The sequence below is a fragment of the Vibrio ishigakensis genome (genome assembly GCF_024347675.1).
In the GTDB taxonomy this organism is placed as follows: Bacteria; Pseudomonadota; Gammaproteobacteria; order Enterobacterales; family Vibrionaceae; genus Vibrio; species Vibrio ishigakensis.
Genome location: NZ_AP024881.1, coordinates 2594991 through 2652661, shown reverse-complemented (window position 1 = coordinate 2652661; position 57671 = coordinate 2594991). Strand labels below are relative to the sequence as shown.

The window sequence follows — 57671 nt, the reverse complement described above, 5'->3', positions numbered from 1 at the left end:
TCACCACGGTCGTTGATGTATTTGAACTCAATCTGGGTACGACCAGAGCCAGTTAGCACTATCTCTCGAATTTTCTTAGGAAGTGAGTTAAACGGTGCATAAAGGTCAAAGTCATAGTGCTCAGCCAGTGCGCCAAGCATCTGAAAATAGTAGTAGTTTTTCTGATCCCACCCTTTGATTGCGCCATCTGCGATACTCAGACTGTCATCCAGAACCACACGACCTTCATCAAAGTATTGCTGTACGCCTAAGCCATCACAGGTATGGCAGGCACCCGCTGGGTTGTTGAACGAGAATAAGCGTGGCTCCAGCTCTTGCATGCTATAACCACAATATGGGCAAGCAAAGTTAGCTGAGAAGATGATTTCATCTTCTTCGTCATGTTTATCCATTGAGGCAACCACAGCGATACCACCTGATAGCTCCAAGGTGGTCTCAAAAGATTCAGCGAGGCGTTGCTTAAGGTCGCCACGCACCTTAAAGCGGTCGACGATAACCTCTATGGTGTGTTTCTTATGAAGCTCTAGCGTCGGTGGATCGGATAGGTCGCAGATATCACCATCAACACGTGCTCTAATGAAGCCTTGTGCAACAAGGTTTTCAAAGGTCTTAACGTGCTCACCTTTACGCTCTTTCACGATAGGCGCAAGCAGCATCATCTTTGAGCCTTCTGGCAACTCAAGAACCTTATCAACCATCTGACTAACCGTCTGTGCGGCCAGCGGCACCTTGTGCTCTGGACACCTTGGTTCACCTACGCGTGCATATAGCAGACGCAGGTAGTCGTAGACTTCGGTGATAGTACCTACGGTGGAGCGCGGGTTGTGTGAGGTAGACTTCTGTTCGATGGAGATCGCAGGAGATAGACCCTCAATATGGTCTACATCTGGCTTTTCCATCAAAGAAAGGAACTGCCTGGCGTAAGCGGAAAGGGATTCTACGTATCGGCGTTGCCCCTCAGCGTAGAGGGTATCGAATGCTAGAGATGATTTTCCTGAGCCTGAGAGGCCTGTGATAACAATGAGCTTATCGCGAGGAATGGTGAGGTTGATATTCTTCAGGTTGTGGGTACGAGCACCACGAACGTCGATAGTATCCATCTGAATCCACTTTATAGTCAGCAATCTTGCAAGTATTACATAGCTTCAAAGCTGTGCAAACAATTACTGGATAAAAAAACAGTGGCTATTGCCACTGTTTTTCGGAATCAGAATTAGGCTTCTTTCTGGGTCGACTTCTTGCCAAGCTCAGTGGCTTTCTCGTCTTTTTTGTAGATGTTCTCAAAGCAGTAGTTGGTTGCTTCGATATAGCCATCTACGCTACCACAGTCAAAACGTTTGCCTTTGAATTTGTATGCTAGGACACAGCCAGCTTGTGCTTGCTTAAGTAGTGCGTCGGTGATTTGGATCTCGCCGCCTTTACCTGGTTCAGTGTTTTCGATTAGCTCAAAGATATCTGGAGTCAGGATGTAGCGGCCGATGATCGCTAGGTTGCTTGGTGCTGTGCCTGGTTCTGGTTTTTCAACCATGTCATCAACACGGATTAGGTCGTCTTTGATCATCTCACCCTTGATAACGCCATACTTATGGGTCTCATCTTCAGGCACTTCTTGAACTGCAACGATTGAACAACGGAACTGCTTATAAAGTGCTGCCATCTGTGCTAGAACGCCTTGCTCTTCGTTTACACAAAGGTCATCAGCAAGAACTACGGCAAATGGTTCATCACCCACTAGTTCACGACCAGTTAGGATTGCGTGGCCTAGGCCCTTCATTTCGCGTTGGCGAATATAGGTGAAGTTTGCAGATTCGATGATGTCACGGATATCAACCAGTAGCTCTTCTTTGTTGGTACCTTGGATCTGGTGCTCTAGCTCGTAGTTCTTATCGAAGTGATCCATGATGGAGTGTTTACCACGGCCAGTAACGATACACATACCGTCCATACCTGCTTCAATCGCTTCTTCAACGCCATATTCGATAAGTGGTTTGTTCACCACTGGCATCATCTCTTTTGGCATAGATTTAGTAGCAGGAAGGAAACGAGTGCCGTAGCCTGCGGCGGGGAATAAACACTTTTTAATCATGGGGTAACCTAACGTTATAAAGATTGTTATTAATTTAGCGCCTAACTCTACCATCAAGTTAGAGCTACCCCAATGTCTAGTGTATGAAATTTATGTAAATTGACGGGTTATGGTAAGAAATGGTGCGCCCACAATACCGCCTCGTCCCTGTTTTTTACCTTTATTTTCCGAAATATCTTATATAGATGAGACTTAATCGTGTGTTCGCTTACGAAAAGCTTTTCGGAGATATGATAATTTGACTTTCCCGACTTTAGAGCCTCCAGTACTTCTATTTCGCGGCGAGTTAAATTAATCGTATGAGGCGGGTTATAGCGAATTAAGACCGATTGAAAGTATGAGAGTAGCTGATCGGTGACCGCGCGGCTAAGCCATGACCGCCCTTGAGCCAAGGACTCCAATCCAAGGGCTATCTGCTCTGGACTTTGGTCCTTGTAGAAAATCCCTTTTAGTCGACCATATTTAAGCAACTGAGTTGTCTTTAATTGTAGTGGCGTGCGCGTGGTGACCATGAAGATATTCTTGCCCGGCTCATTCGGGTTCTCATACTCCAAAGGATTAAATTCTTTATCGTTATAACTGATGATTATTATTGGGGTTAAACTCGATTTATACTCCTGATGCCAATCTTCCAGTTTGTATAAGGTTAAGCCTGTTAGCTGTTGTAATTTTGTAATTGTTGTTTCGTCAAATCCACTGTTTTTATGTAGAAAGATTTGAGAGTTTATACCGTTAAACTGCATAATTTTTCCTCCTAACTGACAGATTTTGAGTCTGTTTCTAATTCATGTAATTCGCGAAGTATTGTTGGAGGTTTTGCGATCCATTTCACCTTAAAAAGCTAAGTTATACAGTACGTTGCAGTTGTGTGCGTAATGGATCGATATTTCTTTAAGTTATTGATTTGATGAATGTAAATCTAATTTAAATCCTCAGAAAGCTTGCTTAACCTTTATTGTCGCCGTGTAAGGAGTGGGATTTAGCACGTGTGATCCTATCTTCGATCGTGGTATGCTACCGCGTCTAAAAAGTGAGTAATCTGAAAACGGAGTGAGACATGGCAAGCCGTGGCGTCAACAAAGTTATTATAATGGGCAACCTAGGCCAAGATCCTGAGGTACGTTTTGCCGCTAATGGTAATGCTATCGCGAACATTACTATCGCCACTTCTGAAACATGGCGAGACAAAGCAAGCGGTGAACAGCGTGAAAAAACTGAATGGCACCGTGTGGTTCTATTCGGCAAAACAGCTGAAATCGCGGGCGAATACCTGAAGAAAGGCTCTCAGGTTTACATCGAAGGTCAACTGCAGACTCGTAAGTGGCAAGACCAATCTGGTCAAGACCGCTACACCACAGAAGTTGTTGTTCAATGGCCAACAGGTCAGATGCAACTGCTAGGTGGTCGTCAAGGCGGTGGTGCTCCAGGCCAACAGATGGGCGGTCAGCAAGGTGGTTACAGCCAGCCTCAAGGTCAAGCAAACTCTGGTTGGGGTCAACCTCAACAGCCGCAAGTGCATCAACAACCTGCGCAACAGCAAAAACCTCAGGCTCCACAGTCTAACTACAATGAGCCACCAATGGATTTTGACGACGACATTCCGTTCTAAAAATCAGCTTGGTAGACAAACTGTGAGAAAGTGGTCCCAATTGGGACCATTTTTTATGCCAGGTGTTTGTTTTTGTTAGCAATAAATTACAAATCTGCCAAACTATTCATACTTAATTTAACCAAATTCATATTCAGGGATTGAATTGCATGCGTACCACTCCAGCGTTAAAGCTGAGTACTCGCTTGGTTGCCTTTGTGACCATGATAGTCATCAGTGCTGTATTTATTCTTTTCGTTGGCGGTACTCTATCCATTCAAAAGCTTGGTGAGGAGTACACCAAGCGTTCAGTGCAAGGGATCGTAGAGGTCCTAGATCAGCAGATCCAAGCTTCAGTAGCAGACGGTGAGCTCAAGCGTTGGGTACCAAAACTACTGAAATCCAGCAATGTCATCGAGATGAAGCTGCATTCCGGCTCTGTAGTGCTGTTTGACTACAAAGATACAGCCAGGCCGTTTGAGCTTGAAAGGCTCGTCACCTACACCAGCAATCTGACCCTCAATCCTAGCTACACCATAGAGTTTAAGGTTATTCCGCCTTATATAGGTTACAGCTACTCCATCGGAGCATTATCTACTATCACACTCGCTATCGGCCTTATCGTGTTTTGTTTGAGACAGGGCGTAAAGTGGTTGAGGCAACAGTTGCGCGGCTCTGAACTTTTAGAAGAACGCGGACGAATGATTCTCGCGGGACGTGTTGAGCAGCACGCTATCGGAGACCACGAGGAGTGGCCTTATACTGCGAGCGAAGCATTGGATAAGCTGATTGCCGAGCTTCAAGACGCCAGACAAGAGCGCAGTCGCTTCGATACCTTTATCCGCTCCCAGACCTTTTTGGATCAATTGACCGGCGCATCTAATCGCCTCTCTTTTGATAACCGATTAGAGTCCACTCTAACTGAGAGTGGCGCTTCTGGTGGCATCATAGTACTCCAAGTCTATGACTGGGAAAGCATTAAAGAGCAAAACGATAAGCAGACCTTGGATGCCTTCATCGTTGAACTTGGCGATACCATTTCTAACAGTATCAACCGTTATCCAGATGTGGTTTTTGCTCGTTATTATGAGGCGACATTCTGCGCCATGATCCCTAATCAATCAGATACGGATCTCTCGAATCTTTGTAGTCAGATTTTAAGACAGGTAGAGAAATTACATCTTAACGGCATTGATCCAGACAACTGGGTGCACCTAGGCATGACCGTTTACCGTGAGGGTGAGCGTCGCACTAATATCGTTAATGAAGTAGAGACAGCGCTGAAGTCGGCTCAGTTGGAGAAAGAAAATAACTGGAACCGCTTTAATAAAGAAACAAAGTCCTCGGTAGATAGAGGCAGCGTTCGTTGGCGGGCTTTGTTTGATAGGGAATTGCATGCCGATAAAATTCATTTAATTAAGCAACCTTGCTTCCTGGCTCAAGAAAATGGTGAAGTTGAATTTCTACATCATGAGGTATTCAGTAGGATTATTGATGATAAGCAGCATATATTGAAGGCATCAAAGTTTAGCCCCGCAATAAGACAAACCGGCTATGAAAGCCAGTTAGATAAAAATGTTTTATTGAAGATAGTAAAATTTTTGAAGCTATCGGATGATATGGTATGCTATTCTATTAACCTCTATGCTCAACCGTTTAGGTACAGAACGCACTTCAATTGGTTGAGAGATGAGTTGCTTCAGTTGACCCCACAACAGAGGCAACGCCTGGCATTCGAGTTTATGGAAGGTCCAATGGTAACGCACCTAGATGCGATGCGACCTGTACTCAAAATGTTGTCAGGCCTTGGTTGCAAGGTAATTGTTAACCAAGCAGGCAGAACCATAATCAGTTCTCACTACATTAAAGAGTCTTCGGTGGATTATTTGAAATTGCACCGGAGCTTAGTGCGCAATATTGAAAGTCGACCTGAAAACCAACTCTATATTCGTAGCCTTTTAGGCGCTTGTGAAAATACACCGACTCAGGTTATTGCTGTGGGGGTGGAAACGAAGAAAGAGTGGCAAACTTTATTAAATCTTGGGATATCTGGTGGGCAAGGTCGCTTCTTTGCGAAAGAAAGTGACTTCTTACCGGGATCTGGATATAAGATTAGACAAACCATGTCGTCAATTTCAGGACGAAGAAATCGTTGGCGGAAATAATGAGCCAGAATTGAGGTAGCAAAGAAGACGGTAAATGATATGTCTTGGTTCTCAAAAATAAATAACCTGTTTTCCTCTAGCAATGAGGATTATCAGCTCATCATAATCATTCAGGCTGATGCTGTTTATGTCAGTCGTAAGCCTCAGGGTGATAAAGCTCCGCAATCGATTGCTATATCTCATGGAAATTGGGAGAACGCCTTTCAAGAAGCCCTTGCTATGGGTGGAAAGAAAGAAAAGGTGTGTGTGGTTCTAGGAGCAGCACATTACCAAAGCTACCAGATAGATAAGCCGAGTATTCCAGAGCCCGAGTGGCCTGCGGCACTTCCTTTCCTTCTTAAAGATCTAGTGACAGACCCTATTGCAGATATCGTTGCTGACGCTCGAGTTATGCCCGATGGTCAGAAGGTGCTGGCTTACGCGATTAAAAAGCGTCTTGCTCAAGCCTTAGCTCAAAACTGCGAGCAGCAAGGTCTAGAGCTTATCAAGATCCTTCCTGAGGATGAGGTATGGGGGCAGTCGTTTGAAGAGCAAGAGAACTTCTTTTTACTGCGTCGCTCGGAGCAAGATTTTTACCACCTATCTGCTTATGTATCAGGTAGCCCTGTATTCAGTCGCACCCTGCGTGGACTAAATTCACCGGTGACTGCTGAATCCGCCGCACCCGGTGTGATAGATAGCCTAGCTCTGGATATACAGCGAAGTGCTGATTATCTGAGTGCAAACTTATCTGGTGTGCTGTTTAGAAACCTAGTGATTAGTTGTGATGGCGATAAGGCTCAAACTCTTACTGAGCAATTGCAGTCTATCGTCAGTTTGTCGGTCGTTACCCTGAGTGAGCCGCCATTACCTTGCGCAGTGGTGTTAGTAAATACGGCAAACGGTCATGAACTCAGTAGTATCAACCTTTACCCGTCACATCTGAAGCCACAGAAAGAGGCGGTATCGCTTAACAAGGTTATTGCGGTTTGGGCGCTAACGGCTGTAGTGTTTGGCGTGCTTGCCTATTTGGAAAACGCCAAGACCCAGGAATATAAGCAAACCTTAGTTAGCCTAAAGAGTCAGTCATCGCTACTAACCCAAGAAAAGGCGACCTTGCAGCAGCGTTTGAGCAATCATACTCCAACACAGTCTAAGCTCGATGCAGCCAAGCGCATTGAAGAAGATATTGCAGCTAAACGCAGTTCTCTGGAGGCAGTAGGTAAGTTTGATGATTCTCAAAAGGTTGGTTTTTCTGGAATCATGGATGCCCTTGCTACTCAAGCGCGCAACGATATCTCGTTGCAACACATTCAGATCACTAGCGACAGTTTGAACCTGATTGGTGTCGCAAGCACACCACAGGCAATTCCAAGCTGGGTGAATCAATTTAAGGAAGAGTTGGTGCTCGTTGGGCGTACTTTCGAGTCTCTGAATATTGGTCGTGATGATCGCAACGTAGTTACATTCGAGCTGAAGGCAAAGTCAGGAGGTAAGCGATGAAAGAGAGATGGCTTTTACTTTCTGATCAGTTCGCGGAGCTCAGCCCAAGAGAGAAATGGTTGATCGCTGGTGGCGGTTGGGTCGCTATTGTCTTGTTATGCCTAACCTTTTTGTTAGACCCTGCCACAGAAGAACGAACCAAAGCAGAGCGTTCTGTCGATCGAGAAGAGCAGCTTATCGCTTCTACTCAAACCGATATCAAGGTGCTTATCGAGAAGCTTAAGCGTGATCCGGATACTGAGGTAGACAAAAAGCTCAAACAGTTGATGCTGGAAAACCAAGAGTTATCCGAAGAGTTGTCGCAGGTGGTGAATAGTCTTATTTCACCGAGCCAGATGGCAACTTTGCTGGAGCAGGTGTTGAGCAGTGGCGGCAAGCTTCGTTTGGTCTCATTGCAGTCGCTACCGGCGGAGTCGATCACACAAGTAAGCGACGAAACCGGCTACTTCTTGCATCCAGTGCGTATCACTGTGACCGGCCGTTATTTTGATATCAAAGACTACTTGGACACGCTTGAGCAGATGCCAGTTAAATACTACTGGCGCAGCTTCGATTACCAAGTTGAGAAGTATCCGACAGCACAGCTGGTGCTAGAGGTCTACACTTTGGGCACTAGGCAGGAGTTTATCAGTGGTTAAAAATATTCTGTTATTTCTGATGCTTAGCGTGTCTTGTAGTATTTTTGCTCAGCAAGACCCAACTGCTCCACTAGGATGGTATGCACCTAAAGCCAGTGCTGTGAAGCGCGCTAAAACTTACCCGCTACCTGTACTGCAAAGCATAGTGTGTGACTCGGGTAGCCAATGTGTTGCTATGCTGAATGATAGAATTCTTTCTAAAAATCAGAGCGTTGCAGGCTACAAGATAGTTTCAATTACTAAAGAAGATGTGGTTGTAGCTCGAGCTGGCAAGACCTGGCAATTACAACTTTTCAATTCAAACGTTAGACAATAAGGCTGAAGTAGATTCATGCGTATTTTTATTTTGGGGATAGCCACTGCCGTACTAGCAGGATGCTCAATGGGGCATAACGACCCAGTTGAAATCAAGCAGGCCCTGAACGAAGCTGCCAATCAAGCCAACAGTAAAAGCTTGGATGAGCTGCCACCGTCTGTTAATGCCGACTTGATGCCAGATATTGATGGCGTCGAAGGTAGCTCTTCAACCAAGCTGAAGCGATTCCGTGTGCAGGCGAACAATGTTTCAGCCAAGGCGTTCTTTGCTAGCCTGGTGCAGGGGACTGAATACAGTGCAGCCATCCACCCTGGTGTTGAGGGTCGCGTAACCGTAAACCTTACCGATGTAACCATGGATGAGGTACTGAATGTCGTTCGTGATATGTATGGCTACAGCATCACTAAATCCGGCAAGGTTATTCAGGTGTACCCTGCGGGTCTGCGCACTGAGACTATCCCTGTTGATTACCTACAGCTAAAACGTATGGGGCGCTCACTAACCTCTATCACTAACGGCTCTGTTTCATCGAAAGATGACAGCTCAAGCAGCTCCTCTTCTTCAGACTCTTCTAGCTCGAGCAGTAATAATAGCGGTTCATCATCCAGTTCAACTTCAACAGAGAAGACTGGCGGTACAGATATTGAGACTCTAACCGAGAGTGATTTTTGGACTCAGTTAGAAAAATCCGTAGCCACTTTGATTGGTACCGATGAGGGACGTAGCGTTGTGGTTTCGCCACAAGCGAGCGTTATTACCGTGCGTGCTTATCCAGATGAGATCCGAGAGATTCGTAATTTCTTGGGTGTGTCTCAAGAGCGATTGCAGCGTCAGGTGATCCTAGAGACCAAGATCCTTGAGGTCACTCTAAATGATGGTTATCAGCAAGGCATCCAATGGAGCAATATGACCGCTTCTCTTGGTGGTGCGGATGTGATCTTTGGACGTGGTCCTGCCCTCACTCCACAGCCGTTAACTGCTCTCCCTATCGCTAACGCGCTTGGTGGAACTACAAATGTCACCATTTCCGATGGTAACTTTGAGGCGGTTTTAAGCTTTGTTGCTACTCAAGGTGATATGAACGTGCTCTCGAGCCCGAGAGTGACAGCGGCAAATAACCAGAAAGCGCTAATAAAAGTAGGTGAAGACGAGTACTTCGTTACTGACGTGAGTAGCGTTGTAGGTAGTGGTGATAATGCGAACGTAGCACCAGATGTCGAACTGACACCTTTCTTTTCAGGTATTTCTTTGGATGTGACTCCGCAGATTGATGATAAAGGCAATGTTCTTCTTCATGTGCATCCAGCCGTTATTGAAGTGACCACTGAAGAGAAAACCATCGACCTAGGCGAGCCTACGGGCACTATTACCTTGCCGTTGGCGAAGAGTTCTATCCGTGAATCAGACTCGATTATCCGCGCCTCTGATGGTGATGTCGTGGTTATCGGTGGCTTGATGAAATCAAGTGAAAGTGAAGCTGTATCTAAGGTGCCTTTCTTCGGTGATATCCCTGCATTGGGTCACCTGTTCCGCAATACAGTGACTCAAACCGAGAAGACCGAACTGGTTATCCTGCTTAAGCCAACTGTTGTTGGTGTGAATACTTGGCAACAAGAGATCGAGCGCTCCCGTAGCCTGCTCGACGAGTGGTTCCCTGAAGGCCAATAATGTATCTGACTCAATTTGGATTTGAGCAAGCACCATTTAGCTTGACTCCAAATACCCAGCTGTTTCATGGATTGCCTCCACATTACGAGGCAATTCAGACGGTTATGTCTGCTCTAAATATGGGCGAGGGGGTAGTAAAGCTTACTGGAGAGGTGGGCACAGGCAAGACCATGGTCTGTCGCATGCTCATTGAGCAGTTAGAGAATGACTTTGCTCTGGTGTATCTACCCAATCCAGTATTGGATGGTGATGGCCTGCGCTTTGCTATCGCCAATGAGCTAGGGCTTGAAGCAACGGAACCTCACCGCTTAGTTGATCAGATCCAATCAAAGCTGGTGGAGTTAAGAGAGCAGGGAAGACCAGCTATTGCCCTTATCGATGAAGCCCAAGCTCTGAGTGATGAGGCGTTAGAGACCATCCGGCTGTTTGGCAATTTAGAGACGGTGACCGATAAGTTGTTGCAGATAGTGTTGATTGGTCAGCCTGAGTTGGACGAACGACTCCAACAACACCACCTGCGTCAGTTCAGACAGCGCATCACCTTTAGCGCAAGGCTTAGACCTTTGTCTCTAGAGGAAGCGGTCGCTTACATCGATCATCGCATCTCGGTAAGCGGCGGTGATACAAATGTATTTAAACTTTCTCAGAAGAAGGCCATTTGGCGCGCCGCTTCTGGAATTCCAAGAATTATAAATCAGCTTTGTCACAAGGCTCTTTTATTGGCAGTAAGCACTAACAAACAGAAGGTGGTCAATCAGCACCTGCTTGATGCCATGAGAGATACTTATGTTGTGCAAAAGCCAAAGTACAAAACGCCATTTTTATGGGGGTGGCAACAGGTATGAGTGTAGTAAACAGTGCTTTGACCAAACTGGCACAGCAAGAGAAGCAAGGCGCTTCCAACATTGAGCGTGCTGAAGTACCAAAGCTCAAAAAGACCTCTCCGGTGGTTTGGATCATCGGTGGCTTTAGTCTTAGCCTAGCGTTAGGTGGTTTTGCAGTTTCCCAGCAGCAGACACAAATACAAAACGAGCAGAATGACTTGGTGACTACCAGCGTTACACTTGCGCCTGTTGAGAATGCTACCGTCATTAATTCACCAACAAAAAGCGCAGTGCAAACGGAAAGTGTTAGCCTTTTTCAAGCGCCTAAAGAAGCCGTAACTAGAGTTCAAGTGGCCGAAGAAAAAGCAGAGTCTCCGGCTAAACCAGTGGAAGTGGCTAAAACGCAAAAGCAAGAGGTTGCTCCAAAGCCGGTTGTTGCTAAAACAGAACCAGTAAAAGCTAAGCCTGTTGTTCAAGCCAAACCAATACCGGAGCCTATCCTCATTGCTAAGGCAGAGACTAAGCCAGAGCAAGAACAGATGAAAGTTGAGCAGGTTGAACTAACCGCCGAGCAACTTGCGGAGAAGTCTATCGCCCGTGCAGAGAAGGCTCTTAATGCCAATGATGCTCGTACAGCTTTTTCTGAATACAACAAAGCTTTGAAGTTAGTGCCTACTGACGAGAAAACTCGCCAGAAGTTAGCGGCTATTTACTACGGCCGTAAAGATACTCGCCGAGCGGTGAACCTGCTTCAACAAGGGATTCGTTTGAATGAGAAAAGTGAAGCACTACGTCTAGCCCTTGCCAAGTTATTAGTAAAAGAGCAGCAACCGGAAGCGGCGCTCTCTTCTCTTTCCTATATGCCAGACAACGCCAGCGAGGAGTACCTTGCGCTACGTGCAGGCCTTGCCCAGCAGACTAAGAATGTTGAAATTGCTGAAGAAAGCTATAAAGAACTATCGGAACGAGACCCAAGCAACGCTCGCTGGTGGCTTGGCCTAGCGATACAACAAGAGCGACAGCTGGAATACGCGGATGCTAAAGAGTCATATACCAAGGCACTTGGCCTAGTGGGAATTTCCAAACAGACCCAAGCGTTTATTCGCGATCGCTTGCAGCTGCTTAATTCTCTCGAGGGGGATGAGTAGTGGCTATTAAATTATTAAAACGTCTTGGTGACCTGCTAGTAGAAAACGATATTGTCTCTGAAGAGCAGGTTCAACAGGCATTGGACTCACAGCGCCAAACAGGGCGTAAGCTAGGTGACTCACTGATTCAACTTGGCTTTATCACAGAGAAGCAATTGCTGACCTTCCTTGCTCAGCAGCTGAATATTCCTTTTGTGGATCTGAATCGAGCGCAAGTAGACATCGAAGCAGTGCAATTGCTTCCAGAAGTGCATGCTCGTCGCCTTCGTGCGTTAGTGATTGCTCACAAAGGCAACCAAGTCACTGTCTGTATGAGTGACCCTGCAGACCTGTTTGCCCAAGAGTCTGTGCTCAGAATATTGTTGCAATATGAGGTGAAATTCGCCGTTTCTTCAGAGCGTCAGCTGGTCTCTGGTTTTGATCGCTACTATCGCCGAACTAAAGAGATCGCCTCGTTTGCAGAGCAACTGCATGCCGAGCACCAATCTACGGACAGCTTTGAACTGAACCTGTCTGACACAGCCGATAGCGATGAAGTAACGGTTGTTAAGCTTATCAATTCACTATTCGAAGATGCGGTACAGGTCGGGGCGTCGGATATACATATTGAACCGGATGAGAACGTGTTGCGTCTTCGTCAGCGTATCGATGGTGTTCTGCATGAAACTATTCTTAATGAGGTAAACATTGCCTCGGCGCTTGTACTTCGTTTGAAGCTAATGGCGCAGCTAGATATCTCCGAGAAACGTCTGCCACAAGATGGCCGCTTCCATATTAAGGTGAAAGGCCAGTCTATCGATATTCGTATGTCGACCATGCCAGTCGAGTACGGTGAATCTGTAGTAATGCGTCTGTTGAACCAGACTGCCGGTGTGCGTGCTCTGGAAGAATCTGGCCTACCTGATGATCTTCTGATTCGCCTAAGGCGCCAGTTAAAGCGTCCACACGGTATGATCTTGGTAACGGGGCCAACGGGCTCGGGTAAAACCACCACCCTTTATGGTGCACTAACTGAGCTTAACTCACCGTCGAAGAAGATCATCACGGTGGAAGATCCAGTGGAATATCGATTGCCTCGCGTGAATCAGGTACAGGTGAACAGCAAGATCGATCTAGATTTCTCTACGGTTCTTAGAACCTTCTTGCGTCAGGATCCCGATATCATCCTCGTAGGTGAGATGCGTGACCAAGAAACCGTTGAAATCGGTCTTCGTGCTGCACTTACTGGTCACTTGGTTTTGAGTACATTACACACCAACGATGCGGTAGACAGCGCACTGCGAATGATGGACATGGGGGCACCAGGTTATCTGGTGGCGAGTTCTGTTCGTGCGGTATTGGCACAGCGCTTGATCCGCCGTGTATGTACCGATTGTTCTGAACCCGTTGAACTGAGCCCAGACCAAAAAACTTGGCTTGAAGCTCGTTTCCCAAATCAGGTTCATGCTCAATTTAGTAAAGGGCAGGGCTGTCAGAGCTGTAACCTAACCGGTTACCAGGGTCGAATCGGTGTATTTGAACTGCTTGAACTAGACCAACCATTGATGGATGCACTGCGCTCCAACGATGCAGTTGGCTTTGCTCAGAAAGCTCGCAAAACCGAAGGGTATCAGCCGTTACTTGTGTCAGCTATGAAGCTAGCACTGGAAGGCGTGGTGAGCTTTGATGAGGTGATGCTGTTGGGTGAAGGTGATGGTTCTGGTGTCGCCGAGACGCATTTGTTGTAGGTAGAGTATGGCAACCTTTCGCTATCAAGGGCGAGACCTAGAAGGTCAGAAAGTCAGCGGTCTGGTAGATGCGGCAACTCAAGAGTTAGCTGCGGAATCCCTAATGGCTAAAGGAATCATTCCGATCTCTATCAAGGCAGGGAAAGAGAACTCTGAAAGCTCTTTTGAGTGGAAGTCCCTGCTGACCCCAGCGGTACCGTTAGAGGTATACGTTATCTTCTGTCGTCAGATGTATAGCCTCACCAAAGCGGGCATTCCCTTGCTGCGTGCTATTCGAAGCCTGATTGCGGATGCTTCAAATAAACAGCTCAAGCAAGCCCTGCAAGAGGTAGCCAACGAGCTCACTAATGGTCGAAGTCTATCGGCCTCTATGCAACTTCACTCGAGCGTGTTTAGCCCCTTGTTTGTCTCTATGATTGCAGTGGGTGAGAACACAGGTCGATTAGACCAAGCATTATTGCAACTGAGTCATTACTACGAGCAAGAGCTAGAGACCCGCAAGCGAATCAAAACTGCGATGCGTTATCCGGTATTAGTTATCTCGTTTATTACCGTGGCTATGTTCGTGTTGAACCTAAAGGTAATTCCGCAGTTTGCTAGCATGTTTAATCGCTTTCAGGTTGAACTGCCTTTGCCGACTAGGATCTTGATCGGCACCTCTAACTTCTTTGTTGAATACTGGACATTGCTTTTAGCTGTGATGGTGGGTTGTTTGTTTGCCTTCCAAGCCTGGGTAAGTCGAGCGGATGGCAGAGAGCAGTGGGATAAGATACGTCTGCGTATTCCTGTTGTAGGGGATATTGTAAACCGAGCACAACTGGCACGTTTCTCAAGAACCTTCTCCTTGATGCTGCAATCTGGTGTGCCTCTCAATAACTCCCTTGCGCTCTCAGCAGAGGCAATGGACAACAAATACTTAGAAGCAAGATTGTTAGAGATGAAGTCTGCTATCGAAGCGGGTTCATCTGTGTCTGGCGCGGCCAGAAACACTGGGATATTTACCCCTTTGGTACAACAGATGATCTCTGTCGGCGAAGAAACTGGGCGAGTGGATGAACTGCTACTTGAGGTGGCTGACTTCTATGATCGTGAGGTGGATTATGACCTCAAAACACTTACCGCACGCATTGAGCCTATCTTGCTAGTGATTGTGGCGGGTATGGTTCTTATCCTGGCGCTTGGTATCTTCTTGCCTATGTGGGGCATGTTGGACGCGATCCAAGGCTAACTCATGGTGTCGATAGAGGAAAAATCACACTCCTTGACCCGATTAGGGGCTTGGATGGCGGTAGTGCTTGTTTTGATAGCAAGTCTACTGTTAGCGCTTAATTCAGTGTCTCAGCATGCGCGGAGCACTTCGGTCACCTTGATAGGAAAGAAGACACTAGATAAAGCGAATTATTTACGCCAGCACTGGGAACTGTCAGGCAAGCCCAAATATGCCGAAGTTGATGATCATGTGCTAGTGTTTAACAACAAGGGATGGCCCGAGCCTATCTTAAATGGAATTAAGAGTTGTAGTGCTTGGCAGATGTTTTTGATTGCTCATTCCGAGCGTCCAAACCCGCCAATAGCCACCAGATTAGTTCAACAAAGTGATCTCTATCGATGTCAGTACGATTTCGAAAGTGGAGAGACTCTTAACGTTGAGCTCAATCGCAATGACCTTTCTATTTATGTGCTGAATAAGTAGCGCATCCCAAAAAAATTTTTTGTTTATCCGCTTTTTGTGTATAGACGAAAATTCTGAAAGTTTGTTTGTTTTTTGCTCGGTAGGCGTATTTTACTGCCTATTTTGGGTTTTGTGACGAATAAAACTATTTATGAAACAGATAATAGATATTTATTACGGATTTTTACAAAATCTGTAGCTTTTTCGAACAGTGTTCTTATAATGAGCCGCCCAGAGTTGCATATTGGAGAGTTTTAATGAAACGCAATGCAGGTTTTTCCCTAGTTGAATTAGTTATCGTAATCGTTGTGCTAGGTCTTTTAGCTGTAGCCGCATTACCAAAGTTTTTAGATGTCACTGACAGCGCTAAGCAAGCAAGTATTGAAGGCGTTGCTGGTGGTTATGCAACCGCAGTTCTATCTGCACGTGCTCAGTGGGAAGCAGAAGTGCGTCCACAGGAGACGGCAGGTAATACTCGTACCAACTTTGTAGATTACGACGGTAGTGAGTTTTGGCTAACGACTTCTGATCAAGATAACTACCGTGATGGTTATCCGATTGCACTTAAAGAAGATGGCTCTCAATCTCCTTTAGCTGTTACAGCACAACGTTGTGTAGATCTAATGAATGAGCTTCTACAGAATCCGCCACAAGTAAGCTCAAACGCAAACGACACTACTGCTAAGTATCTTGCTGAAGTTGGTCCGGAGAATGCTGATAACCTAACAACTGTTTGTCGTTACACACAACTAGACGGTAACACTGGTCACTATTTTGACTACGATGCTGCTAACGGTAGCGTTGTTGTAACTCTGAACTAAGTTGCTTTCATAGGTTAGGCAGTGCTATGAACAAACAAGATGGTTTTACGCTCATCGAGCTTGTGGTTGTTATTGTAATCTTGGGTATCTTGTCTGTAACTGCAGCTCCGAGATTTTTGAATCTGCAGTCAGACGCTAGAGTCTCTGCATTACAAGGTATGAAAGGCGCGATGGCTGGTGCTGGCTCCATCGTCTACGGTAAAGCCGCCATAAACGGTGTGGAGACTATGCCTACTAGCGGAATTAGTAACGGTGCGAGTACCATCAATACCGTGTTTGGATATCCGTCTGCAGATGAAAAGGGAATAGTCCAAGCCGTTCAAGGTCTTGAAGATGATACAGAGTGGGTCTTTAGTGAGGCAAACGCTCAACTATTTCCAAGCCAAGCACTGGCGGTGACTTTTGCAGGGCGTGATATCACTGATGGATCAGAGTGTGCAGTGATTTATCAGAATGCTGCAGATGAATTTTCTACGCCTGTTATAACAGTAGAAAAAACAGGCTGTTAATAAATATTATTGAATTGGGTATGCTGTTCCATAATTTTTTCACATACCCTCTTGTTAAAACAAACTTACAAATTTATATTAATCAGTAACAACCTGATTAATGGACTGAAAAGGTACAAATATGAAAAAGCAAAGTGGTTTTACACTGATCGAGCTAGTGGTAGTAATTGTAATCCTAGGTATTCTAGCGGTAACAGCGGCACCACGTTTCTTGAATCTACAATCTGATGCACGTGAGTCTTCACTACAAGGTCTCAAAGGTGCAATGGCAGGCGCTGGTTCTATCGTTTATGGTAAAGCAGCTATCGAGGGATTAGAAACTAGTAGCGCTGCTGTTGCAGTTGAAGGTATAGAAACCGTGTTTGGCTATCCTACTGCAACCTCTGCAGGCATTGGCCTAGCGGTGCAGGGACTAGATGACGGTCAAGACTGGGTTATTGTAGATGGTGGCGATAGCAACGCAGCTGAGGGCTCAATTTCATACTCTTTCCCTGGTGCAGCATCGGATGCAACTTGTATTGTGACCTACGAAGCAGCGGCTGACGCACAATCAACTCCAGTGATCACAGCTGCTACAGCTGATGACTGCTAATATCAGCTAGATTTCGAAAAGGCCAGCATTGCTGGCCTTTTTTGTCTTTATTGATACATCATTAAAATCAATCCCATAAAATATCTCTATAATATTTAGAGACTTAGTGACCTAGCGTATTACGGACAATATTTTGAGCCCTAAGACTTTGCGATTAAATCAAGGCTTTACCATGGTGGAACTCATCGTGGTGATTATTGTTGTCGCAATTATGTCTCTCTACGCCGCTAGCCAGTTTATCGGTGTTTCCAAATTCTCCGCACAAGCTGCACAAGAACAGGGTATCTCTGTGATTAGACAGATACAGCTTGGTCGCATGCAGTCCAATCTCGATGAATCTGACAGCTTACACGAAAGACACAGCTTATTGGTTTCAGCGAATTGCTTGGGCTCTGTTCAAGCCTGTACGGATACCTCTGATCGGCCTCATAGCCACAGAGTCATTATTCAAGAGCAAGATATGAGTTTTGAGCCAGCAATGCAGGTAGAGTTTGATCTACTAGGAAATCCTAGCTGCTCCTCTGGTTGTACAACACCTGAAGCAGGACAGGAGATTCGCATTGATGTGAGCAGTGAGTCTGAAACAGAGACTATCTGCATCAACAGCCAAGGATACGTTTATGGCTGCTAAGTTAACTAAAGGCTTTACCTTAATCGAGAGCATCATTGCTATTGTGATTCTCGGTCTCGCAATGATTACGCTGACCTCTTTTTTATACCCTCAAATAGCCCAATCAGCTAAGCCGTATTACGAAGTTCGAGCATCTGCACTAGCCGACAGTTTGATGACTGAAATTCTATCTAGAAACTTTGATGACAAAAGCGACCATGACGGGGGAGAATTCCGTTGCGGTGAAGATGATTATCTAGATGCCCAAAACGATGTCATTGAATGTACGCCTGCTTCTGCTTTTGGTCCGGATAATTCAGAGCCTCCGTCGCTGTTCAACGATGTCGATGACTACGTAGGTTGCTGGTATACCACGGATGAATCAAAAGCGAATTGCCGTGTGGATGAAGCAGGTAATCTAAATGATATCTTCGGCAACAACATCTCTGATGACTATCTAGGTTTTAGAGCAGAAGTAACAGTTGAGTATGACTATGACTCTAGGCTTGGCGTGCCTACAGTTGACAGTGGTGAACCTAGAGAAATCTTCAAAGTAGTAACCGTTGTGATTACAGCGAGCCAGTATGGTGATTTCACCTTTGTTGCCCATAGGGGGAACTACTGATGCGCAGAAATGGTTTCACCCTTATCGAGATGATAGTCACTATTGTAGTGGTCGCTATCATCTTTCTTGGTATCGCAGGTTTTGTTGAGTTTGGAGCCAAAGGCTACACCCAGACCATTGATAGACAAAGAGTTCAGAATCAAACCCGATTCGCAATTGAGAAGCTTGGTCGGGAGATCAGCCATGCTGTGCCGAATAGCTTTGACCTAACTTCAAGCAATCAATGCCTCTCCTTCTATCCTATCGAGTATGCCGGATTCTACGCTAGGCGAGAGGATACGGGCCGTATTGAGTTCGTTGTCGGTAATGAACTTGAATATCCTCATACTTTTGAAGATGGCACTCGACTGGTAATTAACCCAAGTAGAATGGCTGACCTTGAAGATGATGGGCAAAGTGTATCTATTGCAGGAGTTTCATCATCTTCAGAGAGTGGTGATTTCTTTAGTGTCACCATGAACCCACCGAGTGACTCCACCGCCAACAGGCATTTCATCTATCGTAAGAACATGATTCAGTATTGTATTACCTCAGGTGATGAACTGAGACGAAATGGTGTAGTTGTCGCTACAGGCATCGACTCCAACCAGAGCGAGTTTCGTTTTCAAGATACCTCACTACAGCGAGGCGGCTTGATTCATCTAGATTTCCTATTTTTTAGTGGTGATGAGCAGAGTTACTACAAGCATGACGTGCAGGTGAGTAATGTTCCGTAATCGCAATCAAAAGGCTCAGCAGGGCAATGTATATATAGTGGCTATCTTCGTCATAGTAGTGATGGGGATGCTGGCTTTGAGCATGCTGAGAATCAGTTGGTCAAACCAAGATACGTTAACTAGAGAGTTACTGGGTAATCAAGCTAGTTTATTAGCACAGTCTGCCAATGAGTGGGGGCTGACGCATTTATTTCCACTTAATGGTGCCGAGAGTTTTGACGATATTTCTGCTCGCTGTAACAGCCTTTCTAGCAGTGCTGGCAATGCTGCAACAGCTCTAGTCGAAAACGGTGATACTCCATGTAGCGCACCAATCATTACATGTGAATCACCAGCATCAGGCGTACCAGAAGATCTGCGCTATTTCAGACTCACCTCAGTTGCCATTTGTGGCAATGACAATATTTTCGAAGTTCAGCGCGAGCAAACAGTTTGGGTTAAAGGAATTAAAGATGAGTAGGTTGTTATCTTATCTCTGCATGCTTTTATTATTGGCCGGTTTTACGGTACTAGCTGAGGTGCGATTCCCTGTCTCCGACAGTAGTCTTCCTAAAACGGCAGCGCAGACCTGGGGTGACAAATCTCCGAAAGTTGAAATTAAAGACGGTACTCAAATCTCTACTTTAAATGGAGATCGAAAACTTGGTTACTCTTCGATTGAGACCAATGAGGGTAGATGTGACAGCAATTCTTGTATTGCTGATGGTAGCCTCAGATTACCTGAAACCCCAGATTTCAGTACGCCTAGTGATGCGATAGCGATAAGCATAAATGGTAATATCACTTTGCCAAGGCCTCAAGACCCAACTGGTTCTGTCTACAAGGTAAATGGAGAAGCAAAGCTCGATGGTAAAAACTTAACTCTAACTGCTCCAACAACACTCTATGTAGGTAAGTTAACGGTTCAGTCAGGGGGGATTAATGAGGGGGGAAACCCTGATGATCTTGTAATTATCACTACTGGTGATGCGACACTTCAAAACTCCAATGTTAGCGCTCACATATTTTCGAATAAATACCTGAAAATAGACGGTGGTTCTGTAAATGGTACAGTAACTACCGATCAGCTATTACTAGATGCTAGTGGCGTTATTAATGGTGATGAACCTACTCCCCCTCCTAGCGATTTGACCTGCCGGATCACAGGTAATAACCAAGATTTTGTAGTCGAGTTTGATGTCATTGGCTCCAACAACGTTAACTACAAAGACATTGTTTTCGAGGGTGGGAATGAGAGTGATACTTTGTGGTACAACCAAGAGTTTCAATCTGGAGCTGATTATATCTTCAATGAGCAAAGGCTTGCTTCCGGTCAGAATTATAAGCTAAGAATTGAAGTCGAGCGTGGCCAAGGAAATGACATTAGTCGCGCTCACTATTATTGGGTGCAAGGTGGCTCTAAAGTCTTCCAAGAGAGTAAAGATGCTGACATAAAGAACGGTACCATCACCGGAACAGGTGTCGGTTTAGAAACGCTGGAGTGTTACAACGAAGATGTCGAACCTCCAGAACCTGATCTCCCAGAGCAATGTGATGTTTTCCCACATGCTGTTCAATCTTTCACAACAGGAACAAATATCACCTTTGATGGTGGGTCTGCTGTTACCGGTACTATTGATGCTGGAGGACGCGTTGGTTTTGAGACAGTAAATAAAGCTTTTGATACACAGACAGCATGTGACAATCAAGAATGTATAGCTGATACTAGCTTGATAGTTGGTGAGCCGGATGTCATGGACTTTTCTCCAGGTGATACCGATTTGTCTCCCGGTTCAGGGACGCACAATATAGATGCTGGACGTTATGATACGGTAGCCCTGTCTTCAGGTACCTATTATTTTACGGGCACTGACTATCAGATTCGTTCTCTTTCCATCAGTGGTGGAGCAACTGTTTACTTCAAGACAGGCACATTATTAAGAGTCAATAAGATGACTGTGGGTGGTGGCTCTACCCTTTTCTCTGAAGATGAGAGCACCGAGAGTTTAAGCATCTGGGCTGAGGACTGGCAGGGCACTGATGCTGAAGTAACCCTGAGTACAGATGCTAGCAAGCCTGTTTATGCCAATGTTTTTAGCCGCGGTGATGTGAACTTGACAGGGTCTGCTCTGCTTAAAGGCTCTGTTACAGCCCAAAACTTGAACTTGCAAGGGAGCGGTAGTGTTGAGCGCGTTGTTGACAACTGTGAAACTACGCCACAGTTACCCGAAATCTGTGAATATGTGCCTGAGTATTTGCAAACAAACTACTATTTCAATGGTAATTCAGCTGGTGGAATAACGATCACTGGTGTTGCAAATAGTATCGTTTTCCCGTTAGATGACTATCGTATGGCTTTTGCTACGGGCCAATTTTCTGGTGCGACATGCGAATTTCCTTCCGCCAACGGACTATGTTCTACAGACAGCATAGACGCAACTAAAAAGCTTGATCTTCCGATGGATTTACCCCCATTTCAAACAGGCACCGCGACTCAAGAGTGCGCAGCAGATGCAACCTGTGATATCAGCGGTAATGTATTAAACAACCTTTTACTCAGAGCTAGATCGACACTCAATGTTCCTGCAGGGGAGTATTGGATTGAAAATATAACAATTCGTGCTAGAGCTCAGTTAGTCACCGAGCCGGGAACCGTCATACACTATAAGAACTTATTTATTGCTACTAATAGCAACAACGGCAATGCCGGCAGCATAAATCCAAATGGCGGTCCAGATGATCTACTACTGATCGGTCATGGAGCATCTTCCAACATAAGCCTCAACAGCAATGTAATAATCACAGGACAGATCTACATTGATCCTACAGCTTCTGGCGGTTTTCAGATTGTTGGTAGTGGGAACACCATAAATGGCGGTATTTCTGCTTATCGAGTAGAAGTGAGTGGTGCCAACAACACCTTCAACACTTCAACTTCTTGCCCTATTGAGCCCCCACCCGGTGGTGGTAAAACACTGCTCATCACACCAGAGGCAGCACAGGCTTTAACCTGTGACCGCATACCTGTGTATTTCAAGGTGGTAAATGATAGTGGGTTCCCAATTTCGGGATATAGCGCTTCATTTACTGCTGTCGCGAGTCCGGACAATGGCTCTGCTTGTTGGTCGGAACAACAATCTGGTGGCTCTTGCACAGCAAACAGCTTTACCTCTTCATTTGTGGATGGTGAGAAAACTCTTTATCTGGAAAGTACTGCAGTTGGTAATGTAAATGTGTCAGCTAATGTAGCTTCTGATTCATTATCAGACAGCGCTGGTCCATATCGATTTGTGCCATTTGGGTTCCAGTTCGATCCTGACCCTGCTAAGGCTATTGCAGGAAAACCTGTAAGTGTGACAGTCAAAGCTGTTGCCGATACCGGGGGCAGTTGTGAGGTTATAGAAAACTATTCTGGTACCAAAGATCTGGATCTGAGCTCGACCAACTATATAGAGCCTCAATCTGGTACCAAGGTAGTTACGGCGGACTCAACCAATATCACCTTCAATCAAGGTGAGGGGATTATAGACTTCAGTTACTTCGATGCTGGGCATGTTTCAGTCACAGTATCCGATCCTGAGTGGACTAAAGAAGAGTGTGGTGCTCAGTGTGACGATCATCAAGGCGATTGGACGGGATTATCTGGTGACGCCGATCTTGAGGTTAGACCTTATACCTTAGCACTATGTGATATCACGGCAAGTGCCTCTGGAGTCACTAATCCTCAAGGTACCTCTTTTTCTGGAAATGGTTTTGTGGCTGCAGGTTATGCCTTTTCTTCTGTACTTAAACCAATAATATGGAATGAGGGCGATTCAGAGTTCGGTACAGTGGATCTATCTGCCAACGGAAAAGATTATTGTAACTACGAGACAACTCCTAACTTCGCCAAACAGGGGGCTTACGCAGCTACGCTCGAGGTATCGATTCCAGATGATCAACCTCACTCTCCAGCCAATGGCGACCCAGGAGTGCTCTCAGGAAACCTATCCCAGGTTCACACCGGTGGTGACGATGAGCTATACACATTTAACGGTCTGAGTTGGAGTCAGGTAGGCAGCATTTTGTTGACTTCTCAGTTGCAAGACACGTACTACGAAATGACAGTGAACCCTGCAACTGTCCCTGTGGGGCGTTTTTATCCTGCGCATTTAGCTTTAGTTGAAGACAACTACGTTTATCCTAGCGGCCAAAACGACCAAGGGGGATACACAGGCTTTGGTTATATGAACCAGGGTATAGGCCATGATTTTATTGTTGAAGCACAGAATGGTTTAAACGAACCGACGTCTAACTATGGTCTATTCGCTGAAGCCATGATGGTCGAAATTGATTATTTAGCTATAGATGATGAAGCTGATGAACTCACGGATCGAATGGACAGTGTGAAGTGGGGTGATTTGTCGTGGAGCAAGATTGATTGGGGACAAGCTGATGCAAATGGCGTAGCTAGCAATGCCAGATTAGCGCAGTACACCACAGACTTTATGATGCAGAAGCTATCAACGAATAGTGTTGGGAATTACACGACTACGCCAGATGGACCCTACAACAGTGAAAAGGCAGAGTTTGGTCTGGTAGTGAGTAAGATTGTAGATAATGTGAATTTCAACACGCTAGATCTCGATGATCGTGGAGTTAAGTTCACTCAACAGCCAGATTTTCGATACGGGCGTATGAGTTTGCAAGATATCGGTGGCAATAGTGATCAAGATATCGATATTCCTTTGAGAACTGAGTTCTGGGATTCAGCTGAACGCTCTTTTATTACCAATTCTGATGATCGCAGAAGTTCTTATCTATCTAATCAAAGATACTGCCGACAAACCCTTTGGAGTAATGAGGGTACCAGTAATGCGAGCCTTGTTGGTAATGGTGCAGTTGATGAAGGATTAGACGACAACCTGAGTGCAACTCATACAGCTAACTCGACCACACATCGCTCTCAAGTTCGCTTGTGGCTTCGTCAAGGAACTACCTCTCCGCAGGTAGGTGAAAGCGGCGTCGATTGTAGTAACGGTGGTTCATATACCGATCAACCATGGCTTCAATACAACTGGCGAAATGTGGGTGATGAGGACCCCTCAACCGTAGTGACATTCGGTACTTTCAGGGGGAACGACAGGATTATATTCCGAGGCGAAAGGGGGCTTTTTGCCAATTAAAACTGGCTTTTTTGGACGCTAAGTCAGAACAGGGTCAGAAAAAGCGAATTTATCTCAATCTTTGTAATCCAATGCCTTGCTGAATAAGTGAGGCATTGGTACATTTAAGGCAATTTTGTCTTCCAAAGTTTGCGAGAAGAGCGCCCCAATATGTTTAAAAAAATTCGCGGAATGTTCTCAAACGACCTATCTATCGATTTGGGCACAGCGAACACACTGATTTATGTAAAAGGACAAGGTATTGTCCTTGATGAGCCATCTGTAGTGGCCATTCGCCAAGATCGTGCTGGCTCGCCAAAAAGCGTTGCAGCTGTAGGTCACGATGCTAAGCAAATGCTAGGTCGTACTCCTGGCAATATCTCTGCAATCCGTCCAATGAAAGACGGTGTAATCGCAGACTTCTTCGTAACTGAAAAAATGCTTCAGCACTTCATCAAGCAAGTGCATGACAACAGCATCCTAAAACCAAGCCCACGCGTACTTGTTTGTGTTCCTTGCGGTTCTACTCAAGTTGAACGTCGTGCTATCCGTGAATCAGCCCTAGGTGCTGGTGCTCGTGAAGTTTACCTAATCGACGAGCCAATGGCTGCGGCAATCGGTGCTGGCCTGCGCGTTTCTGAGCCTACTGGTTCTATGGTTGTAGACATCGGTGGTGGTACTACTGAAGTTGCGGTTATCTCTCTAAACGGCGTGGTTTACTCTTCGTCTGTTCGTATCGGTGGTGACCGTTTTGATGAAGCTATCATCAACTACGTTCGTCGTAACTACGGCAGCTTGATCGGTGAAGCTACAGCAGAGAAGATCAAACACATGATCGGTTCAGCTTATCCTGGCGATGAAGTTGAAGAGCTTGAGGTTCGTGGTCGTAACCTTGCAGAGGGTGTGCCTCGTAGCTTTAGCCTAAACTCAAACGAAATCCTAGAAGCGCTTCAAGAGCCTCTATCTGGCATCGTTTCAGCAGTAATGGTTGCCCTAGAGCAGTGTCCACCAGAGTTGGCTTCTGACATCTCAGAAAACGGTATGGTTCTAACTGGTGGTGGTGCACTACTTAAAGATCTAGATCGTCTATTGACTGAAGAGACTGGCATCCCAGTTGTTGTAGCAGAAGAACCTCTTACTTGTGTTGCTCGTGGCGGCGGTAAAGCTCTAGAGATGATTGACATGCATGGCGGCGACTTGTTCACTGACGAATAATATGTCAGTGGAATTCGCATTTGCTCTTTCGCGGATTGGCACCCAGCTAAACTGGGTGTCATTTTCACGAAGAGTCCAATTGGGTAGTAAAATATGAATCCAATTTTTGGCAGGGGTCCATCCCTGCAACTGCGACTCTTTTTTGCCGTTCTCCTATCAGCCAGCTTAATGTTGGCTGATAGTCGTTTTGACGCCTTTTCAAATGTTCGCTACGTGTTGAGCAGCGCTGTCTCTCCTATTCAGTATGCAGCAGACCTGCCAAGGGCCATGTTTGCTGGCTTTTACGAGCGTATGAGCAGCAAGCAAGAGGTGCTGACCACCAACAAAGCCTTGCGTGAAGAACTGCTTCGTATGAAGAGCGATCTGACGCTACTTGCTCAATATCGTGAAGAGAATAAGCGCTTTCGTAAGCTTCTTGGCTCGTCCTTTGTGCGAGACGAGAAGAAAGTGGTTACTGAAGTAATGGCAGTAGACTCGTCTTCATATCATCAGCAAGTTGTTATTGATAAAGGTCGTGTAGACGGTGTTTATCAAGGCCAGCCTGTATTGAATGAAAGTGGTATCGTTGGACAGGTTGCTGAGGTATCGGCGCATAATAGCCGTGTACTGCTACTTCCAGATTCTAACTCCGCAATCCCGGTGCAGGTGATTCGTAATGACATTCGCGTAATTGCAGCGGGTACTGGCAACCTTAGTGAGATGCAACTTCAGCATATCCCAAGTAACTTCGATATCGAAGAAGGGGACGTGTTGGTGTCATCTGGCCTTGGTGGTATATACCCTGAAGGCTATCCGGTGGGGACGGTGACGGATGTGGTTATCGACAATCATCGACCGTTCTCAACTATCGTCGCAACCCCAGCAGTAGATTTTGGTCGTTTGCGTTATCTGCTTTTGGTTTGGCCTGAGCAGAAGCCTCAAGAGATCAAGTTTGAACCAGAAACTCCTGAGCCACAGGTTCCAGATGTAGAGGCAGAAGCGAATGAATAATATTCTGCATAGTAAGCTGGTTATCTGGGTTACTTTCTTTATTGCCCTTATCCTGCAAACCATTCCATGGCCGGGCACACTAGATGTTCTGCGCCCTTCGTGGCTAATTCTGGTTACCTGTTATTGGGTGATGGCGGCGCCGCACCGTGTGAATGTCGGTACGGGGTTGATCTTAGGTCTTATCTGGGATTTGCTTCTTGGCTCTACCTTGGGTGTGCGCGGTCTGGTGATGTCTATCGTCACCTATCTAGTCGCGATCAACTTCCTTGTAATGCGTAACATGGCGCTATGGCAACAGGCATTCATTATTGCCTTGCTGACTATGCTTGGAGTGCTTATCGAGTTCTTCGGTGAGTTTGTAGTGCAGGATGTGATCTTTAATCCAGCCTCTCTGTGGGTAGGTTTGATCAACGGTATCCTTTGGCCATGGTTATTCTTGTTGCTACGTCGTGTACGCCGCTCATGGCGGGTGAGGTAAGAGATGAAAAAGTCATTGATCTTGGCCTCAGGCTCGCCACGAAGAAAAGAACTTTTATCTCAGCTTGGTTATGATTTCACTATACTTATCAGTGATATAGAAGAGCAGATTCAAGAGCAAGAGACCGCAACTGAATACGTACAGCGTCTAGCCTCCGAAAAGGCGCAAGCGGTCTTTCAAGACCTGTCTGATGAGGACAAGGCAACTAAGGTGGTTTTGGGCGCAGATACGGTTGTCACCATAGACAATCGCGTTCTAGAAAAACCAAAAGATTTGCACCACAGCACACAAATGTTGTCTGACCTATCAGGAAAGCAGCATCAGGTGATGACGGCTGTGTGCGCGTATAGCCAAGCTGGCGCGCAAACCATTATTTGTATTACCGACGTGTGGTTCAAAACCATTAGCCAACAAGAAATCGAAGAATATTGGCAAACGGGTGAACCATGCGACAAAGCAGGAAGCTACGGCATTCAAGGTATTGGCGGGAAATTTGTCACGCGCATCGAGGGAAGTTATCACTCGGTTGTAGGCCTACCTTTGTATGAGACCGAGCAGCTCTTGCACCAGTTTTTATAAGATTTAGAGGTGCGCTATGAGTGCTGAGTTATTGATCAACTCGACCCCGAGTGAGACTCGTGTGGCGATGATTGAGGGTGGAGTTCTCCAAGAGGTTCATGTTGAACGTGAATCTCGCCGAGGTATTGTTGGAAACATCTATAAAGGTCGCGTGAGTCGCGTTCTACCAGGAATGCAGGCGGCTTTTGTCGACATTGGCCTAGAAAAGGCGGCCTTTCTACATGCTTCAGACATTGTTCCTCACACTGAGTGTGTGGCAGAGAACGAGAAGCAACAGTTTCAGGTAAAAGATATCTCTGAGCTGGTGCGTCAAGGTCAAGACATCGTTGTTCAGGTGGTGAAAGATCCGCTGGGTACCAAGGGTGCTCGCCTAACCACAGATATTACCCTTCCATCACGCTATCTAGTGTTTATGCCTGGTGCGAGCCATGTGGGTGTTTCTCAGCGTATCGAGTCTGAATGCGAGCGTGAACGCCTGAAGAAGATCGTTGCACCATATTGCAACGATGCAGGCGGCTTTATTATCCGCACCGCAGCCGAGGGTGCAGACGAGAAAGAGCTAGAGCAAGATGCCGCTTTTCTAAAGCGTCTTTGGGAAAAGATCATGGAGCGCCGCTCTAAGTACATCACTCGCTCAACTCTATACGGTGAGCTAGGTCTAGCCCAGCGTATCCTGCGTGACTTTGTGGGCACCGAGCTATCTCAGATCCAAGTGGACTCGCGCATGGTGTTTGAGTCTCTAGAAGAGTTCACCGAAGAATTTGTACCTGAGCTAACCAGTAAGCTAGCCCTGTATGATGGCGATAAGCCTATCTTCGATATGTACGACGCAGAGAACGAGATTCAGCGTTCTCTTGAGCGTAAGGTACCATTGAAATCAGGTGGTTACCTTATTATCGACCAGACAGAAGCAATGACTACGGTTGATATCAACACCGGTGCCTTTGTCGGACGTCGCAACCTAGAAGAGACCATCTTCAACACCAACCTTGAAGCGACAGAGGCGATTGCTCGCCAACTTCGTCTGCGTAACCTTGGCGGTATTATCATTATCGACTTTATCGATATGAGCAGTGATGAACACCGCAAGCGCGTACTCGCTTCTCTAGAAGCTGCGCTAGACAACGACCGCGTGAAAACCAACATTAATGGCTTCACTCAGCTTGGTCTTGTTGAGATGACCCGCAAGCGCACTCGTGAGAGTATCGAGCATATCCTGTGTTCAGATTGCCCTGCGTGTGAAGGTCGCGGCTCGGTAAAGACGGTAGAAACCGTATGCTACGAGGTACTTCGTGAGATCACTCGTGTAAACCGCGCCTACGATGCCGACAAGTTCTTGGTGTATGCCTCTCCATCGGTAGCCGAGGCGTTAAATGGTGAAGAGTCACACGCGCTGGCTGAGCTAGAACTGTTTATCGGTAAAGAGGTCAAGGTGTCGTCGGAGCCACTCTATATTCAAGAGCAGTTCGACGTAGTCATGATGTAAGGTAGCGCGAACTTGGCTTCATTTACGGTTCGCCTAGAGCGATGCTTACTATCTCTGTTGGTTATAGTGTTTGTCCTGATGGCAGTTTTAGTCACGGGACTGCGCATCGCTTTGCCACGCCTAGACGCTTATCAACAAGAGATTCAAACCTGGGTTAATGATGCCTCGGGTTTGGATTTTGAGATTGGCTCAGTAAAAGGCTTTTGGCGAAACACCCATCCCTCGCTATCCCTATCTGATCTTCAAGCCAACCTCAGTGGTGGTGTCAAAGAGTTTTCTGTCAAACAGGTGGACGTTGAGTTCGACCTGCTTCAATCCCTGTTTGCCTTGCGCCCACAAGTAAGCGAGCTAGTGGTGGACGGTATTCATGTCGATATCAGTGGTATCGACCTGTTTGCTTCTTCTGAAGAAGAGCAACCAAGTTCTAACGACGGCAAGATGATTCGTCAGTTGGAGCGTCTGCTCCTACGCCAGCTAAATGAGTTCTCCCTTACCAACTCCAGTATCGTTTTCAATGACATTGCAGGCGAAAGGCGTGAGGTCGATATCGAGCGTCTCAACTGGCTCAACCAAGACCGTCGCCACCGCGCCGAGGGTGAGGTAACGGTTAAGGATGTGCAGCTTAACAGCGTTAGCGTTATTGCCGATTTCACCGACCACGATGGCCTTTCTAGCATCAGTGGTGATTTTTATCTACAAGGCAAAAACTTCGACATTACCCCATGGGTCAAGCCATACCTTGCTGAAGGTGTTGAGGTCGAGAAAGGGCGTGTCAGCCTAAATACTTGGATTACCCTAGACAAGAATAAGCCTGTTGATGCCTACCTTGAGGTTTCTCCTTCTGAATTGAAGTGGAGAGAGCCATCGGGTGAGGAAAACTCGCTGGTACTCAATAGCGGTGTAATGAAGCTTGAGCCTCAGGGTGAAGGCTTCCAGGTTAACGCACAAGACCTATCGCTAAGCACTAATCAGCAGAAGTGGCCAGATATCAATTTTGCCCTGCAATGGGCACCAGAGAAGTGGTCAGTAAACGCCAATAAACTTCAGCTTGAACGCTTAGCGCCTATCCTTGACCTTCTGCCTGATATGCAAGAGACAGACGCTTGGGTAGAGAGGGTGCAGCTAGGTGGTAGTGTTGAAGATATTCGCGTTTCAATGGGCAAAGATATCGACTCTTTGCGCTACTCGGCGACCCTGAAACAAGGGCGAATGAATTACTGGGAGCTGATCCCTGGCTTCCATACCCTGCAGGCGAAAGTTGCGGGTAATATACACAAGGCCAATGCCAAGGTTTCCCTTCTGGATGATACCCTGCCTTACGGACAAGTATTCCAAGCGCCACTTAGAGTGCGACAAGCACAGGTAGACGTAGTTTGGGAAATCTCAGATGATGGCTGGAGTTTGTGGGCAGATAAGGTCTCTGTAGCGACGCCAGATCTTCAGGTATTAGGCGCCTTTAAGCTCGATTTCCCAAAGAATGCGCCTGCATTTCTTTCCTTCTATGCTGAGGCTGACCTTCTCGATGCAGGTCAAACCTGGCGTTACCTACCAACCCTTGCCATGGGACAGAGCCTAACCGACTATCTATCTGAGGGTATTCGTGGTGGTAAGGTGCACACAGCGAAACTGCTTTGGTACGGTGAGCTGTCTAAATTCCCGTATAACGATAACAGCGGTATTTTCCAAGCATGGGTACCACTGCGACAGACCCGCTTTAGCTTTAGTAGCGCTTGGCCTCCACTGACTGATATGCAACTCGACTTGCTGTTCCAGAATGAGACCATGTTCCTCGACTCACGCGATGCCAAGCTTCTAGATATCAAGGCTCAGCGTATCTCTGGCCAAATCCCTAGAATGGCGGGTGATGGTCATATCGAGATCTTTGCGGCGGCTAAAGCGAAAGGTTCTGACGTTCGTGATTATATGAACGCCTCTCCACTGGTTGATTCTGTGGGTGCGACACTGACTACAATCGATATCGGTGGTGAGGTCGAATCTCAGTTTGAGCTTTATATACCTTTCAATGAGGGGGTGGAGTCTCGGGCTTGGGGTTATGCAGACCTCAAAGATAACGATATCAATATCAGCTCTCCACCTATGACCTTAAAGAAGGCGACAGGGCGTATCACCTTTGACAACGACCTAGTCAGTTCTTCTGGCTTGAGCGCCAATCTGCTAGATCAACCTATCTCTTTAGATTTCACCGGTCAAAATGCTGAGCGTGGCTATGACACCAGGATCGACCTTGTGGGTGATTGGCAGGTTAAACCGCTGATCCCTTACTTGGGTAAAACCTGGCTTGAGCCGGTTTCTGGACACGCGCCGTGGAACATGGGCATAGACCTACAGATTAATGATGTGGGCTTTACTTACCAGCTAGATACCAAGGCTAATCTGAAATACCTGAAGAGTACCTATCCGGCACCTCTTGCGAAAGAGTCGGGAGTTGCAGGGCTTGCTCGCTTGCAGGCGTCTGGCAACCAAGAGTCTATTTCGGCACGACTTCAGATCCCGAATGCTAAATTCCAGACTGAGATTGAGCTAGATAAAGGTCAGCCTAAGCTTGTTGCAACTAATACGGTGATAGGCGCGGGCAGCTTTCGTGTCAGCCCTATCGTTGGACACAATGCGTCGTTACGACTGCCTGAGTTTGACCTAGATGCCTGGATAGATATCTTAAAGACCCCAACAACTGGGCCTAAGCCACTGGTTAGTGAGTTGAATGCGCCAGAGCTACCAATGCCAAATCGTATTCGTGTAGAAACGGATACCCTTAAAGTGGGCAACCTAGATTGGGACAGCGTTAACTTTACGGCGAGGCGCATGTCCGATAAGTGGCAATATTCGGTGGATAGTTCACAGATAAAGGGCAGTGCTGAATATGACGGTAAAGACCTAACCGCGAATCTATCCCAGCTTCAGCTTTATATCTCTGAGCCCGAGAAGATTGTTGATGATGTGGCAGTGGTTGAGGAAGAAGAGCAGCCACTTATCACTGAATTCGACCGAGACTTCTTCAACAAGATGCCGAATGTTGACCTGAAGATCGATGACTTTTGGATGCAAGGCTACAAGGTTGGTAGCGTAGACATAGTAATGAAGCGCGATGGCAATCGCATGCTGTGGGACAAAGCTAACTTTAACAGTGGTACCTCTAGTATCGAAGCTAGCGGTTGGTGGGATCTGACCGATGAGACCAGTCGTTCTCATCTGGATATCAAAGGTAAGGGTGATGATAATTCAGAAATTATGGCTCGCTTTGGTATCGATTCTGGGATACAGAAGGCGCCATTTGAGATTAGCTCGTCTTTGGACTGGGATGGTTCACCATGGAATATGCGTGTGAATACTTTGTCGGGCACTATGGAGACAGAATTTGGCCGTGGTGTGATTACCGATGTGGGTGGCGCGGCTAAACTTCTAGGTATGTTTAGCCTAGACTCTATCATTCGTCGTATGCAATTAGACTTTACCGACGTATTCGACCAAGGCTTAGCCTTTAACTCTATTAAGGGTACTGGCAAGCTAGAAAAGGGTATCTTCGTTACCAATGATATCGAGATGGACTCTATCTCTGGTGACCTATCTATCAAAGGACTTGCTAACCTGAATACACAGATGGTGGATGCTGAGGTGACCTTTAGCCCAGATTTAACCTCAGGCTTGCCTATGCTGACCGCCTTTGCGGTAGCACCGCAAACCGCCTTGTATGTATTAGCCATCAGTACGGTAGTAGCACCTGTGGTTGAGGTTATTACTCAGGTAACCTATGAGGTTAAGGGACCGATGAATTCGCCTCAGGTTAGGGAAAAATCACGTCGCAAGGGCGACTATGAGATTCCAAACGAATACCGTAAGGAAGCTCAAGCAGGCAAATAGGAGAAAGCCATGTCTTCAGCCAAGGTTGGCCTGATTCAGATGTGTTCTACCGATGATCTAGAACACAACCTGAGCTATATCGAGCAGCAGGTCATTGAGCTTGCAAGGGATGGGTGCAAGTTGATTGTCACTCCAGAAAACTGCCTGATGTTTGCCGATAAAGATTCCTACTTCGCCATCGCTGAACCCATTGGCGCGGGCCCCATACAAAAGCGATTAAGTGAGATAGCGTCACAGAATGGAGTCTGGTTGGTTGTCGGTTCGTTTCCAACCCAAGCAAACGAGGGTAAGCTCTATTCAAGTTGCTTAGTATTCGATGACCTTGGGCTGCTGGTAAGCAGTTACAACAAGATTCACCTGTTTGATGTGGATGTCGACGATGAGCACGGTAGCTATCGTGAGTCAGCTACCTTTGCCCATGGCGAAGAAACACGCGTGGTGAACACTCCTGTAGGAAGGGTCGGTCTATCTATCTGTTACGATGTACGCTTTGCTAACCTGTATCGAAAACTTAGGCTAGATAGAGCCGAGGTTATGATAGTCGCGGCAGCTTTTACTGCAGTGACTGGCGAGGCGCACTGGGAAACCCTATTAAAAGCTCGAGCCATTGAAAATCAGGTATACGTGATAGGCGTTGGGCAGTGTGGTTATCATACCGAGAGTCGTCAAACCTGGGGGCATTCTATGGTAATAGACCCTTGGGGAAATAAGGTTTGTCAGTCAGCGATGACGCCATCAAACCTGCAAGCAGAAATACATTTGTCAGAAGTGGAACGAGTGAGGCGATTGATGCCGGTTACCGAACACTTTCGCGCACTTTAAGCCTTTATTTTTAAGAGTTGTTTATGACATTACAGCAAGTAGAACAAGAACTTTTGGCACCCACTGGCTTGGATGAAGCCAAGATTGGAGAGACACTAGCTACTATCGCATCGCGTGATGTGGACTATGCGGATATCTATTTTCAATCTAGCTGGCATGAGACCCTAGTGCTTGAAGATAGCATCATCAAAGATGGTTCATTCAACATCGACCGTGGTGTGGGCGTTCGAGCGGTAAGCGGTGAGAAGACTGGTTTTGCATACTCGGATCAGATCCAAGCCGATAGCCTACATCAAAGTGCCTTAGCAGCACGTGGTATTGCTCAGCAAGGTCAGAGCGGTCGAGTGCAGGCGTTTTCACGCCATCACGATGCGCCTCATTATCAAGCGGTGAACCCGCTAGAGAGCCTAGATAAGATACGTAAGATCGAGCTTCTAAAAGAACTAGATGTTTATATCCGTACTAAAGAGCCGTTGATCTCTGAGGTGAACATCAGTCTAAGCGGTGTCTATGAGCAGATGCTAGTGGCCGCAACTGACGGTACCTATGCGGCTGATATAAGGCCTTTGGTTCGTTTATCTATCAGCGTATTAGCACAGCGTGGCGATCGTCGTGAGCGCGGCTCATCTGGTGGTGGCGGTCGCTACGACTATCAATACTTCCTTGAGCAAGATGGCGGTAAGACAGTAGCTTTGCGCTTTGCTGATGAAGCGATTCGCTTAGCTCTAGTGAATCTAGAATCTGAAGCTGCTCCTGCTGGCGCTATGCCAGTGGTATTGGGCGCAGGCTGGCCAGGTGTGCTTCTGCATGAAGCGGTAGGTCATGGCCTAGAGGGTGATTTTAACCGTAAAGAGTCGTCTGTATTCTCAGGAAAGGTTGGAGAGAAGGTAACTTCTGATCTCTGTACCATCGTCGATGACGGCACCTTACTGGATCGTCGTGGCTCTCTGAATATCGATGATGAGGGTGTGGAAGGCCAATACAACACCTTGATCGAAAACGGTGTGCTTAAAGGCTATATGCAAGACAAGCTTAACGCGCGTCTGATGGGTGTAAAACCTACCGGTAATGGTCGTCGTGAGTCGTTTGCTCACCTTCCTATGCCTCGTATGACTAACACCTATATGCTTCCTGGTCAGCATAGCCCAGAAGAGATCATCTCTACGGTTGAGAAAGGCCTGTATGCGCCAAGCTTTGCTGGTGGTCAGGTGGATATCACCTCAGGTAAGTTCGTGTTCTCTACCTCTGAGGCGTATCTGATTGAAAACGGTAAGATCACTCGCCCAGTAAAAGGCGCTACTTTGATTGGCTCAGGTATCGAAGCCATGCAACAGGTCTCTATGGTGGGTAACGATCTAGAGTTGGATAAAGGTGTTGGTGTGTGTGGCAAGGCCGGTCAAAGTGTACCTGTAGGCGTTGGTCAACCAACCCTTAAGCTAGACAGCATCACTGTGGGTGGTACCGAGTAATCACCCAGAAAAATGAAAAAGGCCTGCTTGATAGCAGGCCTTTGTGTTTCTGAAGCTTATTAAGCGTCGTCGTTAAGCTCTTTTAGCGTTTGGAAAATCTCGCGGTATGCCTTAGGTGGCTTACTCTGTTTTTTCTCTTTGTTTGCCTGACGCACTAGCTGGCGCAAACGCTGGCGGTCAGCACTCGGGAATTTCTCTAGCACCTCTTCGATAGCACTGTCGCCTTCTTCAACTAGGCGGTCACGCAAGGCTTCTAGCTTGTGCAGTTCTGCCGATGCTTGTGCGTGTTTGTTACGAACCTTATCTAGCGCTGCTTGGATTGGTTCAGGCTCGATCTGACGCATCAGCTTACCGATATATTGCAGTTGGCGACGCTTGGCTTCATTTTTGAAGCGCTGTGCATCTTTGATGGCTTCAGCAAGGTCATCTGGTAGCGGGAATTTCTCCAATACAGAAGGCTTTAGTCCCACTAGTTCTTCACCTAGCTTTTGCAGTGCTTCCATATCTTCTTTCATCTCGGTCTTACTTACCCAGATGATCTCTTCTTCCTCTTCCCAAGGGGCTTTTTGGTTTTTTCGTGCCATGTGATGCTCTTAATTACTCAATTCTTTGCGCGTAATTCGCTTGATGCCAGTTATTTTAACAAACAAAGTGGGGAGAAAGCGAAAAGCTTGTTATTCTAACCATAATTGCCTGCAAATAATTGATTTAAATATGGACGCTAGACAACGAATTGCCCAACAAAAAACTGAACTGGAACAAGCAGTAGCCCGAGCGCTGGAATTAGCGAAGGTGGGTGCTGATGCCGCTGAAGTCGCTATCAACAAGTCGACTGGCTTGAGTGTCTCAACTCGTATGTGCGAGGTAGAGAACGTTGAATTCAACAGCGACGGTGCACTTGGAGTGACGGTTTATCGCGGGCAACGCAAGGGTAGTGCGTCTACGTCTGATCTCAGTGAAAAGGCCATAGCTCAAACGGTGGCGGCCGCGCTTGATATTGCGAAGTACACCTCTGAAGACCCATGTGCAGGCCCAGGCCCTGCAGAGCTTATGGTTAAGGAAGTGAAAGACCTTGACCTGTTCCACCCTGATGAGCCAGATCCAGACCAAGCGGCTAAGCTGGCCATTGAAGCTGAGCAAGCTGCGCTAAGCTACAGCGACAAGATCAAGCAAAGTGATGGTGCGAGCTATGATAGCCATTATGGTATCCGTGTTTATGGTAACTCTCATGGCGTACTTGCTAGCTATCCGTCGAGTCGCCACAGCATCAGCTGCTGTGTTATTGGTGTGGGTGACAATGAGACCATGGAGCGTGACTACAGCTACTCAGTGGCTCGTCGCTCACAAGACCTATGGACACCTGAGACAGTAGGCATCAAGGCCGCTAAGCGCACCACAGACCGTTTGGATGCACAGCAGATCCCAACCGGCGAATATCCAGTAATGTTCCTTGCCGATGTGGCGACCGGTCTTATGGGGCACCTTGCGACTGCCATCAGTGGTGGGAGCCTGTATCGTAAGTCGTCATTCCTTCTAGACCACCTTGGTAAGAAGATCCTACCGGAATGGTTTAACGTGATTGAACGTCCGCACACACTACGTGGCCTAGCATCTACTCCATTTGACAGTGAAGGTGTGCAGACTAAGGATTACGACATCATCTCTGATGGCATCTTGGCGACCTATCTTCTGACGAGCTACTCGGCACGTAAGCTAAACATGACCACAACCGGTCACGCTGGTGGTATCCACAACTGGTTCGTTCAATCTACCGGTCAAGACTTCGATGCCATGCTAAAAGAGCTAGGTACAGGCTTCCTAGTTACAGAGTTAATGGGTCAAGGCGTGAACGGCGTGACTGGCGATTACTCTCGAGGTGCAGCAGGTTTCTGGGTTGAGAACGGCAAGATCCAATATCCAGTGTCTGAGGTAACGGTTGCAGGTAACCTTAAGGATATGTTCCAACGCATTGTTGCTGTGGGTAATGATGTGGAGACCCGCTCTCAGATCCAAACCGGTTCAATGCTGATTGAATCAATGAAGGTTGCGGGCAACTAACTCAAACCAATTAAACGAAAAAACGAGCCAAACGGCTCGTTTTTTTATACCAAGAATAGGGTAGCGAGGCCTAAGAACACTGATAGGCCGACCACGTCGGTAATTGTGGTAAGGGCCATACCGCCTGCAAGGGCAGGGTCGATATTCATCTTCTTCAGCACAATAGGCACGGATACACCTGCTATGCCTGCAATGAGAAGGTTGGTGAGCATAGCCCCAGAGATAATGATCCCCAACAACCAGTCGCCTTTCCATACCACTACGATAGCGCCGATGATCAGCGCCCAAAGGATACCGTTTAGAAGGCCGATAGCCGCTTCCTTAAACAGTAGCTCTTTGCGGTTACTGTCACCGATATGACCTAGGGCAAGGCCACGGATAACCAGAGCTACCGTCTGGTTGCCAGCAACACCACCCATAGAAGGCACGATAGTCATCAAGATAGCGATGGCCGCCATCTGTTCGAGGGTGGCTTCAAATAGGTTCGATACTGAGGCTGCAGCTAGGGCTGCAAGCACGTTTGCTCCGAGCCAGACGCTGCGTCGTCTTGCGGATTTAAATACAGGGGCGAAGGTATCTTCGTCGTCATCCATACCCGCCATACTCATCATCGAGTGCTCAGCGTCCTCACGGATAACGTCTACCACGTCATCGATGGTGATACGACCGACCAGTTTCTGGTCTTCGTCAACAACCGGCGCTGATACCCAATTTCGACGTTCAAACAGGCTGGCTACATCGGTATCACTTAGGTCTACTGAGATCGCTTCATCAGCGTCCGTCATTACCTCAGAAACCTGCACATCAGGCTGAGTGGTTAGCAAAATAGATAGAGAAAGGTTACCAATCAGTCTGTCATCGTCATCAAGTACATACAGGGTATCGGTTTGATCCGGTAGTTCGCCCTTAATACGCATATAGCGAAGAACAACATCGATCTCTACGTCACCACGGATAGTGATAACGTCGGTGCTCATTAGACTACCGGCGGTATCTTCCTCGTACGACAGTGCCTTCTCGACCCTCTGCCTATCGGCGGTATCCATTTGGTCGAGAACTTGTTGTGATAGATCGTCAGGCAGGCTTCGAAGTACGTAAGCTACGTCATCGGTTTCTAGACCTTCGGTCGCTTCGGCGAGTCGGTCTGGTGCCATCTTGGAGACTAGGCTGTCTTTAACGTCCTCATTCAGTTCGTCGAGGATTTCACCATAGTCTTCAGGGTCTGTGAGTTGCCACAGAACTTCACGGCTTTTACGAGGAGAGGCTTCGAGTAGGTGCGCAATATCCTCTGGCTCCATACTCTGCAGTTGGCGCCGAACAAAGACAAAACGACCGTTATCTAAAGCATCGCTGACTTCTTGGAGGGTTTGGTGGGCTTGATCAAATTCGATCTGTTCCGCCATTGTTTGCCCCCGCTTGATGCTGATTTGATGGTATAGAGGATATTAGCCTATTTTAGGATAAGGGTTAATAACTTCTTATAAATCCTATGGATATAGAGGGGTTAAACGCATTAGCTGGCGAATTATTGTTCGTTAGTCGTCTTCTTCGAACTTACCTTCAATAAGCTCACTGATAGCTGAGATGGCCTGTTTAGCTTCACTACCATCGGCGGTAATGGTGATCTGCTCACCTTGACCTGACTCAAGCATTAATAGGCCCATTACGCTGTCGGCTTCGGCCTCACCTTCATCGTTACTCAGGATAACCTTGGCATCGAAGCCTTGAGCAAGCTCTACCAGCTTAACCGCCGCTCGAGCGTGCAAGCCCAAGCGGTTTTGAATTAATAAAGTGCGGGATTCTGTCACTGATCTTTCTCTAATTGGGTGTGACGGATAAGGACATTATGGCCCTTTTGCAAGAAGTACTCACCGATCTGCTGGGTAAGGAATACCGAGCGGTGCTTACCACCAGTACAACCGATAGCGACCGTCAGGTAACTCCGATTGTTCTTTTCTAGGGCAGGCAACCAGCGTTCAATAAACTCTTCTATCTGACGCTTAAGGTCGACCACATCTTCAAAGCCATATAGGTAATCTTGGATAGGTTTATCCAATCCAGTTAAAGGCCTTAGCTCAGGCTCCCAATGCGGGTTGGGTAAGAAACGCACGTCAAACACATAGTCCACATCAGCAGGTAGTCCGTGCTTAAAGCCAAAGGACTCAAACACCATCACCAACTCTTGTCCATCCCGACCTAGGACACGCTTTCTCACCAGTTCGCTCAGCTCATGGATAGAGAGCTTGCTGCTGTCTATCACCAAGTCAGCACGCTCTTTAAGGTGTGAGAGTAGGTGGCGCTCTTCAACGATAGCTTGGTGTAGTGAGCGACTTTCTTGCGAAAGTGACAGAGGGTGGATACGCCTAGTCTCGCTATAGCGTTTCACTAGCGTCTGCTCATTGGCTTCGAGGAATAGGACTGTGACTGAGATGGACTTATCCAGCGAGTCGAGAATGAAGTTTACTTGGTTTGGATCATGGGGCAGGTTGCGGATATCGATACTCACCGCAACTTGTTTTTGTTTAAAGCTTAGACCTTGTACAAAGGCGCTAAGTAGGTTGACGGGCAGGTTATCAACACAGTAATAACCCAGGTCTTCAAGTGCGCGCAAAGCAACACTTTTACCACCGCCGGAGTTGCCGCTTACCACTACTAGTTGGCGTGGTTCAGACATTTGTCTCTCCTAGGCCTTATCAACCATGATTTCAAATAGCTCTTCGTCGCTTTCAGCGTGACGAAGGCGTTTGGTAATAGCCTTGTCATTCAGGCGCTCAGCCATGCAAGACAAGGTTTTTAGGTGTTCTTTGCATTGGTCTTCTGGAACCAATAGAGCGAAAAGAAGGTCAACCGGACGGTTGTCGATAGAATCGAATTCGATGGCTTCTTCGCATTGCAATAACACAGCAATGGCTTTGTCTGTGTTTGTCATACGAGCATGGGGAATGGCAATCCCATTTCCGATGCCGGTGCTACCGAGTTTTTCTCTGCCTAACATACACTCGAACAATTCGGTTGAGTCTTGGCCGGTGTGAGTGGCAGCTATTTCACTGATGAGCTCTAGAGCTCGTTTTTTACTTGAACATTGGACCGCACTCTTGGTGCAGTCCAAAGACAATACTTCACTGATTTGCATGGTTAATGACTGTTTAATTTCTCTTTATGCTTAGTCAACTGACGTACCAGTTTGTCGACTAGGCTATCGATGGCAGCATACATGTTTTCTTCATCCGCTGCTGCGTGAATGTCGCCTTGGCTTACGTGTAGTGTAGCTTCTGCAATATGGTTTACTTTTTCTAGCTTCAGGATAACGTGCACATTGGTGATGTGCTCAAAGAATCGCTCTAATTTTTGGAATTTGCTATTTACATACTCTTGAAGTGAATCAGTTAGCTCAACGTGGTGGCCTTTAATATTGATTTGCATAAGCGTTCCTTCTATTGGTGCCTAAACTAGGCGTTTTCGCTGACTAGACGGAGCAATGCCGAGGGACTCTCGGTATTTAGCCACGGTACGTCTAGCGACTTTAACTCCTTGATCAGCGAGTAGGGTGGCAATTTTGTTATCACTTAATGGTTTGGCGCCATTTTCCTCGGCAACCAATTTTTTTATCATGGCACGTATCGCAGTGGAGGATTTATCCTCACCCTCGTCATTGCTCACGTGACTCGAGAAGAAATATTTTAGTTCAAAAACCCCTCTCGGTGTGTGCATAAATTTCTGAGTTGTGACACGTGATATAGTCGACTCATGCATATCAATAGCGAGGGCAACATCGTTTAGGATCATAGGCTGCATCGCCTCTTCACCCTTGTCGAAAAATGCCTGCTGGTTCTCGACGATACACTTAGCGACCTTGAGTAAGGTTTCATTGCGGTTTTCCAAGCTACGAATCAACCATTTTGCTTCTTGCAGTTGGTCTTTAATGTACTGACTTTCGCGACTGTCGCTGACTGACATAGAGGCGTAGGTCTGATTTACATCAAGCTGTGGAATATTGGCGTTATTTAGGGATACCGTCCATTTACCGTTGGCTTTGAACACATACACATCTGGCGTGACGTATTCGATTCCGTTTTCGCCGATCTGACTGCCAGGCCTAGGATCCAAACGCTGGATTAGTTGCAAAACCTCAATCAATTCACTCTCTTTGAGCTTAGTTTCTTTCACGATCATTTTGTAGTCGCGATTAGCCAAATGTTGGATTTGATTTTGCAGTATCTGGCGCGCTTCTTGTTTCCAAGGTGTGTTGTCTTCCAGAGCATCCAATTGCAGTAGCAAACACTCTTGCAGATTGCGAGAACCGACACCAAGAGGTTCAAACTGTTGAATGCGTTTTAGAACCGCTACAACCTCATCTTCCTCTAGGTCTTCAAGCGCTAGACTCGCGGTAATATCGGTAACGGATAGGGTCAGGAAGCCTTGGTCATCGATAGCATCTATGATGGCTAGGGCAATGGCATGGTCGGTTTCGCTAAATGGCGTCAGCTCCACCTGCCAAAGCAAATGGTCATAAAGATTGGTTTGCGTTTCACCCTGATAAATCGGCAGTTCATCATCAGCGGCAATACCTGTATTGCCAGAATTGGCGCTATACACCTCATCCCAAGAGGTATCTACGGCGAGGTCGTCGTTGAGGGAGTTTTGCTCCATCATCTCAGCGCTATCGGGAGAGGCAGGTTCGCTGTCTTGTGCAGTCTCTGGTGTATCGGAATTGTTTTCAGCGTTGTTCTTTGGCTCGTCAGTTTGAGTCATGCCTTCTTCGACTATCTCTAACAGAGGATTGGAGTCTAAGGCTTCTTGGATCTCTTGCTGAAGGTCGAGGCTAGAGAGTTGCAACAGGCGTATAGCTTGTTGCAACTGCGGAGTCATCGCTAGCTGTTGTCCGAATTTGAGTTGTAAGGCCGCTTTCATGATTCGACAGCCTTAGAGGCGGAACTGCTCGCCAAGGTACACTTTCTTAACCTGTTCGTTGTCTAGCACTTGTTCCGGAGTGCCTTCTGCGATCAGGTGTCCCTGGCTAACAATATAAGCGCGCTCACACACATCGAGGGTCTCGCGTACGTTGTGGTCAGTGATCAATACACCTAAACCACGGTCGCGCAGATGCTCGATGATCTTTTTGATATCGATAACCGAGATTGGGTCAACGCCTGCAAAGGGTTCATCTAGCAGGATAAACTGAGGGTTAGCCGCGAGAGCACGTGCAATCTCAACACGACGACGCTCACCACCGGACAGTGCCATACCCGCGCTCTTGCGGATATGTTGGATATTGAACTCATCCAACAGTTCTTCTAGCTTGTCATCACGCTCTTGCTTGCCAATGTCGTTACGAGTTTGCAGTACTGCGTAGATGTTGTCTTCAACAGAAAGCTTACGGAAGATAGAGGCTTCCTGTGGAAGATAACCGATACCCATGCGGGAGCGGCTATGCATAGGAAGAAGACTGATGTCTTCCTCATCGATAAGGATCTTACCTTCATCGCGGGCAACTAGGCCTACGATCATGTAGAAAGAGGTGGTTTTACCCGCACCGTTTGGACCAAGCAAACCAACGATCTGCCCAGACTCAACCTGCAGGCTTACATCCGCAACTACTTTACGGTTTTTGTAGCTCTTTGCTAGGTGTTCAGCTTTAAGTGTTGCCATGCCAGATTAGTTCTTCTGCTTAGGTTGAGGTTGCAAAACGGTTGATACGCGTGAGCCTTCGCCACTTTCAGCAATCATCTTCTCTGTGGTGATGTGATACTTGATACGTTCACCATTGATGGTGCTATCGTCTTGCGCCAGCATGGCTTGCTTTACCATGGTCAATTCGTCTTTAGCCATATCGTAGTAAAGCTCTTCCGCATGGCCTCTGATTGTCTTGCCATCATCAGTTAGCTGAGAGAATTTCGCTAGCTGACCGTAGGCTTCAACCTCTTTGATAGAGCCATCTTCAGGATTACGGAACACGATGACCTTATCACCTTCAACGTTGATGCTGCCTTGACGCATTTTTACATCACCGATAAAGGTAACCTTGTTGCTCTTCATATCTAGGTGTTGGCTATCTGAGTCGATATACACCGGTTGCTCAGAGTCTGTTGAGAGCGCGAGCGCTGCCGGAGAGAGCAGAAGGCCAACTAATAAACTAAGGCTTAGCTTTTTCATAAACACCTTGTACATGGTTGAACAGGACGGCTTCATTCTTATCTAGGTTACCCTCGAGAGCCTGGCCAACATTGGTAAAGGTTGGGCCGGTTAGGGTGACCTGGACATCGGTATTGAAGTCTTTAGAGTCCAATTCAATAATCATTTTTTCGGTTTCGAGGGTATCGAAACTTGCATCGGGTAGCAGGTTGGTCGCAACTACGTTGCCAGTCAATGTAAGTTTATGAGTTTTATCTAAAACTCCTACATCTGACACTACCTGCCATTCTTCAACTGTACCTTCACGATACACATACAGAACGATGTTATCAAATATGGTGTTGCCCTCCTCAGAGAAGTGTTCAAGCTTTTCTGAGGTGATCTTGTAGTTTCGGGTACCATCTTGATCAAAGTTGGTATTAGTCACTCGGTGACCGACAAAGGTTGGTAGCTCTGCACTCGGTTCTACTTGAACCTGAGTCTGTTCTTGATTTGTCAGCAGGTAATAGCCCGAGAATGCAATGATCCCCGCCAGCACCAACTGAAAAATTCTAGAACTCGTCATATGCTGAGACCTTTGTGCTGCTCTAGTTCACCACGCGCCTCAAGGATAAGGTCGCATACCTCGCGTACCGCGCCGTGGCCACCCTTAATATGGGTGACATAGTCAGCTTTTTGCGCAAGGAGCGGGTGTCCATCGTTAACGCATACACCCAGCGCTACGTGCTTCATTACCGGCCAATCGATAAGGTCATCACCGATATAAGCCGTGTGCTCTGGAGCGATATTGAGTTTGTCACAGATGTCGTGATAGGCCTTTATTTTGTCATCTTGCCCTTGATAGATCAGGGAAATGCCAAGAGCCTGCATACGGTTTTGAACAATCTGAGATTTTCTGCCAGTAATAATGGCAAGCTCAATACCGGCGTTCATCAATGATTTAACGCCGTAGCCATCGCGAGTGTGGAATGTTTTGAGCTCTTCACCATCATTGCCCATGTAGATAAGGCCGTCAGAGAAGACGCCATCTACATCGCAGATCAAGAGCTTGATGTTTTTTGCTGTATCGAAAACCGACTTTGAAACACTGCCGTAAAGCGTGTCGACCATTTCAGTCATCAGTTACATTACTCCTGCTTTTAATAAGTCGTGCATATTTAGCGCACCAACTAGTTTGCCGTTTTCGCTAAGTAGTAGTGCGGTAATGCTTCTCTCTTGCATCAGGTTTAAACCTTCTACGGCCAATAGACCAGGAGAGGCTGAGGCTGGATTCTTAGTCATCACATCGCCAATTAGCGCGGTATGGATATCGACTCTTGAGTCCAGAAGACGACGTAAATCACCATCGGTAAATATGCCCAGTATCTGGTCTTGCTGGTCAACGATAGCCGTCATGCCCAGGCCTTTTTGGCTGATCTCAAGAAGCGCATCTTTTACGCTAGCCTCGGCATATACCTTAGGCACTTCTTGGCCGGTGTGCATGATGTTTTCTAATTTTAGTAACAATTTTCTGCCCAGTGCACCGCCTGGGTGTGAAAGAGCGAAATCTTCAGCTGTAAATCCGCGAGCCTGCATTAGCGCCATAGCCAGCGCATCACCCATCACCAATGTCGCTGTGGTACTCGCAGTCGGAGCAAGCTCTCTTGGGCAAGCTTCTTGCGGCACGGCAATGCAAAGGTGGATATCTGCCAGCTTAGCCATGTTTGATGTTGGCTTACCTGTCATGCTGATGATACGAATGTTTAGACGCTTTAGTACTGGGAATAGCGATAGAATCTCACTGGACTCACCTGAGTTAGATATTGCGATAACAATATCCCCAGATTCAATCATACCCAGGTCACCGTGAGCGGCTTCGCCAGGATGCACAAAAAATGCTGAGGTGCCAGTACTCGCTAATGTTGCAGCTATTTTCTTTCCAATATGGCCAGATTTGCCCATGCCCATCACAACCACTTTTCCCTCTTTATTATTCAGGATTGTGGTACACGCTTTTACGAAATCATCATTGATGTATTGAGACAGCTGTTGCAAGCCTCTTACTTCAATATCCAGAACCTCATTTGCAGCTTGTTTAAAATTGAATTCAGACACGGGGAAATAACCTTTATGCAGCTAGATTTATAAACAGATAGGCTTGATATGCGATAAATAGAACAAAGAGTATGCCACCCTCGATTCGATTAATGCTTCGAGATTTTCCAAGAGCCATTACAACAAGTAATAGAGAGACGCCTAGCATCACCCAGAAGTCGCGACCCATTGCATGCTCGTTTAGTAGAGATGGGTTCAGTAGGCCAGGGATACCCATAACAGCGAGAATATTGAAGACGTTGGAGCCAATGATGTTACCCACCGCCATGTCATCCTCACCCTTCATCACACCAGCAAGGGATGCCGCAAGCTCAGGGAGACTTGTGCCAATAGCGATGATGGTAAGACCGATTACTAGGTCACTCATGCCAAAGTGTTTAGCGATGATCACCGCATTTTGAACCAAAAGGTCTGCTGAGATAGGCAGCAAAACAAGACCCACAACCACCCAAAGAGCGGCTTTTTTGTTATCCACCCCTTCCGGTACTTCTGATTCTTGCTCTGAAACTAATACATCGCCCTTGAGTTTCTCTTTGCGAGAAATGCGCAACATCGCAAGGATAAAAGCACCAAATAGAACGATAAGAAGGATACCTTCTTCACGACCTAGGTAGTCATTCCACATAATAGCACCGGCTATTAGAGTAACTACGATCATCAGAGGTAGCTCACGCTTAAGTACGCCAGAGCTAACTGAAAGAGGCTTAACTAGCGCAGTAATACCCAAAATAAGCGCAATATTGGCGATGTTCGAACCTAGAACGTTACCAACAGCCGTATCTGTTTTGCCATCGAGAGCTGCAGTTGCCGACACCATCATTTCAGGTGCAGACGAGCCCATGGCAAGGATAGTCATACCGATAACTAGGGGAGAAATACCAAAATTTCGCGCGAGGGCTGCTGACCCAAATACTAACCTGTCGGCGCTCCATACCAGAAGTAGCAGGCCTAGGATAAGAAAGCTTATCGCTCCTAACATTACAAACTCTTTATGTTGAACAAAAAAATTAAAGCCGATTTTGACGTCTAGCTGTTAAAAAGGGAAGAATCAACACAAATTATTTACACAGTTGTGATACAAATAAAACGTGTTTGAGTAATAATGATACTAAGCAACTGGTTGATTTACTGCGAATTTACAGGCAGCAAGTCTAACTTAAATGACTAGGAGTGTCGACGTTGGTAGATCAAGGAAGTATTCGAATAAATCAGCTCAGTTTCTCCCGCGGAGAGCGAACGATATTCGATAACATAAGTTTAACGATTCCTCCCGGCAAGATAACCGCCATTATGGGGCCGTCGGGAATAGGTAAAACTACCTTACTTAAACTCTTTGGTGGGCAAATTGAGCCCGACAGTGGTGAGGTATGGTTTGAAGGCCAGCAGATAAATCGCCTTAGCCGCTCGAAGTTGTATAAGGTGCGAAAGCGCATGAGCATGTTGTTTCAATCTGGCGCTCTATTTACCGACCTTAATGTGTTCGACAACGTTGCCTTTCCTCTGCGCGAACATACCTCCCTCAATGAATCCTTTATCCGCAGCATAGTGCTACTAAAGCTTGAGGCCGTTGGGCTCAGGGGCGCATCCGAGCTTATGCCAAGTGAGCTCTCTGGCGGTATGACTCGTCGCGTGGCTCTAGCTCGTGCGATTGCGTTAGACCCAGAAGTGGTGATGTACGATGAGCCTTTCGTTGGACAGGACCCTATTACCATGGGTGTGTTGGTGGAGCTTATCAAGAAGCTGAATCAAGCCATGGGTATTACCTCTATCGTGGTTTCTCACGATGTCCCAGAGGTGATGAGTATTGCCGACCACGTCTACTTGCTGGCCGATGGTAAGATCATTGCTGAGGGCTCTCCCGAGGAAATCAATCAAATGGATGATCCTAGAGTGAAGCAGTTTGTATCGGGTGAGGCGGATGGTGCCGTCCCTTTCGCTTATCCTGCTCAATCTATGCAACAGGAGTTATTGCAAGATGCTGGATAAGGTAAGTGAGCTTGGTGCTAGTGGCATTCGAGTAGTGACCGGCTTTGGTCGTTCGCTACTTATGCTGATTGGTGCCCTGTGTCATCGCCCACAACCTATCAAAAACCTTCCACTGCTAACCAAGCAATTGTATGCCGTTGGCGTGCAGTCATTGGCAATTATAGTGGTTTCGGGGCTGTTTATTGGCATGGTACTTAGCCTGCAAGGTTATGTGGTGCTGGTGGACTACGGTGCAGAGGGTAGTCTCGGGCAGATGGTAGCGCTATCGCTGCTGCGTGAACTTGGCCCTGTGGTGACAGCACTTTTGTTTGCTGGTCGCGCGGGTTCGGCTTTGACTGCAGAGATTGGCTTAATGAAAGCGACTGAGCAGTTGTCTAGTCTTGAAATGATGGCTGTAGACCCGCTAAAGCGCGTAATAAGTCCGCGCTTTTGGGCCGGAGTTATCAGTATGCCTCTCCTAACCATGATCTTTGTGGCGGTAGGTATCTGGGGTGGTCAGTTAGTTGGAGTAGATTGGAAGGGGATCGATCACGGCAGTTTTTGGTCTGCAATGCAGTCCTCGGTTGAATTCGGACGCGATATTGGCAATTGTCTGATAAAGGCGTTTGTATTTGCGATTACAGTTACTTGGGTGGCGCTATTCAATGGATATGATGCAACGCCAACCTCTGAAGGGATCAGTCAGGCGACAACGCGCACCGTGGTGCATTCATCACTGGCGGTGTTGGGATTAGACTTTGTGCTAACCGCGCTGTTGTTCGGGAATTAGGATATGAATAAAACTAGGAAGTTAGAACTTTGGGTCGGCAGTTTTATGTTGGTAGGCATAGCCGCCCTATTGGTTATCATTTTCAAGGTGGCGGATGTTAAGAGCATTGGCAATCAAAGCACCTACCAGTTGAAGGCTTACTTCGACAATATTGGCAGTCTCAAGGTGCGTTCGCCGGTGAAGATAGGTGGTGTAGTTGTAGGAAGGGTGAGTGATATCAGCCTAGACACTGAGTACTACACTCCAGTAGTGACCCTGTCTATCGGCACTCAGTATGGCTATTTTCCTGATACCTCGAGTGCCCAGATCCTAACCTCAGGCCTTATTGGTGAGCAGTACATCAGCCTAGTGCCGGGTTTTGTGGATGATGATGTAGACATGCTGCAAGACGGGGATTTTATCGAGGATACCAAGTCAGCTCTGGTGCTTGAGAATCTGATAGGGCAGTTCCTGTATAACGTGGGCGGAGACTCAGGAGAGTAATAATGAAGTGGATTGCGAGTATATGTGCGGTTGTAGTAATGATGTTTGCTCCTCTATCTGCGGCCGCGACGGTAGATAAAACTAAGCCTTATTTGATGATGGAGCAGGTGGGTGGCAATACCTTCGACCGTCTGAAGGATGAGCAACAAGCGTTGCGTGAACAGCCTGAACTATTAAAAACGGTGGTCGAAGAAGAGCTGATGCCCTATGTGAACTACCGCTACGCCGGGCTTAAGGTGTTGGGTAATCATCTAAAGCGCGCTGATAAGGGCGAGGTGTCTGAGTTCTTAGTCGCCTTTAGGGCTTACTTGGTGACCTCTTATGCTCAGGTGCTTACGCAGTATCAAGACCAGAAAATCAACTACGCTAGAGAAAAGGCCATTCCTGAAAATCAGCGCATTGTATCTATTCCGGTGGAGATAGTGCAGAAAAATAAACCACCTATCAAAATAGAGTTTAAGTGGCGTAAAGACCGTAAGTCGGGGGAGTGGCAGGCGTTTGATATGGTTGCTGAGGGGGTGAGCCTCCTGTCGAGCAAGCAGTCGGAGTGGGGCGGTAAGATCCGCAGCGATGGTCTGCCTGCAGTAACCGAAGAATTGGCTAAACTTGCACAGACGCCAATTCGTTATGAAACAGCGTCTGGTCAATAGCTATGACGTTGTGGAAACAAACCAGTGTCGAGGTGATTGAGCTATCAGGAATTCTGGATCGAAACACGATCCCAGAGCTGTGGCAACAGGCCCAAGCATGGCCTTGGGATACTTCGAGGCTAAATTTAGATTTTTCGAGGGTAGAAAGCAGTGATTCTGCGGCAATGGCCCTGATATTGCACATAATTCAGCATGCAAAAAAATATCACTGCCATATAATGCTACGCTCTGTACCGGATAAACTGCTTACTCTGTTTGAAGTGAGCAATGCTCTGCCACTGATCGCGGAGCATTTAGAAGTAAAAATTGAGGGATAAAGTGGACATTTCACAGGTTAAACAGTTGCTAGACGACGCACTACAGTTAGAAGAGATTCACGTGAAAGGTGAAGGTAGCCACTATGAGGTGGTTGCTGTAGATGCAAAGTTTGACGGCATGAGCCGCGTTAAGAAGCAACAGCTCATTTACGCTCCTTTGATGGAGTATATCCAACGCAATGATATCCATGCAGTTTCAATTAAAGCGTACACGCCTGAAGAGTGGGCGCGCGACAAAAAACTGATGTCTCTATAAGGGCGATTTGATGGAAAAATTTCGAGTTACGGGATCGTCCCAACCACTGAGTGGTGAAGTTTCTATTTCGGGTGCGAAGAACGCAGCCCTACCGATTTTGTTCTCCGCTATCCTAGCTGAAGAGCCAGTGGTTATCCGCAACGTACCTAAGCTACGTGACATCGATACCACTCTAGCCCTACTTAAGCAGTTGGGCGCAAATGCCGAGCGTGAAGGTGAAACCACCAATATTCATGTTGATGCGTCAGGCATCAACGAGTACACAGCACCGTACGACTTAGTAAAAACCATGCGCGCGTCTATTTGGGCTTTGGGTCCATTGGTTGCTCGTTTTGGCCATGGTCAGGTGAGTCTACCTGGTGGTTGCGCTATCGGTGCGCGTCCAGTTGATCTGCACATCCAAGGTCTTGAGAGCCTAGGTGCGAATATCGTTCTTGAAGATGGTTATGTAAAAGCCTCTGTTGACGGTCGACTAAAGGGTGCACATATCGTAATGGACAAGGTAAGCGTAGGCGCAACCATCACCATTATGAGTGCAGCTACCCTTGCTGAGGGAACTACTACTTTGGATAACGCTGCGCGTGAGCCTGAGATCGTAGATACTGCTGAGTTCCTAAACGCTTTGGGTGCGAAGATTTCTGGTGCAGGCACAGATACTATCACTATCGAAGGCGTTGATCGTCTTGCTGGTGGTGAACACGCTGTGGTTCCTGACCGTATCGAAACAGGTACCTTCCTAGTAGCTGCTGCTGTATCTGGCGGTAAGATCGTATGTCGCAATACCCGTGCTAGCCTGTTAGAGGCAGTTCTAGCTAAGCTTGAAGAAGCGGGTGCTGAAGTGACTACAGGTGACGACTGGATTGGTTTGGATATGACAGGTCGTGAGCTGAAAGCTATTACAGTGCGTACAGCTCCACATCCAGGCTTCCCAACCGATATGCAAGCACAGTTCACTCTGCTTAACATGATGGCTAAGGGCGGTGGCGTAATCACTGAGACCATCTTTGAAAATCGTTTTATGCACGTACCTGAACTTCAACGTATGGGCGCAAAGGCAGAGATCGAAGGTCACACTGTTATTTGTGGTGATAGTGAAGGTCTGAGCGGTACTCAGGTAATGGCAACCGACCTACGTGCATCAGCGAGCTTGGTTATCGCTGGCTGTATCGCGAAGGGTGAAACCATTGTCGATCGTATCTATCATATCGACCGTGGTTACGACCGTATCGAAGACAAACTGAGCCAACTTGGCGCTAATATCGAAAGATTCAAAGATTAGTCGCTTTAGGTAGTATTTTATAGCCGAAACCTTATGGTTTCGGCTTTTTTATTTGATACACTTAGCCGTCATTATTTCCGCAAATTTTAACAATTTGCGCGAAATTTCATCGGTTTTACAGTTCGCGGAACATAGCCAAATTGCCTCAATATCTTCAATCATGAAGAGCCGAGAGGTTATCTGAGTATGAATCCGTAGGGAAAGAGTTAATGATTGCTTTAGTGCGCGTGATTATCGTCGCTATTTTTGCCGTGTTGATGTTTATCTTTGGATGCGGCTACTGCTTGTTTAGTCCAAGAAATCCAAAGCACGTGTTTACCTTTGGTCGTATGTTCGGTGCCATGCATCGCGCATTTGGTATTAAGCTTGAGTTGCGTCTTCCTGAGGATGCCTACAAGCGAGGTCAAGCAGTCTATATCGCTAACCACCAGAACACTTGGGACCTGTTTACGGTTTCTTCAGCAGTAACCCCAAATGTGGTTACTGTGGGTAAGAAGAGCCTGCTGTGGCTACCTCTATTTGGTCAGATCTATTGGTTGACTGGTAATATTTTGATTGACCGTGCAAACCGCTCTAAAGCTATGGGCACTATCGATCAGGTTATCGAGAAGATGAAGCAGACGCATCTGTCGGTATGGATGTTCCCAGAGGGTACTCGTTCGCGCGGTCGTGGTTTGATGCCATTTAAAACCGGAGCTTTCCACGCGGCTATCGGTGCAGAAACGCCGATTATTCCGATCGTGTGCAGTACCACTCAAGATAAGATCAAACTGAACCGTTGGAATAATGGCCATGTAATCATCGAGATGCTGCCACCGGTTGATACCTCTGAGTACTCTAAGTCGGATGTACGTAAATTGGCTGAGGTGTGTCGCGAGAGCATGAAGGAAAAGCTAGAAAGCTTGGATGCGGAAGTGGATGCGAGAAATGCCGCAGATGGCGTGAAAAACAAATAATAAAAAAGGGAGCTGAGCTCCCTTTTTTAATGCTTAAACCTAAGCGCGAACTGCGATAGCTTCAATCTCGATACCTACATCTTTAGGTAGACGTGCAACCTCTACACATGAACGAGCAGGGTAGTTCTCAACCTTGTGCTCATCAAAGAACTTGCCGTACACCTCGTTTACAGTAACGAAGTCGTTTAGGTCTTTTACGAATACGGTCATCTTCTTGATGTCAGATACGGTTAGGCCTGATGACTCAACTACCGCTTTAACGTTCTCTAGAGACTGACGTGCTTGGTCAGCGATGTCTGCAGGGATCTCACCAGTCGCTGGGTTGATTGGGATCTGACCTGAAGTCATTACCATGTTACCTAGGTCAACACCCTGTACGTATGGGCCGATAGCTGCAGGAGCTTGTTCTGTGTGAAGTACTTTAGTCATCTTCTGTCCGATTGTGTTTTTTTTGCTGAAGCTACTGTTATAACTCAGTAACTACCTCGCGTGAATAGACTTTCTCACAGTATTTGCACTTTAGTCGGATAGAGTCTTTTTTCTCGATAACGTTGAAGTGGCTCTCAACTGGCTCACCATGGGTGATACAGTTTGAGTTAGGGCACTCGAACACACCTTTTACTTGCTCAGGAAGGGTAAGCTCGAGCTTCTTCACTACCTGATAGTCTTCGATTTGGTTCACAGTTGCATGAGGTGCATACAGAGCTAGCTTGCTCGCTTGCTCTTTATTGATGAACACATTTTCAATCTTCAGTAGGTCTTTTGCACCCAGCGCAGATGATGGCAGGTTAAGGCCAACGGTTACACGCTGATTAGATTGGTCCATGGAGAACAGCTTAAGTACTTTGATGCCCACGTGAGCTGGGATATGGTCGATAACCGTTCCGTCTTTGATTGCTTCTACTTGTAATTGAGTCGGCTTAGTCATGATAAAAATCTCTTCTATTACAGGGCTTGATTAAGGACTAGAGCGAGCAGTGCCTCGCGAGCATATACACCGTTTTCCGCTTGAGTGAAGTAGTAAGCGTGCGGCGTTTTATCTACGTCTGTGGTGATCTCATCAACACGTGGTAGCGGGTGCAGAACCTTCAGATTCTCTTTCGCTTCAGTAAGAAGAGAAGCGGTCAGGATGTACGCTGATTTGATGTGTGCGTATTCAGACTCATCGAAGCGTTCTTTCTGTACGCGAGTCATGTATAGGATATCCAGTTCAGGGATAACGCTTTCCATATCTGTGTGTAGGCTATAGCTGATGCCTGCTTCGTCTAGCTCTTCACAGATGTAATCTGGCATAGCCAGTGCTTCTGGCGCGATAAAGTAGAAGCGCACATTGTTGAACTTAGCCAAAGCTTGAGTCAGGGAGTGAACCGTACGGCCGTACTTGAGGTCACCAACAAAAGCAACGTTTAGGTTATCTAGAGTGCCTTGAGTCTCATAGATAGAGAATAGGTCTAGCAGGGTTTGAGTCGGATGCTGGTTTGAACCGTCACCTGCATTGATTACTGGTACACCGTTAGAGAACTCAGAGGCTAGACGAGCCGCACCTTCTTGAGGGTGGCGCATTACAAAGGCATCAACATAGGTAGAGATAACCTGAACTGAGTCCGCTAGGGTCTCGCCTTTCTTTGCGAGCGAGGTGTTACCGCCGTTATCAAAGCCGATTACGCTACCACCAACGCGCTGAATCGCGGTTTCAAAAGAAAGACGGGTACGGGTAGACGGCTCGAAGAAGCAGCTTGCAACAACTTTGTTCTTTAGCAATTCCGGCATAGGCTCAGATTTAAGCTTGCCTGCGGTTTGAACGATCAACTCCAATTCATCTCTGCTCAACTCAGGGATAGAGATGACGTGCTTGTTAAAAAGCGTATTTTGCATGGTCTTCTTCCTTCAGTGGAATGGTAACTGGGCATAAAAAAGCCCCCCATAATGGGAGGCTATTATTAACTGTTTAAAAATAGGAGACGTACACGGCAAATGCAGTGTGCTTTATTCGGTTTGTTGTTGCCACTTGGTAGCATTCGCTCCTCCTATAATTTGCTCAGGATTATACGCGCCACCGTCTACAACGCAAGCGATTGCGTCACGATTTAGTGACCAAGTGTTGCAACCATAACCGCCTTGATGGTGTGCATTCTGTTCTCTGCCTGATCAAATACGATGGAGTGCTCAGATTCGAATACCTCATCGGTTACTTCTAGCCCTTGTAGACCGTATTTCTCACAAACCTCTTTACCGATGGTGGTTTGGTCATCATGGAAGGCGGGAAGGCAGTGCATGAACTTAACCTGAGGATTGTTGGTATCCTTGATGGCTTGCATGTTTACCTGATACGGCTTCATTAGCTCGATGCGTTCTTTCCAGGCTTCGTCGGATTCACCCATAGAGACCCATACATCGGTATATAGGTAGTCACAACCATCCACTCCGGCTTTCACATCCTCGGTTAGGGTGATCTTGGCACCGGTAGACTCTCCTATCTGCAGGCATTGCTCAACCAACTCTTGTTCGGGCCAGAATGCCTTTGGTGCCACCATACGCACATCCATACCCATCTTAGCTGCGCCAACCAATAGTGAGTTACCCATGTTATTGCGGGCATCACCAAGGTAGGCGAAGGTGATCTCATGCAGTTGCTTACCCTTACCATGCTCTACCATGGTGAGGAAGTCTGCCAGGATTTGGGTTGGGTGGAATTCATTAGTGAGGCCATTCCAAACCGGAACGCCGGCATATTGCCCTAACTCTTCTACACGCTCTTGGCCAAAACCACGATATTCAATGCCATCGTACATGCGACCCAATACGCGAGCGGTATCTTTCATCGACTCTTTGTGACCGATTTGAGAGCCGGACGGGCCGAGATAAGAGACCTGAGCTCCTTGGTCGAAGGCAGCCACTTCAAAGGCACAGCGAGTTCGAGTCGAGGCTTTTTCAAAGATAAGGGCGATGTTTTTACCCACTAATTTCTTTTGCTCGGTACCTGAGTATTTGGCTTTCTTCAGCTCAGCAGAAAGATCGAGCAGAAAACCGATCTCTTTAGGGGTAAAATCTAATAGTTTTAAAAAGTTGCGGTTTCTCAAATTGTACGCCATTGTCCTTTCCTTTACTGGAGTCGCATAAACTCATCCTAATGCATTTAAATTTAAAAATCATGCGTAAAAATACACATTGGCGTATTTTTAATGATTTTGTATTCTGTTGTGGTTCTGTTTTTACTTGGGCTTAGTTTGACTGCTAATAATAGGTTGGATGAACTTCTTTCATTTTTCCTGTAACCGTGCCATATTTCGTCCGGAACACACTTTGAATGATATAAAACTCGGGAGCATCTCCATGTCACAAGCAGAAGATTACCTATCTGTTGAAGAGCTGATTGAAATCCAAAAAGAAGATACGCGCGACATCATCGCAGCGCTTCTTGAAGATGGTAGTGAGCCGGATGCTCTGTATGAGATTGAACACCATCTAATGGCTGAAAACTTTGAAACCCTTGAAAAAGCGGTAGTAGAAGCATTTAAGATGGGCTTCGAGGTTCTTGAAGCAGAAGAAACCGAAGATGAAGATGGCACTAAGCTTCTTTGTTGTGATGCAACAATGAGCTGCGCTCTAGATGCTGAGCTTATCGATGAGCAGGCTGAAAAGCTTATCAACCTAGCTGAGAAATACGACATCATCTACGATGGCTGGGGCACCTTCTATGAAGGCGAAGATGCACTAGTGTATGACGATGAAGAAGACGAGCAAGAGTAATTGCCGTTAGCAGATTTAAGGGCCCGCTCAATTGAGCGGGCTTTTTTATGCGTGGGCAAAACGGTTGTCTTGGATTTTAAGCCATACCTTCTCGTGGAAGTAGTAGGCGACTGTGTTGATAGATGGCTCAAGTAGGGCAATGATACCACCAGCCAATGCGTCACCAGTTAACAGATACACTACGCTGAATGCGACGCTAAAATGGACGGCAGCGAAGCTGGCTGTTTTGATTTTTGGATTCTTAGCTATCTCTCTAAGCTTGTTAGAGCGCTGCCAAACCAGCTCATGGAAATAGAAGGCAACCGTGTTTACCGCAGGCTCAGTCATGGCTATCAAGCTACCTAGGATGATATCGCCAGTTAGAATGTAAGCGACACTAAAAGCGATGGTGAAGTGTAAGAATGCAAAGCTGATGGTCTTTTTCATAATTGGCTACTCATCTCGTGAATCTGAATTTATTATTGATAATAATTCTCATTATCACAAGTGATTTTTACCAAAAAGTGTGATAGGTGCTACCTATCAGGCATAAAAAAAGGGCTGACACATGGTCAACCCTTTCTCATTTAATTGCCTATTAAAGCGCGGCGATGGTCGCCATCTGCTCTTCAAGCTTGGTTAGTGTCTCTTGGTAGCCCACTAGCTTCTCACGCTCTTTAGCTACAACCGCTTCAGGTGCTTTCGCTACGAAGCCTTGGTTGTTTAGTTTGCCTTCAAGACGCTTGATCTCACCTTGAGTCTTCTTAACTTCGCCTTGTAGACGAGCTAGTTCAGCGTCTTTATCGATAAGGCCAGCCATAGGGATCATCAGCTCAGACTTACCCACTAGAGCCGTTGCACATGCTGGAGTCTCTTCGCCTTCAGCAAGCAGCTTGATGCCTTCTAGCTTAGCTAGAGATACCAATACCTGACGGTTTGCTTCTGCACGCTGTGCGTCTTTCTCATCAGCCACTTTTAGCATCACGTCTAGCGGTTTGCTTGGTGCGATGTCGTACTCTGCACGCAGGTTACGGATGCTAGTGATAAATGCCTTAACCCACTCGATGTCATCTAGAGCTTCTTGATTGAAGTTCGCTTCATCATACTGAGGCAGAGCCTGTAGCATGATGGTGTCGCCTTCAACGCCGTCAACCAGTGGCTTGATGCTCTGCCAGATAGTCTCGGTGATGTAAGGGATCACAGGATGCGCTAGACGCAGAGTCTTCTCTAGAACCGTGATTAGAGTGCGACGCGTACCACGTTGCTGAGCTTCAGTGCCTTTCCATAGAACAGGTTTGGTTAGCTCTAGATACCAGTCACAGAATTGGTTCCAGATGAACTCATAGATGGTGTTAGCAGCCATATCCAGACGGAAGTTATCAATGTGACCATTGAATTCTTTCGCTGCTAGTTCGAACTGAGATTCGATCCACTTGTCTGCTAGTGAGTACTCAATCTCACCACCATTGAAGCCACAATCTTGCTCTTCTGTGTTCATCAGTACGTAACGGCTTGCGTTCCATAGCTTGTTACAGAAGTTACGGTAACCCTCAAGGCGCTTCATGTCCCAGTTGATGTCACGACCAGTAGAGGCCATAGCTGCTAGGGTGAAACGCAGTGCGTCAGTACCGTATGGTTCGATGCCATCCTCGAATGTCTTACGTGTGTTCTTCTCGATCTTCTTCGCTAGCTGAGGCTGCATCATGTTGCCAGTGCGCTTTTCAACTAGAGATT

Annotated in this window: 59 protein-coding genes (2 of these 59 cut by a window edge); 37 read left to right on the top strand and 22 right to left on the bottom strand. The window is 46.8% G+C overall.

From position 1 onward, the window contains the following. The 3 genes from uvrA to Pcarn_RS12190 form a co-directional block, all read right to left on the bottom strand. A protein-coding gene (uvrA, locus tag Pcarn_RS12200) for an excinuclease ABC subunit UvrA (RefSeq protein WP_261834128.1) crosses the window boundary here: on the bottom strand, positions 1–1100 show its 5' portion. 1732 nt of this gene lie to the left of the window's left edge; 1100 of the gene's 2832 nt are visible here — the first part of the coding sequence; it begins with the start codon at positions 1098–1100; its stop codon lies off the left edge, out of view. 113 nt (positions 1101–1213) lie between these two features. After that, a complete protein-coding gene (gene galU / locus Pcarn_RS12195) occupies positions 1214–2086 on the bottom strand; it encodes a UTP--glucose-1-phosphate uridylyltransferase GalU (RefSeq protein WP_261834127.1) in 873 nt (290 codons plus the stop codon). A gap of 107 nt (positions 2087–2193) precedes the next feature. Continuing rightward, on the bottom strand, positions 2194–2829 hold the full coding sequence (locus Pcarn_RS12190; RefSeq protein ID WP_261834126.1) for a response regulator transcription factor: 636 nt from the start codon (positions 2827–2829) through the stop codon (positions 2194–2196). Between the two features lie 314 nt (positions 2830–3143). Here Pcarn_RS12190 and Pcarn_RS12185 point away from each other — a divergent pair, with 314 nt between their 5' ends. The 27 genes from Pcarn_RS12185 to tldD all read left to right on the top strand — a co-directional run bounded on the left by Pcarn_RS12185 (position 3144) and on the right by tldD (position 35228). Next, positions 3144–3695, top strand: a complete 552-nt coding sequence (locus tag Pcarn_RS12185; RefSeq protein WP_261834125.1) for a single-stranded DNA-binding protein — start codon at positions 3144–3146, stop codon at positions 3693–3695. Positions 3696–3844: 149 nt separating this feature from the next. Then, positions 3845–5839 carry an RNase E specificity factor CsrD gene (gene csrD / locus Pcarn_RS12180; protein ID WP_261834124.1) on the top strand — a complete coding sequence of 665 codons (1995 nt, stop codon included), beginning with the start codon at positions 3845–3847 and terminating at the stop codon, positions 5837–5839. Between the two features lie 39 nt (positions 5840–5878). Next, complete coding sequence (locus Pcarn_RS12175; protein WP_261834123.1) at positions 5879–7321, top strand: hypothetical protein; 1443 nt, start codon at positions 5879–5881, stop codon at positions 7319–7321. Next, positions 7318–7959 (top strand): type II secretion system protein M, encoded by a 642-nt coding sequence (locus Pcarn_RS12170; protein WP_261834122.1) that lies wholly within the window; start codon positions 7318–7320, stop codon positions 7957–7959. The genes Pcarn_RS12175 and Pcarn_RS12170 overlap by 4 nt, the downstream gene beginning before the upstream one ends. Further along, a complete protein-coding gene (locus tag Pcarn_RS12165; RefSeq protein ID WP_261834121.1) occupies positions 7952–8275 on the top strand; it encodes an MSHA biogenesis protein MshK in 324 nt (107 codons plus the stop codon). The genes Pcarn_RS12170 and Pcarn_RS12165 overlap by 8 nt, the downstream gene beginning before the upstream one ends. Before the next feature lie 15 nt (positions 8276–8290). Continuing rightward, a complete protein-coding gene (gene mshL, locus Pcarn_RS12160) occupies positions 8291–9943 on the top strand; it encodes a pilus (MSHA type) biogenesis protein MshL (RefSeq protein ID WP_261834120.1) in 1653 nt (550 codons plus the stop codon). Continuing rightward, complete coding sequence (locus tag Pcarn_RS12155) at positions 9943–10788, top strand: ExeA family protein (protein ID WP_261834119.1); 846 nt, start codon at positions 9943–9945, stop codon at positions 10786–10788. Before mshL ends, Pcarn_RS12155 begins: the two co-directional genes overlap by 1 nt. Next, complete coding sequence (locus tag Pcarn_RS12150) at positions 10785–11915, top strand: tetratricopeptide repeat protein (RefSeq protein ID WP_261834118.1); 1131 nt, start codon at positions 10785–10787, stop codon at positions 11913–11915. Before Pcarn_RS12155 ends, Pcarn_RS12150 begins: the two co-directional genes overlap by 4 nt. Next, complete coding sequence (locus Pcarn_RS12145) at positions 11915–13642, top strand: GspE/PulE family protein (protein WP_261834117.1); 1728 nt, start codon at positions 11915–11917, stop codon at positions 13640–13642. The genes Pcarn_RS12150 and Pcarn_RS12145 overlap by 1 nt, the downstream gene beginning before the upstream one ends. A 7-nt stretch (positions 13643–13649) precedes the next feature. After that, complete coding sequence (locus Pcarn_RS12140) at positions 13650–14870, top strand: type II secretion system F family protein (RefSeq protein ID WP_261834116.1); 1221 nt, start codon at positions 13650–13652, stop codon at positions 14868–14870. A gap of 54 nt (positions 14871–14924) precedes the next feature. Continuing rightward, positions 14925–15335, top strand: a complete 411-nt coding sequence (locus tag Pcarn_RS12135) for a hypothetical protein (RefSeq protein WP_261834115.1) — start codon at positions 14925–14927, stop codon at positions 15333–15335. A gap of 236 nt (positions 15336–15571) precedes the next feature. Then, the gene (locus tag Pcarn_RS12130) at positions 15572–16135 is read left to right on the top strand and encodes a prepilin-type N-terminal cleavage/methylation domain-containing protein (protein WP_261834114.1); all 564 of its coding nucleotides are present in this window, start codon (positions 15572–15574) and stop codon (positions 16133–16135) included. 26 nt (positions 16136–16161) lie between these two features. Beyond that, on the top strand, positions 16162–16644 hold the full coding sequence (locus Pcarn_RS12125) for a type II secretion system protein (RefSeq protein ID WP_261834113.1): 483 nt from the start codon (positions 16162–16164) through the stop codon (positions 16642–16644). A 121-nt stretch (positions 16645–16765) separates the two neighbouring features. Continuing rightward, positions 16766–17236, top strand: coding sequence for a type II secretion system protein (locus Pcarn_RS12120; protein WP_261834112.1), 471 nt, complete (start codon positions 16766–16768; stop codon positions 17234–17236). Between the two features lie 133 nt (positions 17237–17369). After that, positions 17370–17867 carry a prepilin-type N-terminal cleavage/methylation domain-containing protein gene (locus tag Pcarn_RS12115; protein WP_261834111.1) on the top strand — a complete coding sequence of 166 codons (498 nt, stop codon included), beginning with the start codon at positions 17370–17372 and terminating at the stop codon, positions 17865–17867. Further along, complete coding sequence (locus Pcarn_RS12110) at positions 17857–18471, top strand: type IV pilus modification PilV family protein (protein ID WP_261834110.1); 615 nt, start codon at positions 17857–17859, stop codon at positions 18469–18471. Before Pcarn_RS12115 ends, Pcarn_RS12110 begins: the two co-directional genes overlap by 11 nt. Next, entirely contained in the window at positions 18471–19187 is a 717-nt protein-coding gene (locus Pcarn_RS12105) for a prepilin-type N-terminal cleavage/methylation domain-containing protein (protein WP_261834109.1), read from the top strand. The genes Pcarn_RS12110 and Pcarn_RS12105 overlap by 1 nt, the downstream gene beginning before the upstream one ends. Beyond that, positions 19177–19647, top strand: a complete 471-nt coding sequence (locus tag Pcarn_RS12100) for a hypothetical protein (RefSeq protein ID WP_261834108.1) — start codon at positions 19177–19179, stop codon at positions 19645–19647. Before Pcarn_RS12105 ends, Pcarn_RS12100 begins: the two co-directional genes overlap by 11 nt. Further along, entirely contained in the window at positions 19640–24331 is a 4692-nt protein-coding gene (locus Pcarn_RS12095) for a DUF6701 domain-containing protein (protein WP_261834107.1), read from the top strand. The genes Pcarn_RS12100 and Pcarn_RS12095 overlap by 8 nt, the downstream gene beginning before the upstream one ends. 150 nt (positions 24332–24481) lie before the next feature. Continuing rightward, positions 24482–25525, top strand: a complete 1044-nt coding sequence (locus Pcarn_RS12090) for a rod shape-determining protein (RefSeq protein WP_261834106.1) — start codon at positions 24482–24484, stop codon at positions 25523–25525. 93 nt (positions 25526–25618) lie between these two features. After that, a complete protein-coding gene (gene mreC, locus Pcarn_RS12085) occupies positions 25619–26515 on the top strand; it encodes a rod shape-determining protein MreC (protein WP_261834105.1) in 897 nt (298 codons plus the stop codon). Further along, a complete protein-coding gene (gene mreD / locus Pcarn_RS12080) occupies positions 26508–26993 on the top strand; it encodes a rod shape-determining protein MreD (RefSeq protein ID WP_261834104.1) in 486 nt (161 codons plus the stop codon). The genes mreC and mreD overlap by 8 nt, the downstream gene beginning before the upstream one ends. Positions 26994–26996: 3 nt before the next feature. Continuing rightward, a complete protein-coding gene (locus tag Pcarn_RS12075) occupies positions 26997–27572 on the top strand; it encodes a Maf family protein (protein WP_261834103.1) in 576 nt (191 codons plus the stop codon). 16 nt (positions 27573–27588) lie between these two features. Further along, positions 27589–29058 (top strand): ribonuclease G, encoded by a 1470-nt coding sequence (rng, locus tag Pcarn_RS12070; RefSeq protein ID WP_261834102.1) that lies wholly within the window; start codon positions 27589–27591, stop codon positions 29056–29058. A 12-nt stretch (positions 29059–29070) separates the two neighbouring features. Then, a complete protein-coding gene (locus Pcarn_RS12065) occupies positions 29071–32937 on the top strand; it encodes a YhdP family protein (protein ID WP_261834101.1) in 3867 nt (1288 codons plus the stop codon). Positions 32938–32946: 9 nt separating this feature from the next. Further along, positions 32947–33759 carry a carbon-nitrogen hydrolase family protein gene (locus Pcarn_RS12060; RefSeq protein ID WP_261834100.1) on the top strand — a complete coding sequence of 271 codons (813 nt, stop codon included), beginning with the start codon at positions 32947–32949 and terminating at the stop codon, positions 33757–33759. 23 nt (positions 33760–33782) lie between these two features. After that, the gene (gene tldD / locus Pcarn_RS12055; RefSeq protein WP_261834099.1) at positions 33783–35228 is read left to right on the top strand and encodes a metalloprotease TldD; all 1446 of its coding nucleotides are present in this window, start codon (positions 33783–33785) and stop codon (positions 35226–35228) included. 59 nt (positions 35229–35287) lie between these two features. Here tldD and yjgA read toward each other — a convergent pair whose 3' ends face one another. Continuing rightward, positions 35288–35812 carry a ribosome biogenesis factor YjgA gene (gene yjgA / locus Pcarn_RS12050; RefSeq protein ID WP_261834098.1) on the bottom strand — a complete coding sequence of 175 codons (525 nt, stop codon included), beginning with the start codon at positions 35810–35812 and terminating at the stop codon, positions 35288–35290. A 130-nt stretch (positions 35813–35942) separates the two neighbouring features. Here yjgA and pmbA point away from each other — a divergent pair, with 130 nt between their 5' ends. Continuing rightward, the gene (gene pmbA / locus Pcarn_RS12045; RefSeq protein ID WP_261834097.1) at positions 35943–37286 is read left to right on the top strand and encodes a metalloprotease PmbA; all 1344 of its coding nucleotides are present in this window, start codon (positions 35943–35945) and stop codon (positions 37284–37286) included. Between the two features lie 44 nt (positions 37287–37330). On the opposite strand, the gene mgtE is transcribed toward pmbA, so the two are convergent. The 12 genes from mgtE to Pcarn_RS11985 all read right to left on the bottom strand — a co-directional run bounded on the left by mgtE (position 37331) and on the right by Pcarn_RS11985 (position 46491). Then, on the bottom strand, positions 37331–38689 hold the full coding sequence (gene mgtE / locus Pcarn_RS12040; protein WP_261834096.1) for a magnesium transporter: 1359 nt from the start codon (positions 38687–38689) through the stop codon (positions 37331–37333). A 132-nt stretch (positions 38690–38821) separates the two neighbouring features. Further along, positions 38822–39094: an HPr family phosphocarrier protein gene (locus Pcarn_RS12035; protein ID WP_261834095.1), complete on the bottom strand. Its 273-nt coding sequence runs from the start codon at positions 39092–39094 to the stop codon at positions 38822–38824. After that, on the bottom strand, positions 39091–39960 hold the full coding sequence (gene rapZ / locus Pcarn_RS12030) for an RNase adapter RapZ (RefSeq protein ID WP_261834094.1): 870 nt from the start codon (positions 39958–39960) through the stop codon (positions 39091–39093). The genes Pcarn_RS12035 and rapZ overlap by 4 nt, the downstream gene beginning before the upstream one ends. A gap of 9 nt (positions 39961–39969) precedes the next feature. Continuing rightward, positions 39970–40419: a PTS IIA-like nitrogen regulatory protein PtsN gene (gene ptsN, locus Pcarn_RS12025; RefSeq protein WP_261834093.1), complete on the bottom strand. Its 450-nt coding sequence runs from the start codon at positions 40417–40419 to the stop codon at positions 39970–39972. A 2-nt stretch (positions 40420–40421) separates the two neighbouring features. Beyond that, positions 40422–40709, bottom strand: a complete 288-nt coding sequence (gene hpf / locus Pcarn_RS12020; RefSeq protein WP_261834092.1) for a ribosome hibernation promoting factor — start codon at positions 40707–40709, stop codon at positions 40422–40424. A 21-nt stretch (positions 40710–40730) separates the two neighbouring features. Then, positions 40731–42197, bottom strand: coding sequence for an RNA polymerase factor sigma-54 (locus Pcarn_RS12015; RefSeq protein WP_261834091.1), 1467 nt, complete (start codon positions 42195–42197; stop codon positions 40731–40733). Positions 42198–42209: 12 nt separating this feature from the next. Further along, positions 42210–42935 (bottom strand): LPS export ABC transporter ATP-binding protein, encoded by a 726-nt coding sequence (gene lptB, locus Pcarn_RS12010; RefSeq protein ID WP_261834090.1) that lies wholly within the window; start codon positions 42933–42935, stop codon positions 42210–42212. Positions 42936–42941: 6 nt separating this feature from the next. Beyond that, positions 42942–43439 carry a lipopolysaccharide transport periplasmic protein LptA gene (lptA, locus tag Pcarn_RS12005; RefSeq protein ID WP_261834089.1) on the bottom strand — a complete coding sequence of 166 codons (498 nt, stop codon included), beginning with the start codon at positions 43437–43439 and terminating at the stop codon, positions 42942–42944. Next, positions 43420–43983, bottom strand: a complete 564-nt coding sequence (lptC, locus tag Pcarn_RS12000) for an LPS export ABC transporter periplasmic protein LptC (protein ID WP_261834088.1) — start codon at positions 43981–43983, stop codon at positions 43420–43422. The genes lptA and lptC overlap by 20 nt, the downstream gene beginning before the upstream one ends. Next, entirely contained in the window at positions 43980–44537 is a 558-nt protein-coding gene (kdsC, locus tag Pcarn_RS11995) for a 3-deoxy-manno-octulosonate-8-phosphatase KdsC (protein ID WP_261834087.1), read from the bottom strand. Before kdsC ends, lptC begins: the two co-directional genes overlap by 4 nt. Positions 44538–44540: 3 nt before the next feature. Then, complete coding sequence (kdsD, locus tag Pcarn_RS11990) at positions 44541–45512, bottom strand: arabinose-5-phosphate isomerase KdsD (RefSeq protein ID WP_390904441.1); 972 nt, start codon at positions 45510–45512, stop codon at positions 44541–44543. 13 nt (positions 45513–45525) lie between these two features. Further along, positions 45526–46491, bottom strand: coding sequence for a calcium/sodium antiporter (locus tag Pcarn_RS11985; protein WP_261834086.1), 966 nt, complete (start codon positions 46489–46491; stop codon positions 45526–45528). Between the two features lie 200 nt (positions 46492–46691). Here Pcarn_RS11985 and mlaF point away from each other — a divergent pair, with 200 nt between their 5' ends. The 8 genes from mlaF to Pcarn_RS11945 all read left to right on the top strand — a co-directional run bounded on the left by mlaF (position 46692) and on the right by Pcarn_RS11945 (position 52208). After that, on the top strand, positions 46692–47498 hold the full coding sequence (gene mlaF, locus Pcarn_RS11980; protein WP_261835680.1) for a phospholipid ABC transporter ATP-binding protein MlaF: 807 nt from the start codon (positions 46692–46694) through the stop codon (positions 47496–47498). Beyond that, positions 47488–48267 carry a lipid asymmetry maintenance ABC transporter permease subunit MlaE gene (gene mlaE / locus Pcarn_RS11975; RefSeq protein ID WP_261834085.1) on the top strand — a complete coding sequence of 260 codons (780 nt, stop codon included), beginning with the start codon at positions 47488–47490 and terminating at the stop codon, positions 48265–48267. Before mlaF ends, mlaE begins: the two co-directional genes overlap by 11 nt. Positions 48268–48270: 3 nt before the next feature. After that, positions 48271–48750, top strand: a complete 480-nt coding sequence (gene mlaD, locus Pcarn_RS11970) for an outer membrane lipid asymmetry maintenance protein MlaD (RefSeq protein ID WP_261834084.1) — start codon at positions 48271–48273, stop codon at positions 48748–48750. 2 nt (positions 48751–48752) lie between these two features. Next, entirely contained in the window at positions 48753–49400 is a 648-nt protein-coding gene (mlaC, locus tag Pcarn_RS11965) for a phospholipid-binding protein MlaC (RefSeq protein WP_261834083.1), read from the top strand. Positions 49401–49402: 2 nt separating this feature from the next. Next, the gene (locus Pcarn_RS11960) at positions 49403–49717 is read left to right on the top strand and encodes an STAS domain-containing protein (protein ID WP_261834082.1); all 315 of its coding nucleotides are present in this window, start codon (positions 49403–49405) and stop codon (positions 49715–49717) included. 1 nt (position 49718) lies between these two features. Then, entirely contained in the window at positions 49719–49973 is a 255-nt protein-coding gene (ibaG, locus tag Pcarn_RS11955) for a BolA family iron metabolism protein IbaG (RefSeq protein WP_261834081.1), read from the top strand. A gap of 10 nt (positions 49974–49983) precedes the next feature. Continuing rightward, complete coding sequence (murA, locus tag Pcarn_RS11950; RefSeq protein ID WP_261834080.1) at positions 49984–51252, top strand: UDP-N-acetylglucosamine 1-carboxyvinyltransferase; 1269 nt, start codon at positions 49984–49986, stop codon at positions 51250–51252. A 209-nt stretch (positions 51253–51461) separates the two neighbouring features. Further along, complete coding sequence (locus Pcarn_RS11945; RefSeq protein ID WP_261834079.1) at positions 51462–52208, top strand: 1-acylglycerol-3-phosphate O-acyltransferase; 747 nt, start codon at positions 51462–51464, stop codon at positions 52206–52208. Between the two features lie 39 nt (positions 52209–52247). Here Pcarn_RS11945 and Pcarn_RS11940 read toward each other — a convergent pair whose 3' ends face one another. The 4 genes from Pcarn_RS11940 to argF all read right to left on the bottom strand — a co-directional run bounded on the left by Pcarn_RS11940 (position 52248) and on the right by argF (position 55300). After that, positions 52248–52637: a RidA family protein gene (locus Pcarn_RS11940; RefSeq protein ID WP_261834078.1), complete on the bottom strand. Its 390-nt coding sequence runs from the start codon at positions 52635–52637 to the stop codon at positions 52248–52250. 37 nt (positions 52638–52674) lie between these two features. Next, positions 52675–53136, bottom strand: a complete 462-nt coding sequence (gene pyrI / locus Pcarn_RS11935) for an aspartate carbamoyltransferase regulatory subunit (RefSeq protein ID WP_261834077.1) — start codon at positions 53134–53136, stop codon at positions 52675–52677. A 17-nt stretch (positions 53137–53153) separates the two neighbouring features. Beyond that, positions 53154–54083, bottom strand: a complete 930-nt coding sequence (pyrB, locus tag Pcarn_RS11930; RefSeq protein ID WP_261834076.1) for an aspartate carbamoyltransferase — start codon at positions 54081–54083, stop codon at positions 53154–53156. 212 nt (positions 54084–54295) lie between these two features. Then, positions 54296–55300 (bottom strand): ornithine carbamoyltransferase, encoded by a 1005-nt coding sequence (argF, locus tag Pcarn_RS11925; protein WP_261834075.1) that lies wholly within the window; start codon positions 55298–55300, stop codon positions 54296–54298. A 241-nt stretch (positions 55301–55541) separates the two neighbouring features. Here argF and rraB point away from each other — a divergent pair, with 241 nt between their 5' ends. Next, positions 55542–55958, top strand: coding sequence for a ribonuclease E inhibitor RraB (gene rraB / locus Pcarn_RS11920; protein ID WP_261834074.1), 417 nt, complete (start codon positions 55542–55544; stop codon positions 55956–55958). A 45-nt stretch (positions 55959–56003) separates the two neighbouring features. On the opposite strand, the gene Pcarn_RS11915 is transcribed toward rraB, so the two are convergent. After that, entirely contained in the window at positions 56004–56384 is a 381-nt protein-coding gene (locus tag Pcarn_RS11915) for a DUF2061 domain-containing protein (protein ID WP_261834073.1), read from the bottom strand. Between the two features lie 151 nt (positions 56385–56535). Beyond that, positions 56536–57671, bottom strand: the 3' portion of a protein-coding gene (locus Pcarn_RS11910; protein WP_261834072.1) for a valine--tRNA ligase. The gene runs 1723 nt beyond the window's last position; 1136 of the gene's 2859 nt are visible here — the last part of the coding sequence; the start codon falls outside the window, past its right edge; its stop codon occupies positions 56536–56538.

Coding starts and splice junctions, on each gene's coding strand:
- Pcarn_RS11960 (WP_261834082.1), top strand. CDS start 49,403: ATGACGTTGTGGAAACAAACCAGTGTCGAGGTGATTGAGCTATCAGGA.
- mlaD (WP_261834084.1), top strand. CDS start 48,271: ATGAATAAAACTAGGAAGTTAGAACTTTGGGTCGGCAGTTTTATGTTG.
- lptA (WP_261834089.1), bottom strand. CDS start 43,439: ATGAAAAAGCTAAGCCTTAGTTTATTAGTTGGCCTTCTGCTCTCTCCG.
- Pcarn_RS12120 (WP_261834112.1), top strand. CDS start 16,766: ATGAAAAAGCAAAGTGGTTTTACACTGATCGAGCTAGTGGTAGTAATT.
- Pcarn_RS12170 (WP_261834122.1), top strand. CDS start 7,318: ATGAAAGAGAGATGGCTTTTACTTTCTGATCAGTTCGCGGAGCTCAGC.
- murA (WP_261834080.1), top strand. CDS start 49,984: ATGGAAAAATTTCGAGTTACGGGATCGTCCCAACCACTGAGTGGTGAA.
- Pcarn_RS12060 (WP_261834100.1), top strand. CDS start 32,947: ATGTCTTCAGCCAAGGTTGGCCTGATTCAGATGTGTTCTACCGATGAT.
- Pcarn_RS12185 (WP_261834125.1), top strand. CDS start 3,144: ATGGCAAGCCGTGGCGTCAACAAAGTTATTATAATGGGCAACCTAGGC.
- Pcarn_RS12075 (WP_261834103.1), top strand. CDS start 26,997: ATGAAAAAGTCATTGATCTTGGCCTCAGGCTCGCCACGAAGAAAAGAA.
- Pcarn_RS12105 (WP_261834109.1), top strand. CDS start 18,471: ATGCGCAGAAATGGTTTCACCCTTATCGAGATGATAGTCACTATTGTA.
- pmbA (WP_261834097.1), top strand. CDS start 35,943: ATGGACGCTAGACAACGAATTGCCCAACAAAAAACTGAACTGGAACAA.
- Pcarn_RS12110 (WP_261834110.1), top strand. CDS start 17,857: ATGGCTGCTAAGTTAACTAAAGGCTTTACCTTAATCGAGAGCATCATT.
- lptB (WP_261834090.1), bottom strand. CDS start 42,935: ATGGCAACACTTAAAGCTGAACACCTAGCAAAGAGCTACAAAAACCGT.
- mgtE (WP_261834096.1), bottom strand. CDS start 38,689: ATGGCGGAACAGATCGAATTTGATCAAGCCCACCAAACCCTCCAAGAA.
- Pcarn_RS11945 (WP_261834079.1), top strand. CDS start 51,462: ATGATTGCTTTAGTGCGCGTGATTATCGTCGCTATTTTTGCCGTGTTG.
- pyrI (WP_261834077.1), bottom strand. CDS start 53,136: ATGACTAAGCCGACTCAATTACAAGTAGAAGCAATCAAAGACGGAACG.
- Pcarn_RS12015 (WP_261834091.1), bottom strand. CDS start 42,197: ATGAAAGCGGCCTTACAACTCAAATTCGGACAACAGCTAGCGATGACT.
- Pcarn_RS12100 (WP_261834108.1), top strand. CDS start 19,177: ATGTTCCGTAATCGCAATCAAAAGGCTCAGCAGGGCAATGTATATATA.
- Pcarn_RS12175 (WP_261834123.1), top strand. CDS start 5,879: ATGTCTTGGTTCTCAAAAATAAATAACCTGTTTTCCTCTAGCAATGAG.
- Pcarn_RS12150 (WP_261834118.1), top strand. CDS start 10,785: ATGAGTGTAGTAAACAGTGCTTTGACCAAACTGGCACAGCAAGAGAAG.
- lptC (WP_261834088.1), bottom strand. CDS start 43,983: ATGACGAGTTCTAGAATTTTTCAGTTGGTGCTGGCGGGGATCATTGCA.
- tldD (WP_261834099.1), top strand. CDS start 33,783: ATGACATTACAGCAAGTAGAACAAGAACTTTTGGCACCCACTGGCTTG.
- csrD (WP_261834124.1), top strand. CDS start 3,845: ATGCGTACCACTCCAGCGTTAAAGCTGAGTACTCGCTTGGTTGCCTTT.
- Pcarn_RS12095 (WP_261834107.1), top strand. CDS start 19,640: ATGAGTAGGTTGTTATCTTATCTCTGCATGCTTTTATTATTGGCCGGT.
- Pcarn_RS11915 (WP_261834073.1), bottom strand. CDS start 56,384: ATGAAAAAGACCATCAGCTTTGCATTCTTACACTTCACCATCGCTTTT.
- rng (WP_261834102.1), top strand. CDS start 27,589: ATGAGTGCTGAGTTATTGATCAACTCGACCCCGAGTGAGACTCGTGTG.
- mlaC (WP_261834083.1), top strand. CDS start 48,753: ATGAAGTGGATTGCGAGTATATGTGCGGTTGTAGTAATGATGTTTGCT.
- rapZ (WP_261834094.1), bottom strand. CDS start 39,960: ATGTCTGAACCACGCCAACTAGTAGTGGTAAGCGGCAACTCCGGCGGT.
- mshL (WP_261834120.1), top strand. CDS start 8,291: ATGCGTATTTTTATTTTGGGGATAGCCACTGCCGTACTAGCAGGATGC.
- Pcarn_RS11985 (WP_261834086.1), bottom strand. CDS start 46,491: ATGTTAGGAGCGATAAGCTTTCTTATCCTAGGCCTGCTACTTCTGGTA.
- Pcarn_RS12140 (WP_261834116.1), top strand. CDS start 13,650: ATGGCAACCTTTCGCTATCAAGGGCGAGACCTAGAAGGTCAGAAAGTC.
- mreC (WP_261834105.1), top strand. CDS start 25,619: ATGAATCCAATTTTTGGCAGGGGTCCATCCCTGCAACTGCGACTCTTT.
- hpf (WP_261834092.1), bottom strand. CDS start 40,709: ATGCAAATCAATATTAAAGGCCACCACGTTGAGCTAACTGATTCACTT.
- ptsN (WP_261834093.1), bottom strand. CDS start 40,419: ATGCAAATCAGTGAAGTATTGTCTTTGGACTGCACCAAGAGTGCGGTC.
- yjgA (WP_261834098.1), bottom strand. CDS start 35,812: ATGGCACGAAAAAACCAAAAAGCCCCTTGGGAAGAGGAAGAAGAGATC.
- Pcarn_RS12125 (WP_261834113.1), top strand. CDS start 16,162: ATGAACAAACAAGATGGTTTTACGCTCATCGAGCTTGTGGTTGTTATT.
- mreD (WP_261834104.1), top strand. CDS start 26,508: ATGAATAATATTCTGCATAGTAAGCTGGTTATCTGGGTTACTTTCTTT.
- mlaE (WP_261834085.1), top strand. CDS start 47,488: ATGCTGGATAAGGTAAGTGAGCTTGGTGCTAGTGGCATTCGAGTAGTG.
- pyrB (WP_261834076.1), bottom strand. CDS start 54,083: ATGCAAAATACGCTTTTTAACAAGCACGTCATCTCTATCCCTGAGTTG.
- argF (WP_261834075.1), bottom strand. CDS start 55,300: ATGGCGTACAATTTGAGAAACCGCAACTTTTTAAAACTATTAGATTTT.
- Pcarn_RS12155 (WP_261834119.1), top strand. CDS start 9,943: ATGTATCTGACTCAATTTGGATTTGAGCAAGCACCATTTAGCTTGACT.
- Pcarn_RS12190 (WP_261834126.1), bottom strand. CDS start 2,829: ATGCAGTTTAACGGTATAAACTCTCAAATCTTTCTACATAAAAACAGT.
- Pcarn_RS11940 (WP_261834078.1), bottom strand. CDS start 52,637: ATGACTAAAGTACTTCACACAGAACAAGCTCCTGCAGCTATCGGCCCA.
- galU (WP_261834127.1), bottom strand. CDS start 2,086: ATGATTAAAAAGTGTTTATTCCCCGCCGCAGGCTACGGCACTCGTTTC.
- Pcarn_RS12135 (WP_261834115.1), top strand. CDS start 14,925: ATGGCGGTAGTGCTTGTTTTGATAGCAAGTCTACTGTTAGCGCTTAAT.
- Pcarn_RS12090 (WP_261834106.1), top strand. CDS start 24,482: ATGTTTAAAAAAATTCGCGGAATGTTCTCAAACGACCTATCTATCGAT.
- rraB (WP_261834074.1), top strand. CDS start 55,542: ATGTCACAAGCAGAAGATTACCTATCTGTTGAAGAGCTGATTGAAATC.
- Pcarn_RS12130 (WP_261834114.1), top strand. CDS start 15,572: ATGAAACGCAATGCAGGTTTTTCCCTAGTTGAATTAGTTATCGTAATC.
- kdsC (WP_261834087.1), bottom strand. CDS start 44,537: ATGACTGAAATGGTCGACACGCTTTACGGCAGTGTTTCAAAGTCGGTT.